General features: G+C 62.7%; 56 protein-coding genes, 1 tRNA gene and 8 pseudogenes (1 of these 65 only partly in view). 37 read left to right on the forward strand and 28 right to left on the reverse strand.

Annotation, left to right across the window (positions count from 1 at the left end; translation table 11 throughout):
- Positions 1–151, forward strand: a pseudogene (locus BF95_RS04175) (single-stranded DNA-binding protein); the annotation flags it as partial.
- Positions 152–239: 88 nt separating this feature from the next.
- Here BF95_RS04175 and BF95_RS04180 read toward each other — a convergent pair.
- The 3 genes from BF95_RS04180 to BF95_RS04190 form a co-directional block, all read right to left on the reverse strand.
- Positions 240–1,121, reverse strand: coding sequence for a UTP--glucose-1-phosphate uridylyltransferase (locus tag BF95_RS04180; RefSeq protein ID WP_043149610.1), 882 nt, complete (start codon positions 1,119–1,121; stop codon positions 240–242).
- A 123-nt stretch (positions 1,122–1,244) separates the two neighbouring features.
- On the reverse strand, positions 1,245–1,688 hold the full coding sequence (locus BF95_RS04185; RefSeq protein ID WP_043149613.1) for a hypothetical protein: 444 nt from the start codon (positions 1,686–1,688) through the stop codon (positions 1,245–1,247).
- A gap of 163 nt (positions 1,689–1,851) precedes the next feature.
- On the reverse strand, positions 1,852–2,025 hold the full coding sequence (locus BF95_RS04190) for a DUF1674 domain-containing protein (protein WP_081764035.1): 174 nt from the start codon (positions 2,023–2,025) through the stop codon (positions 1,852–1,854).
- 88 nt (positions 2,026–2,113) lie between these two features.
- On the opposite strand from BF95_RS04190, the gene htpX reads away from it, so the two are divergent.
- The 5 genes from htpX (at position 2,114) to BF95_RS04215 (ending at position 7,444) form a co-directional block, all read left to right on the forward strand.
- Positions 2,114–3,049, forward strand: coding sequence for a zinc metalloprotease HtpX (gene htpX / locus BF95_RS04195; protein ID WP_200866875.1), 936 nt, complete (start codon positions 2,114–2,116; stop codon positions 3,047–3,049).
- 51 nt (positions 3,050–3,100) lie between these two features.
- Positions 3,101–4,393, forward strand: coding sequence for an RsmB/NOP family class I SAM-dependent RNA methyltransferase (locus BF95_RS04200; RefSeq protein ID WP_043149616.1), 1,293 nt, complete (start codon positions 3,101–3,103; stop codon positions 4,391–4,393).
- Positions 4,394–4,446: 53 nt separating this feature from the next.
- Complete coding sequence (locus BF95_RS04205; RefSeq protein WP_043149618.1) at positions 4,447–4,938, forward strand: hypothetical protein; 492 nt, start codon at positions 4,447–4,449, stop codon at positions 4,936–4,938.
- Positions 4,939–5,015: 77 nt separating this feature from the next.
- Complete coding sequence (gene rpe / locus BF95_RS04210) at positions 5,016–5,678, forward strand: ribulose-phosphate 3-epimerase (RefSeq protein ID WP_043149620.1); 663 nt, start codon at positions 5,016–5,018, stop codon at positions 5,676–5,678.
- The gene (locus BF95_RS04215; protein ID WP_043149621.1) at positions 5,675–7,444 is read left to right on the forward strand and encodes a heparinase II/III family protein; all 1,770 of its coding nucleotides are present in this window, start codon (positions 5,675–5,677) and stop codon (positions 7,442–7,444) included. The genes rpe and BF95_RS04215 overlap by 4 nt, the downstream gene beginning before the upstream one ends.
- 28 nt (positions 7,445–7,472) lie before the next feature.
- Here BF95_RS04215 and BF95_RS04220 read toward each other — a convergent pair whose 3' ends face one another.
- Positions 7,473–8,231, reverse strand: coding sequence for a class II aldolase/adducin family protein (locus BF95_RS04220; protein WP_043149623.1), 759 nt, complete (start codon positions 8,229–8,231; stop codon positions 7,473–7,475).
- Positions 8,232–8,460: 229 nt separating this feature from the next.
- On the opposite strand from BF95_RS04220, the gene rpsU reads away from it, so the two are divergent.
- From rpsU to BF95_RS04235, 3 genes are all read left to right on the forward strand, one after another.
- Positions 8,461–8,667, forward strand: coding sequence for a 30S ribosomal protein S21 (gene rpsU / locus BF95_RS04225; RefSeq protein ID WP_006957190.1), 207 nt, complete (start codon positions 8,461–8,463; stop codon positions 8,665–8,667).
- A gap of 73 nt (positions 8,668–8,740) precedes the next feature.
- Positions 8,741–9,319, forward strand: coding sequence for an FKBP-type peptidyl-prolyl cis-trans isomerase (locus BF95_RS04230; RefSeq protein WP_043149625.1), 579 nt, complete (start codon positions 8,741–8,743; stop codon positions 9,317–9,319).
- A gap of 214 nt (positions 9,320–9,533) precedes the next feature.
- Positions 9,534–9,899, forward strand: coding sequence for a hypothetical protein (locus BF95_RS04235; RefSeq protein ID WP_043149626.1), 366 nt, complete (start codon positions 9,534–9,536; stop codon positions 9,897–9,899).
- A gap of 59 nt (positions 9,900–9,958) precedes the next feature.
- Here the strand turns inward: BF95_RS04235 and lepB are convergent, their stop codons facing one another.
- The 4 genes from lepB to pyrE form a co-directional block, all read right to left on the reverse strand.
- Complete coding sequence (gene lepB / locus BF95_RS04240) at positions 9,959–10,828, reverse strand: signal peptidase I (RefSeq protein ID WP_051519849.1); 870 nt, start codon at positions 10,826–10,828, stop codon at positions 9,959–9,961.
- 17 nt (positions 10,829–10,845) lie between these two features.
- Entirely contained in the window at positions 10,846–11,247 is a 402-nt protein-coding gene (acpS, locus tag BF95_RS04245) for a holo-ACP synthase (protein WP_043149628.1), read from the reverse strand.
- A 109-nt stretch (positions 11,248–11,356) separates the two neighbouring features.
- On the reverse strand, positions 11,357–12,094 hold the full coding sequence (locus BF95_RS04250; protein WP_043149630.1) for a pyridoxine 5'-phosphate synthase: 738 nt from the start codon (positions 12,092–12,094) through the stop codon (positions 11,357–11,359).
- A gap of 3 nt (positions 12,095–12,097) precedes the next feature.
- The gene (gene pyrE, locus BF95_RS04255; RefSeq protein ID WP_043149631.1) at positions 12,098–12,679 is read right to left on the reverse strand and encodes an orotate phosphoribosyltransferase; all 582 of its coding nucleotides are present in this window, start codon (positions 12,677–12,679) and stop codon (positions 12,098–12,100) included.
- Positions 12,680–12,963: 284 nt separating this feature from the next.
- Here pyrE and coxB point away from each other — a divergent pair, with 284 nt between their 5' ends.
- The 10 genes and pseudogenes from coxB to BF95_RS04300 all read left to right on the forward strand — a co-directional run bounded on the left by coxB (position 12,964) and on the right by BF95_RS04300 (position 21,961).
- Positions 12,964–14,007 carry a cytochrome c oxidase subunit II gene (gene coxB / locus BF95_RS04260; RefSeq protein WP_043149632.1) on the forward strand — a complete coding sequence of 348 codons (1,044 nt, stop codon included), beginning with the start codon at positions 12,964–12,966 and terminating at the stop codon, positions 14,005–14,007.
- Between the two features lie 15 nt (positions 14,008–14,022).
- Positions 14,023–15,716 (forward strand): annotated as a pseudogene (gene ctaD / locus BF95_RS04265) (cytochrome c oxidase subunit I).
- A 90-nt stretch (positions 15,717–15,806) separates the two neighbouring features.
- The gene (locus tag BF95_RS04270; RefSeq protein WP_152542553.1) at positions 15,807–16,715 is read left to right on the forward strand and encodes a heme o synthase; all 909 of its coding nucleotides are present in this window, start codon (positions 15,807–15,809) and stop codon (positions 16,713–16,715) included.
- The gene (locus tag BF95_RS28140; protein ID WP_200866876.1) at positions 16,712–16,849 is read left to right on the forward strand and encodes a hypothetical protein; all 138 of its coding nucleotides are present in this window, start codon (positions 16,712–16,714) and stop codon (positions 16,847–16,849) included. Before BF95_RS04270 ends, BF95_RS28140 begins: the two co-directional genes overlap by 4 nt.
- Positions 16,849–17,424, forward strand: coding sequence for a cytochrome c oxidase assembly protein (locus BF95_RS04275; protein WP_043149720.1), 576 nt, complete (start codon positions 16,849–16,851; stop codon positions 17,422–17,424). Before BF95_RS28140 ends, BF95_RS04275 begins: the two co-directional genes overlap by 1 nt.
- A 37-nt stretch (positions 17,425–17,461) precedes the next feature.
- Positions 17,462–18,289, forward strand: coding sequence for a cytochrome c oxidase subunit 3 (locus tag BF95_RS04280; protein WP_043149634.1), 828 nt, complete (start codon positions 17,462–17,464; stop codon positions 18,287–18,289).
- Positions 18,290–18,374: 85 nt separating this feature from the next.
- Entirely contained in the window at positions 18,375–19,034 is a 660-nt protein-coding gene (locus tag BF95_RS04285) for an SURF1 family protein (protein ID WP_051519844.1), read from the forward strand.
- 44 nt (positions 19,035–19,078) lie between these two features.
- A pseudogene (thrC, locus tag BF95_RS04290) lies at positions 19,079–20,478 on the forward strand (threonine synthase).
- 10 nt (positions 20,479–20,488) lie between these two features.
- Entirely contained in the window at positions 20,489–21,358 is an 870-nt protein-coding gene (locus BF95_RS04295) for a class I SAM-dependent methyltransferase (protein WP_043149722.1), read from the forward strand.
- Between the two features lie 57 nt (positions 21,359–21,415).
- On the forward strand, positions 21,416–21,961 hold the full coding sequence (locus BF95_RS04300) for a hypothetical protein (RefSeq protein WP_043149636.1): 546 nt from the start codon (positions 21,416–21,418) through the stop codon (positions 21,959–21,961).
- A gap of 418 nt (positions 21,962–22,379) precedes the next feature.
- Here the strand turns inward: BF95_RS04300 and BF95_RS04305 are convergent, their stop codons facing one another.
- Both BF95_RS04305 and BF95_RS04310 read right to left on the reverse strand, forming a co-directional pair.
- A complete protein-coding gene (locus tag BF95_RS04305) occupies positions 22,380–22,652 on the reverse strand; it encodes a 3TM-type holin (RefSeq protein ID WP_043149638.1) in 273 nt (90 codons plus the stop codon).
- A gap of 10 nt (positions 22,653–22,662) precedes the next feature.
- Positions 22,663–23,202: a glycoside hydrolase family 108 protein gene (locus BF95_RS04310; protein ID WP_043149639.1), complete on the reverse strand. Its 540-nt coding sequence runs from the start codon at positions 23,200–23,202 to the stop codon at positions 22,663–22,665.
- Positions 23,203–23,471: 269 nt separating this feature from the next.
- Between BF95_RS04310 and BF95_RS04315 the strand changes: the two genes are divergently transcribed.
- Positions 23,472–24,059, forward strand: a complete 588-nt coding sequence (locus tag BF95_RS04315; protein WP_043149640.1) for a PAS domain-containing protein — start codon at positions 23,472–23,474, stop codon at positions 24,057–24,059.
- Positions 24,060–24,110: 51 nt separating this feature from the next.
- Here BF95_RS04315 and dapD read toward each other — a convergent pair whose 3' ends face one another.
- The 4 genes from dapD to BF95_RS04335 all read right to left on the reverse strand — a co-directional run bounded on the left by dapD (position 24,111) and on the right by BF95_RS04335 (position 27,359).
- Positions 24,111–24,947 carry a 2,3,4,5-tetrahydropyridine-2,6-dicarboxylate N-succinyltransferase gene (gene dapD, locus BF95_RS04320; RefSeq protein WP_043149641.1) on the reverse strand — a complete coding sequence of 279 codons (837 nt, stop codon included), beginning with the start codon at positions 24,945–24,947 and terminating at the stop codon, positions 24,111–24,113.
- Positions 24,944–25,615, reverse strand: coding sequence for a pyrimidine 5'-nucleotidase (locus BF95_RS04325; protein ID WP_043149643.1), 672 nt, complete (start codon positions 25,613–25,615; stop codon positions 24,944–24,946). Before BF95_RS04325 ends, dapD begins: the two co-directional genes overlap by 4 nt.
- A gap of 147 nt (positions 25,616–25,762) precedes the next feature.
- Positions 25,763–26,482: a TIGR00730 family Rossman fold protein gene (locus BF95_RS04330; protein ID WP_235209555.1), complete on the reverse strand. Its 720-nt coding sequence runs from the start codon at positions 26,480–26,482 to the stop codon at positions 25,763–25,765.
- 196 nt (positions 26,483–26,678) lie between these two features.
- Positions 26,679–27,359, reverse strand: coding sequence for an extensin family protein (locus BF95_RS04335; protein ID WP_043149646.1), 681 nt, complete (start codon positions 27,357–27,359; stop codon positions 26,679–26,681).
- Between the two features lie 158 nt (positions 27,360–27,517).
- Between BF95_RS04335 and BF95_RS04340 the strand changes: the two genes are divergently transcribed.
- From BF95_RS04340 to BF95_RS04360, 5 genes and pseudogenes are all read left to right on the forward strand, one after another.
- Complete coding sequence (locus tag BF95_RS04340; RefSeq protein WP_043149647.1) at positions 27,518–28,678, forward strand: phosphoserine transaminase; 1,161 nt, start codon at positions 27,518–27,520, stop codon at positions 28,676–28,678.
- Between the two features lie 134 nt (positions 28,679–28,812).
- Positions 28,813–30,392, forward strand: a pseudogene (serA, locus tag BF95_RS04345) (phosphoglycerate dehydrogenase).
- Positions 30,393–30,526: 134 nt separating this feature from the next.
- Positions 30,527–31,657, forward strand: coding sequence for an ATP phosphoribosyltransferase regulatory subunit (locus tag BF95_RS04350; RefSeq protein ID WP_043149648.1), 1,131 nt, complete (start codon positions 30,527–30,529; stop codon positions 31,655–31,657).
- Between the two features lie 132 nt (positions 31,658–31,789).
- Entirely contained in the window at positions 31,790–33,079 is a 1,290-nt protein-coding gene (locus BF95_RS04355; RefSeq protein WP_037474785.1) for an adenylosuccinate synthase, read from the forward strand.
- 5 nt (positions 33,080–33,084) lie between these two features.
- Positions 33,085–33,266: pseudogene (locus tag BF95_RS04360) on the forward strand (hypothetical protein).
- Here BF95_RS04360 and BF95_RS04365 read toward each other — a convergent pair.
- Positions 33,259–34,506: a dicarboxylate/amino acid:cation symporter gene (locus BF95_RS04365; RefSeq protein ID WP_152542559.1), complete on the reverse strand. Its 1,248-nt coding sequence runs from the start codon at positions 34,504–34,506 to the stop codon at positions 33,259–33,261. The pseudogene BF95_RS04360 and the gene BF95_RS04365 sit on opposite strands and share 8 nt — an antisense overlap.
- A 200-nt stretch (positions 34,507–34,706) precedes the next feature.
- On the opposite strand from BF95_RS04365, the gene BF95_RS04370 reads away from it, so the two are divergent.
- Entirely contained in the window at positions 34,707–35,591 is an 885-nt protein-coding gene (locus tag BF95_RS04370) for a bestrophin family protein (protein ID WP_043149651.1), read from the forward strand.
- A 74-nt stretch (positions 35,592–35,665) separates the two neighbouring features.
- Here the strand turns inward: BF95_RS04370 and BF95_RS04375 are convergent, their stop codons facing one another.
- The 3 genes from BF95_RS04375 to BF95_RS04385 all read right to left on the reverse strand — a co-directional run bounded on the left by BF95_RS04375 (position 35,666) and on the right by BF95_RS04385 (position 38,341).
- Positions 35,666–37,189, reverse strand: coding sequence for a mechanosensitive ion channel domain-containing protein (locus tag BF95_RS04375; RefSeq protein ID WP_235209557.1), 1,524 nt, complete (start codon positions 37,187–37,189; stop codon positions 35,666–35,668).
- Position 37,190: 1 nt separating this feature from the next.
- Positions 37,191–37,994, reverse strand: coding sequence for a prolipoprotein diacylglyceryl transferase family protein (locus BF95_RS04380; RefSeq protein WP_051519845.1), 804 nt, complete (start codon positions 37,992–37,994; stop codon positions 37,191–37,193).
- A gap of 272 nt (positions 37,995–38,266) precedes the next feature.
- Positions 38,267–38,341: transfer RNA gene (locus BF95_RS04385), tRNA-Gly, on the reverse strand.
- A 351-nt stretch (positions 38,342–38,692) separates the two neighbouring features.
- Between BF95_RS04385 and paoA the strand changes: the two genes are divergently transcribed.
- The 4 genes and pseudogenes from paoA to BF95_RS04410 all read left to right on the forward strand — a co-directional run bounded on the left by paoA (position 38,693) and on the right by BF95_RS04410 (position 43,206).
- Complete coding sequence (gene paoA / locus BF95_RS04395) at positions 38,693–39,331, forward strand: aldehyde dehydrogenase iron-sulfur subunit PaoA (protein WP_043149653.1); 639 nt, start codon at positions 38,693–38,695, stop codon at positions 39,329–39,331.
- Entirely contained in the window at positions 39,328–40,284 is a 957-nt protein-coding gene (locus BF95_RS04400; protein ID WP_043149655.1) for an FAD binding domain-containing protein, read from the forward strand. Before paoA ends, BF95_RS04400 begins: the two co-directional genes overlap by 4 nt.
- The gene (paoC, locus tag BF95_RS04405; RefSeq protein ID WP_043149657.1) at positions 40,281–42,488 is read left to right on the forward strand and encodes an aldehyde oxidoreductase molybdenum-binding subunit PaoC; all 2,208 of its coding nucleotides are present in this window, start codon (positions 40,281–40,283) and stop codon (positions 42,486–42,488) included. The genes BF95_RS04400 and paoC overlap by 4 nt, the downstream gene beginning before the upstream one ends.
- Before the next feature lie 102 nt (positions 42,489–42,590).
- Positions 42,591–43,206: pseudogene (locus BF95_RS04410) on the forward strand (peptidylprolyl isomerase).
- 3 nt (positions 43,207–43,209) lie between these two features.
- Here BF95_RS04410 and BF95_RS04415 read toward each other — a convergent pair.
- A complete protein-coding gene (locus BF95_RS04415) occupies positions 43,210–43,446 on the reverse strand; it encodes a DUF2061 domain-containing protein (RefSeq protein ID WP_043149658.1) in 237 nt (78 codons plus the stop codon).
- 115 nt (positions 43,447–43,561) lie between these two features.
- Here BF95_RS04415 and BF95_RS04420 point away from each other — a divergent pair, with 115 nt between their 5' ends.
- Complete coding sequence (locus tag BF95_RS04420; RefSeq protein WP_043149727.1) at positions 43,562–44,302, forward strand: DUF72 domain-containing protein; 741 nt, start codon at positions 43,562–43,564, stop codon at positions 44,300–44,302.
- 332 nt (positions 44,303–44,634) lie between these two features.
- Here BF95_RS04420 and BF95_RS04425 read toward each other — a convergent pair whose 3' ends face one another.
- On the reverse strand, positions 44,635–44,820 hold the full coding sequence (locus BF95_RS04425; protein WP_043149659.1) for a PspC domain-containing protein: 186 nt from the start codon (positions 44,818–44,820) through the stop codon (positions 44,635–44,637).
- Positions 44,821–45,160: 340 nt separating this feature from the next.
- On the opposite strand from BF95_RS04425, the gene BF95_RS04430 reads away from it, so the two are divergent.
- Positions 45,161–45,556 (forward strand): gamma-glutamylcyclotransferase family protein, encoded by a 396-nt coding sequence (locus BF95_RS04430; protein ID WP_043149728.1) that lies wholly within the window; start codon positions 45,161–45,163, stop codon positions 45,554–45,556.
- An 8-nt stretch (positions 45,557–45,564) separates the two neighbouring features.
- Here the strand turns inward: BF95_RS04430 and BF95_RS04435 are convergent, their stop codons facing one another.
- Positions 45,565–46,098 (reverse strand): peroxiredoxin, encoded by a 534-nt coding sequence (locus tag BF95_RS04435; protein ID WP_043149729.1) that lies wholly within the window; start codon positions 46,096–46,098, stop codon positions 45,565–45,567.
- A gap of 125 nt (positions 46,099–46,223) precedes the next feature.
- Between BF95_RS04435 and BF95_RS04440 the strand changes: the two genes are divergently transcribed.
- The 4 genes and pseudogenes from BF95_RS04440 (at position 46,224) to BF95_RS04455 (ending at position 49,365) form a co-directional block, all read left to right on the forward strand.
- Positions 46,224–46,808 (forward strand): hypothetical protein, encoded by a 585-nt coding sequence (locus BF95_RS04440; RefSeq protein WP_235209559.1) that lies wholly within the window; start codon positions 46,224–46,226, stop codon positions 46,806–46,808.
- A 39-nt stretch (positions 46,809–46,847) separates the two neighbouring features.
- Positions 46,848–47,921 (forward strand): DNA replication/repair protein RecF, encoded by a 1,074-nt coding sequence (gene recF / locus BF95_RS04445; protein WP_043149660.1) that lies wholly within the window; start codon positions 46,848–46,850, stop codon positions 47,919–47,921.
- Between the two features lie 107 nt (positions 47,922–48,028).
- Positions 48,029–48,555 (forward strand): annotated as a pseudogene (locus BF95_RS04450) (CHAP domain-containing protein).
- Positions 48,556–48,633: 78 nt separating this feature from the next.
- Entirely contained in the window at positions 48,634–49,365 is a 732-nt protein-coding gene (locus BF95_RS04455; protein WP_043149661.1) for a CHAP domain-containing protein, read from the forward strand.
- 39 nt (positions 49,366–49,404) lie between these two features.
- Here BF95_RS04455 and BF95_RS04460 read toward each other — a convergent pair whose 3' ends face one another.
- From BF95_RS04460 to BF95_RS04480, 5 genes and pseudogenes are all read right to left on the reverse strand, one after another.
- A complete protein-coding gene (locus tag BF95_RS04460; RefSeq protein WP_043149662.1) occupies positions 49,405–49,683 on the reverse strand; it encodes a DUF3297 family protein in 279 nt (92 codons plus the stop codon).
- 107 nt (positions 49,684–49,790) lie between these two features.
- Positions 49,791–50,054, reverse strand: a complete 264-nt coding sequence (locus tag BF95_RS25480) for a hypothetical protein (RefSeq protein ID WP_443018328.1) — start codon at positions 50,052–50,054, stop codon at positions 49,791–49,793.
- Positions 50,055–50,207: 153 nt separating this feature from the next.
- Positions 50,208–51,448, reverse strand: a pseudogene (locus BF95_RS04470) (class I SAM-dependent methyltransferase).
- A gap of 31 nt (positions 51,449–51,479) precedes the next feature.
- On the reverse strand, positions 51,480–52,226 hold the full coding sequence (locus tag BF95_RS04475; RefSeq protein ID WP_043149663.1) for a molybdopterin-binding protein: 747 nt from the start codon (positions 52,224–52,226) through the stop codon (positions 51,480–51,482).
- Positions 52,223–52,942: a cytochrome b/b6 domain-containing protein gene (locus BF95_RS04480; protein WP_043149665.1), complete on the reverse strand. Its 720-nt coding sequence runs from the start codon at positions 52,940–52,942 to the stop codon at positions 52,223–52,225. The genes BF95_RS04475 and BF95_RS04480 overlap by 4 nt, the downstream gene beginning before the upstream one ends.
- Before the next feature lie 323 nt (positions 52,943–53,265).
- Here BF95_RS04480 and BF95_RS04485 point away from each other — a divergent pair, with 323 nt between their 5' ends.
- A complete protein-coding gene (locus tag BF95_RS04485) occupies positions 53,266–53,772 on the forward strand; it encodes an outer membrane protein (RefSeq protein WP_043149667.1) in 507 nt (168 codons plus the stop codon).
- A gap of 110 nt (positions 53,773–53,882) precedes the next feature.
- On the opposite strand, the gene rlmN is transcribed toward BF95_RS04485, so the two are convergent.
- Together rlmN and BF95_RS04495 are read right to left on the reverse strand one after the other, a co-directional pair.
- Positions 53,883–55,151 (reverse strand): 23S rRNA (adenine(2503)-C(2))-methyltransferase RlmN, encoded by a 1,269-nt coding sequence (rlmN, locus tag BF95_RS04490; protein ID WP_043149733.1) that lies wholly within the window; start codon positions 55,149–55,151, stop codon positions 53,883–53,885.
- 45 nt (positions 55,152–55,196) lie between these two features.
- Positions 55,197–55,224: the end of a hypothetical protein gene (locus tag BF95_RS04495; protein WP_043149734.1), read on the reverse strand. 461 nt of this gene lie beyond the right edge of the window; the window shows 28 of its 489 coding nt (coding positions 462–489); its start codon lies off the right edge, out of view — the gene reads right to left on this strand; it ends in the stop codon at positions 55,197–55,199.

Raw genomic sequence — 55,224 nt, forward strand, 5'->3', positions numbered from 1 at the left:
CGGCGATGCCGACGACTTTGGCGGTGGCCAGGGTGGTGGTGGTGGCAGCTATGGTGGCGGCCGCGCATCGGGTGGCGGGGCCAGCGGTGGTCGCGGCGGCGCGGGCAGCCCCAATTTCGACAATGATCTGGACGACGAAGTGCCGTTCTGATCGGCACGACAATCGTTAAGGGAGCAAAACGGGGGCGGTGCAGACCGCCCCCTTTTTCGTCGGCCGGGCCTTTCAGCCCTGGGCCAGTTTAGCCTTGGGCCAACTCGGCTGTGGCAAAGGCGCGGATATGGGCGCCTATATCAGCCCGCTCCAAGGCCATCGCCAGATTGGCCTCGATATAGCCGGCCTTTGACCCGCAATCGAATCGGCGACCATCGAAGGTCACGCCATGGAAGGGCTGTTGGCCGATCATCGAAGCCATGGCATCGGTCAGCTGAATTTCGCCACCTGCGCCCTTTTCCTGCGTTTCGAGGATTTTCATCACACCGGGCTGAAGGATATAGCGGCCGGGGAGGATGAGATTGGAGGGAGCCGTGCCCAGCGCGGGCTTTTCGACCAACCCCTTCACCTCGGTCAGCACACCGTCGCGCGCGCCCGGATCGATCACGCCATAGCTGGGGGTCTGTTCGATCGGAATTTCGAGCGCACAGACCAGATTGCCACCGGTCTTTTCGTAGGCGTCGACCATCTGCTTCATGCAGCCATTGCCGGGCGTACCCTTCATGAATTCATCGGGCAGCAGGATGGCAAAAGGCTCGTCGCCAATGATGTCGCGCGCGCACCAGATGGCATGGCCCAGTCCCAACGACTCCTGCTGGCGCAGGAACACGGCATTGCCGGGTGCCAGACGGGTGCCTTCCAATGCCGACAAATCCTTGCCACGTTCGCGCTGCAAGGTCTCGCATTCAAAGGCGATGTCGAAATAATCCTCGATCGCGCCTTTGCCGCGCCCGGTGACGAAGATCATCTGCTCGATCCCCGCCTCGATCGCTTCGTCCACCGCATATTGGATCAGCGGACGATCGACAACCGGCAGCAATTCCTTGGGCACGGCCTTGGTAGCCGGCAGGAAGCGGGTGCCAAGGCCCGCGACAGGAAAGATGGCTTTTCGGATGGGTTTGTGGGCCATGATACTCCATTCTCGCTGCGTTGCGGGATGAAGCAAGGCATCGCCATCCTTTGAGTAAAGGTCAAGTGTTACGATGTAATCTTGCCACTTTATTAACCAATATTGCTAACGCAGAATAATCCGTCACACAGCGAGAAGTCGCTGGGCGAGTTGGTCCAGCGAGCCAATCTCGACGTCGAGCTGATCAAGCGAAACATGGATCTGCGTATTGCGCCCGTCGCGGCAGGTGAAGCCGCCCTCGGCTGGTTGTTGAAAGCCGTTGATGATGAGTGAGCGAAACCGGTCGATCCGCTGCATGTCGCGCTCGATCGCGGATATTTCGGTGAGCGCGCTGGCGTTGCGCCGGTCGCGCATCGCGACCATGGTCCGTAATTCGGTCATCAGCTTGGCCATGCTCGGACGGGTGCGCGCGCCGACGGTGTGAACGTCACCCATAGCCTCTCGCAGCAACACGATCTTGGCCTCCAGGCTTTGTTCCAGCATCGTCCAGGCGCAGACCAGCCGCCCTACCGCGCAAAGCAGCGCCGCATCCTGCGGCGCATAATCGGAAACCGGCTTCATCGTCATATCGGAAACTAGCTGCAATCCCACGCCCCATACTCCTTTGTCCAAAGTCTGCGCAGCGCGCGGGACAAAAGGCCAGAGCAGATCCTGTGTCCGCTCGCATGGGCGGCACGGGCCAGCGGCAGTCGTGCAAAAAGGGCGGCGAGCCGATGAGGACCGCTAAGTCTCAAAAATCTATCGCGATTCCCTTGCGCTCCCAATCGCCATAACGCACCGGGCTCATCTCTTCGGCGTGTCGCGTGGGGGCATCGATCGGGTCGGGCTGCGGCACCGGCGGGCTTTTGGACAGGTGGGCGGGCGGCTGCACATGCGCCGGGCGCTTGCCGTTGAAACTTCCCATGATGATGGCCTTTCGATTGCGGAGCGTCAGGAGCAACCCCATGTTCATCTGCTGTGATCTATCTGGGTTGCAACGGAGGTAAGTGCAAGTGAACGGGTTGAAGACCACCATGTTGCTGGCGGCGCTGACGGCGCTGTTCATGGGGCTGGGCTACACTTTGGGCGGCAGTAGCGGGGCGATCATCGCGCTGCTTGTGGCGGCGGGCATGAACCTCGTCACTTTCTGGAACGCCGACAAGATCGTGCTGTCGATGCACAATGCCCGCGAAGTGGACGCCAATAGCGCGCCGGAATTTTACGGGTTGGTTCGCGACTTGGCGCGGCGGGCCGGACTGCCGATGCCGCGCGTCTATCTGATCGACCAGCCTGCTCCCAATGCCTTCGCCACCGGGCGTGATCCCGACCATGCCGCCGTTGCCGCGACCACCGGCCTGCTGGCGATGCTGAACCGCGACGAAGTGGCAGGCGTAATGGCGCATGAACTGGCCCATGTGAAAAACCGCGACACATTGATCATGACGATGGTCGCGACGATCGCCGGTGCCATTTCGATGCTCGCCAATTTTGGCCTGTTCTTCCGCAGCGGGGATAGTCAGAATGGTCACGGCAATATGATCGCCACCATCCTGGCCGTGATCGTCGCGCCCTTTGCCGCGATGATCGTGCAGATGGCGATCAGCCGCCATCGCGAATATGGCGCGGATGCAGGTGGCGCAGCGATCAGCGGCAATCCCCGTGCGCTCGCCTCCGCGCTCGCCAAGATTGCGGGCCAGGCCGAACGCATTCCCAATCCCGTGGCGCAGCGCAACCCGGCTGCGGCGCAACTCTATATCGTGCCCACCCATGTCAGCGAACTCTTTTCCACCCACCCCGCGACCCAAAAGCGCATTGCCGCCTTGGAAGACATCGCCGCGCAAATGGGTGCCCCGGTGCTCCGCACGGCACCCTGCGCTTCCGCCCTTGCACCTGTTGCGGCACGCCCTCGTCGTCGCCGCAGTGCGCTCGATCCGCACGGGCGGGATTAGGCCTCGCCAAACAGGCGTGTCTTTTCGGATGTTTCCGCCTAGGGACCGTCCATGGTCCGTAAATCACAACCCCATCCCGACACCGTCCCTGGCCTTCCCGCCCGCCGCGCCGCGCTTCGGCTGCTCGATGCCGTGCTGCGGCGGGGCGATCCGCTCGAACTCGCATTGCATGGCGCGGCGCAGGGGTTGCCGCCGTCCGATCGCGCCCTGGTCCATGCCATCGCCGCCGAGACGCTGCGCCATCTGCCCGATCTCGACGCGCTGATCGACGGCGCGACGCAACAGGTCTTGCCGCCCGACGCCAAGGCGCGGATGGTGCTGCGCATTGCCCTTGTCCAGACGCTGGCGCTCGACACGCCGCCGCATGCCGCGATCGCCACCGCGTTGCCGCTGATCGATGGCGGCCCGCGCAAGCTGGTCCACGGCGTGTTCGGCACGGTCACGCGCAGTGCGCCGACCTTGCCCGTGCCCCCTACCTTGCCCACCGAGGTCGCGGCCCGCTGGAACGCGCAATGGGGCGCGGCGATGGTCGATGCGGCGGCCCGCGCCTATGCTATCCGACCGCCGGTGGACATCAGCCTGCGCGACCCTGCGGAAACCGCCCGCTGGACCGAAGAATTGGGTGGCACCAGCTTCGCGCCCGGCCATGTCCGCCTGCCCGATGGCGCTCATATTCCCGAACTGCCGGGCTTTGCCGAGGGGGCCTGGTGGGTGCAGGACATTGCAGCGTCTTGCGCCGCCCGGCTGCTGGGGCTGGGGGCCGGGCGCAGCGTGCTCGACCTGTGCGCCGCGCCGGGGGGCAAGACGATGCAATTGGCGGCGGCCGGATGGCATGTCACCGCTCTCGACCAGTCCGCCAAGCGGCTGGAGCGGCTGACTGAAAATCTGACGCGCACCGGCCTTGTCGCCCAGGTCGCCCAGGCCGATCTGCGGACATGGCAACCTGATGCGCCGGTCGATGCCATCCTGCTCGACGCACCCTGCACCGCGACCGGCATCTATCGCCGCCATCCCGACGTGTTGCACCGCATCGGTGCGCGCCAGATCGAGGAACTGGCACAATTGCAGGCCGATCTTTTGGCCCGCGCCGCCGACTGGGTGAAGCCGGGCGGTCGCATCCTCTACGCGACCTGCTCGTTGGAACAGGCGGAGGGGGAGGATCAGATCGCCCACTTCCTGGCCGCGCGGCCCGACTTCGCGATCGATCCAGTGCAGCCCGAGGAATTGCCGGACGGCTTTACCCCCACGCCGGGCGGATGGTTGCGCACATTGCCCGATACGCTGTCCGATCGGGGTGGCGCGGACGGATTTTTCATCGCACGGCTTGCCAGGGGGACAAACTAAGCCTTAACCAAGTCGGGCTTACGATGGATATAGTCCCGATGGAAAGGTGCATCATGAGACCGATCGAGCCTCTGCCCCTGCATCATAGCTGGCCGCTGTTCGACCTGCATGATTATCTGGCGCCGGTCGCGCTCGACCCGTCGCTGGCGCGCAACGATGTCGCTCTGGCCGAACGGGGCCTCGGCCTGTGGCATTGCGACCTGGTCGATGAAACATTGAGCTGGACGGCTGGCGTCTATGATATGTTCGGGCTGGAACGGGACAGCGCCGTGCCGCGCGCCTTGTCGGTCTCGCTCTACGCCTCGGAATCGCGAGAGGCGATGGAACGGTTGCGCAGCTACGCCATTGCCCACAAGCGTGGCTTCACCCTGGACGTCGATATTCATCAGGCGGACGGTATGGGCCAATGCACCTTGCGCCTGATCGCTGCGCCGCTGCTGGACCCGACCGGCGAGGTGACGGCCTTGCATGGTGTCAAACAGTTGCTGCCCCCGGGCGCGCCGCCTTCGCGCCGCCTGGACCCGACCGTTTTCGTGATGGTGTAACGCACCCCACAAACTTATCGTTTCGTCGCCAAATCCCCGTTGCTCTGTGCCCACGCCATAGCTAAGGCCGACGGTTAATGACCCGGCCCATTCTCATCTCCCCGTCCATCCTCTCCGCCGACTTCGCCCGCCTGGGCGAGGAGGTTCGCGCCATCGATGCTGCGGGCTGCGATTGGGTGCATATCGACGTCATGGACGGGCATTTCGTGCCCAACATCACGATTGGCCCGGCCGTCGTGAAGGCGCTGCGGCCGCATAGCGCCAAGACGTTCGACGTCCATCTGATGATCTCGCCGGTGGACCAGTATCTCGACGCCTTCGCGCAGGCAGGCGCGGACATCATCACCGTCCATCCCGAAGCCGGGCCGCATATCCACCGCTCGATCCAGCATATCAAGTCGCTGGGCGTGCAGGCGGGCGTGGTTCTGAACCCGGGCACCCCGGCCAAGATGCTTGATTATCTGATCGATGATGTCGATCTCATCCTGGTAATGAGCGTCAATCCCGGTTTTGGCGGGCAGAGCTTTATCATGAACCAGCTGCGCAAGATCGAGGCGATCCGCAAGATGATCGACAAGTCGGGCCGCGACATCCGCTTGCAGGTCGATGGCGGCATCGACCTTACCACCGCGCCGATGGCGATCGCGGCAGGGGCGGACGTGCTGGTTGCTGGTACGGCCACCTTCCGGGGTGGGCCGGGTGCCTATGCCGACAATATTCGGAAGCTGCGGGGCGGGTGAACGACGCGCGGCGCATCTCTCCCGCTTCCACCGGGCAGGCCGCCGATCCTGTGGCTGCGGACGATGGGATAGAACAGGGCAAGCGCCTCATCCGCGTTGCGGATGATAAGGGACTGTCGCTGGCGCAGCGGATCGCCAATCATTTCTATCTGCTCAGCTGGAAGACGCCGATTCACGGCCGCAAGCTGCGGGGCAAATATCCGCTCAAGCTGCTCGCGGTGCCCAATGACGACATCTGCGGCGATGCCCGTGCGGGGCAGGCGATGCGTGCGGGCTATTTCCTGTTCCGGGGCCGCAAGCAGATCATCGACACGGTCGATTTCGCGCGGCTGGATCTCGGCCCGGCCTTTGCCGACCATATCCACAGCTTCCGCTGGCTGCGTGACCTGGCCACCACGGCGACCCGTGAGCAGGCTGCCCCGATCGCCGAAGGGGTGATGCGGCGCTGGCTTGGTGCCCATGCCGAAACGCCCAGCGAACCCGCCTGGCGCGCGGACAATGCGGGCTGGCGGCTCTTATTCTGGACCGCGCATGCGCCGTTGATCCTCTCGTCGAGCGATCTTGTCTATCGTTCGCTGGTCCTCAACTGCATTGCCCGCACCGCGCGGCATCTTGATCGTATTGCCGACAAAACGCCGATGGGCTTGGCGCGCCTCGTCGCCTGGTGTGCGATCGTTGCTGCCTCGATGCTCATCCCCGGCGGTGCCTCACGCAAGATTTTCGGCGAAGCGGGCCTCAAGCGCGCGATCGACAGCGGCTTCCACGCCGATGGCGGCATCGTGTCGCGCTCACCCTTGGCGCAAGTCGAGGCGGTGATGGCGCTGGCGATGCTGCGCGCAGTCTATGACGTCCGCCGCGAAGCCGTTCCCGCCTTTCTGGAGGAAGGGCTTGGCCGCGCGGTTCCGGCGCTGCTGGGTCTGATCCATGGCGATGGAGGGCTGGGCAGCTGGCAGGGCGCAGGCGCGATCGACCCGGCCACCGTCAATGCCGTGGTGCAGGCCAGCCGGGTGCGCAGCCGCCCGCTGCGACAGGCACGCGACTGGGGCTATCAACGGATTTCAGCAGGGGCGACCGTGGTGCAGGTCGATGCCGCGCCGCCGCCGGTCGCCCGACTCGCCGAAGCCGGCTGCGCGTCCACTGGCGCGATCGAGATCAGCGACGGCCCGCACCGGCTGGTCGTCAATTGCGGCGGCGCTGGGCTGGAGGGGGCGTGGATTCCCGCCGACCTGGCCCAGGGGCTGCGCACCACCGCCGCCCACAGCACACTGGTGCTCGACGATTGCAACAGCACCGCGTTGTTGCCGGACGGCACACTCGGCAAGGGCGTGACCGAGGTGGAGTTGAACCGGCAGGAGCTGGACAATGGCAGCCGGGTAGATCTGTCGCATGACGGCTATGTCCGGCGGCTGGGCTATATCCACCGCCGCTTGCTGCTGGTCAGTGGTGACGGCAAGGAAATACGAGGCGAAGATATGCTGACCCCGGCCGAACGGCGGCGCAAGCCGTCGAAGCTGCCCGTCATGCTGCGCTTCCACCTCGCGCCTGGCGTCGAACCGACGCTGACCGCCGACAGCCAAGGCGCGTTGCTGCGCGTCGATATGGGGGCGCTCTGGCAGTTCCGCACTGGCACGGGCGTGTTGAGCGTGGAGGAAAGCCTGTGGGTCGATGGCGACGGCCGCGCACACCCCACGCGCCAGCTGGTGGTGACGAGCGAAGCGCTGCCGGGCGGATCAAGCATCGGCTGGCTGTTCAAACGGTCAGGCTAGGCCCAGCCGACGGCCTCCCGCTGCCTGCTCACTCTCGCCAGCTCTTGTCGATCCGGTCGATCACCCGCACCATCGCCTGAAAATCGGGTAAGCCCGGCCCGACCGGCAATTGAATCCCCGACAGGTCGCGCTGATGCACCGCGATCACCTCCGGCGCGATCTCCACCGGTGTGCCGGCCGCGCCCGCCGCTACCTGAATCTCGCAGGCGCGCTGGAGCGACCAATGTTTCAAAAAGGCTTCGGGCAGGCTGGACGCCATGACCAACGGGCCATGGTTCCGCAACATCATCACGCGCTTGGTCCCCAGATTGGCAACCAGACGCTCGCCCTCTTCGGGGCGAATCGTGATGCCTTCGAAATCATGATAGGCGATCTGCCCGGTAAAGGCGGCGGCGTAGAAGCTGATCGGCCGCAACCCTTCGCGGGTCGCGCTCACCGCCATGCCTGCCGTCGTATGGGTATGGATGATGCAATGGGCATCCGGCAGATGCCGGTGGAACACGCTATGCTGGGTGAAGCCCGCCCGGTTGACCGGATAGGGGCTACCGTCCAACACGGTACCATCGATGTCGATCTTGACCAGATTGGATGCGCAGACTTCTGCATAACCAAGTCCGAACGGGTTGATCAAAAAGGCATTATCCTCCCCCGGCACGCGCAGGGTGATGTGATTGTAGATCAGTTCCGACCAGCCCATATGGTCGAAAATACGATAGCAGGCGGCAAGCTGCTGGCGCGCTTCCCATTCGGCTGTGGACATGTCGGTGCGTTTTGCGGCGCTGGCCATGGGCGATCCTCTCTTATACTATTGCCCAACACCATCGACCTTTCCGGCACGGGAGTCGAGACTCTGCATGCTTAAGGGTTGATGTGCCGCGACTCTGCTGGTAGGGCGCGCTCCACACGGCGTAGGGTGACCTGCGACGACTCATTGGCTTTGCTATTCGGTCGGGCTGTCGGGACAGATCATAGAATCCCGGCGAACCGCTCGTTTTCGATTGGAGATAGACGGACTTATGCAGATCATCGTTCGCGACAATAATGTCGACCAGGCCCTCCGCGCGCTCAAGAAGAAGCTGCAGCGTGAAGGCGTGTATCGCGAAATGAAGCTGCGTCGTCACTACGAGAAGCCCTCGGAAAAGCGTGCCCGTGAAAAGGCTGCTGCTGTCCGTCGCGCTCGCAAGATGGACCGCAAGCGCGCCGAACGCGACGGCGCGAAGTAAGCGCCGTTCGGGGCGGCATACGCCGTCCCGCTTTCCTGCTGCTATCCCGCCCCTAATTGCGAGACTTTTCGCCATGTCCACGACGGCTGTTCCCCTTCGTTCCATTGCCAAGGGGTCGTTGACGCGCCTCTGGATCGGCGTTGCCGCTGTCGCTTTGGCAGCAGGCGGTCTTGCCTGGGCAGGGCAGCAGCATGTCGAATCGACGCCTTCGGCTTTTCTGGCAGACAATGCCGACGCAGAAGGCGTGATGACGACCGAATCGGGCCTGCAGTATAAGGTCCTGACGGAAGGCACCGGTCCCAGCCCGACCACCGCCGATGTGGCGTTGGTCGGCTATAAGGGCACGCTGCTTGACGGCACGGTCTTCGACGAAAATCCGCAGGCGCCCATGCCCGTCGATGGCGTCGTGCCCGGCTTCTCCGAAGGCCTGCAGAAGATGAAGAAGGGCGGCAAGTACCGCCTCTGGATTCCGGCGGAACTGGGCTATGGCGATCAGGCCGCTGGCCCGATCCCCGCCGGTTCGGTGCTGGTCTTCGACGTCGAACTGCATGACTTCAAGTCGCGCGCCGAAATCATGCAGATGCAGCAGATGATGCAGCAACAGCAGGGTGGAGCCCCGGGCGCAGCGCCTCAGCCAATGCCGGGCAACTGACCGCCAAAGCCAAATGAGACGAGAACAAAGGGGCCGCCACCGACCCCTTTTTTTGTGCACGGGTGGAAGCGGATTTCTTGCCTCCATAGGCATTATTCCACGCGGACTACGACCTTATGGGTATAAATAAGTAGTGGAGATTCCAGCGAAATAGGATCATCAGCACCGGCATAGTGGCTGGTGAAGCCATGCAGGGGCTTTGGACCAGGGATCTATGTTTCAGGTACGTTATGACCACACGACCAACTGCCTGACCATGATAGTCAAAGGCTTTTGGAAGCCGGAGGATGTGACGTCTCTCGCCAGGGAAGTGGGATCGAAGGCCCGCGAGGCGCAGGCGATCCGGGACGATTTCAACGTACTCGTCGAATCATTCGAATTTCCGGTGCAGGCGAACGATATCGCAGATATGCTTACCAACATCATGCGTGGGGGCATGACCTTCACCAAAGGCCGCGCCGCAGTCGTCGTAGGCAGTCAGCTCAACAAGGCACAGGCCGAACGAACGCTGGTTCATCCCAGGCTGCGCGTGTTCCTGACGCTGGAGGACGCAAGGGATTGGCTGGCGGAGCCGGGCTGATCTGTCATTCTTATTGATAAGCCTGCTGCCTATTGTACCCCGCGCGGATCGCACATCGCCTATGGTGCCTGGGTAACGCTCTGCGGCCGCAGACTATTGCCGACCCGCCCACTGCGGAAAGCACCGAACCAGGTCAGCGGGTTCCAGCTTGAATCGCCGTCCAGGCTGAAGGTGATGAACTCGGCGCGGCCGCCGATCGCTTCCCAGGGCACCGGTCCGCCCAGGCCATTTTCCTCCAGCGGCGCGCGGCTGTCGGCGCTGTTGTCGCGATTGTCGCCCATCAGGAAAACGTGGTTTTCCGGCACGCGCACCCGCCCATACCAATCGAGCGCGCTCGGCCCCATGTCGATGGTGAGATAGGTCTTGCCGTTGGGCAGGATTTCCTGCCGCACCGGCAATTCGCAATATTCCTTGCCATCCGCACCCTGCATCCGCGCGCCGGGGAATTGCAGCGGGGGGCAGGGGGCATTGCTATCGACCGGCAGGCGCAGCGGCTTCAGGATCCGCTGTTTCACTGCCACGCCATTGATCAGCACTTGCCCACCGCGCACTTCGATGATGTCGCCGGGCAGGCCGATGACTCGCTTGATATAATCTTCACGTCGGCTCTGCGGCGATACGATGACGATATCGCCCCGTACCGGTAGCCGCCCGAACACCCGGCCCTTCAGGAAGGGCAGCGGATGAAAGCTGGGCGAGACATAGGACCAGCCATAGGGAAATTTGCTCACCACCAGCCGATCGCCGGTCAGCAGCACCGGCATCATCGATTCGGACGGTATGTAGAAGGGCTTGGCGACGAAGCTGTGGAAGGCCAGCACCGCCAGGATCAGCAGCAATATGCTTTTGATCTCTTGCCACCAGTCGACCGACGCCTTTGGTATGGCGTCCTCGTGCAGGCTATGGGTGTCGGCGGTCGCGTCTTGCAGGCTGTTGGGATCGGTCGTCACAGGGGAAGCGCCTCGATAATGACAAAGGCCTGCGCCCAGGGATGATCGTCGGTCAGGGTCAGGTGGATGACGGGCCTATGCCCCGCTGGCACCAGCGCGTCGAGCCGCGCCAGCGCGCCACCGGTAAGGTTGAGCGTCGGCGCGCCGGACGGGGCATTGACCACGCCGATGTCCTTCATGAACACGCCCGCCTTGAACCCGGTGCCAACCGCTTTGGAAAAGGCCTCCTTGGCGGCAAAGCGCTTGGCCAGCGTGCCGGCCTTGGTGAAGGGCCGACGATTGGCCTTGGCCTGCTCGACATCGGTAAACACCCGTTGCTCAAACCGCGCGCCGAAGCGATCGAGCGAATTCTGGATACGCTCGATGTTGCAGAGGTCGGAGCCGAGACCGATGATCATGACGGCCCCCACAGGCCGTCACCCCAGCGAAGGCTGGGGTCTTGTGCGGCCAGGGCAGATGCCGTTTGCCTGAGATCCCAGCCTTCGCTGGGATGACGACCTTTGGTCGTCACCGCGCCAAATCCATCTGCCGCCGCATTTCGCGGATGCTGCCTTCCAGGCCACCGAAGATAGCCTCGCCGATCAGGAAGTGACCGATATTGAGTTCGGCGACCTGCGGGATGGCGGCGATCGGCGCGACATTGTCGAAAGTCAGGCCGTGCCCAGCATGCGGCTCGATCCCGTTTTTTGCTGCCAGCGCAGCGGCGTCGGCCAGCTTGCGCAACTCGGCTGCCCGCGCTTCACCGTTCAGATGTGCATAGGCACCGGTGTGAAATTCCACCACCGGTGCGCCCAGCCGGATCGCCGCGTCGATTTGGCGCGCGTCGGCCTCGATGAACAGGCTGACGCGGATGCCCGCCTCGCTCAACGCCGCCACGATCGGGCAGAGAGTCTCGAACTGCCCGGCAGCGTCCAGTCCGCCCTCGGTCGTGCGTTCTTCCCGCTTTTCCGGGACGATGCAGGCGGCGTGTGGCTTGTAGCGCAGCGCGATGTCCAGCATTTCGGCCGTCGCTGCCATCTCCAGGTTGAGCGGCACGCTGAGCGCCGCCATCAGCGTCGCGACGTCGGCGTCGCGAATGTGCCGCCGGTCCTCGCGCAGATGCGCGGTGATGCCGTCCGCCCCGGCCTTCACCGCCAGCAGCGCGGCCTTGACCGGATCGGGATGCTCGCCGCCGCGTGCGTTGCGGATGGTCGCCACATGGTCGATATTGACGCCCAGGCGCAGCGGGGCGGGGGAGTGCGGCATCGTCTAGACCTTCCGGCTGCCCGGCTTGATCGCCGGGATTGCCGCCAGTTCGGGCGGCAGCGCGTCGGCGTCATAGACCGGGAAGTTGATCGACACGAGCGGGTAGAAGGGGACGCCCAGATCGACCTCGCCCGCAGAGCGATCGACCAGCGCGGCTTCGGCGATCACGATGCCGCCTTCGGCCGCGACCGCCTCGATCGCCTGGCGCGACGACAGGCCGGTGGTGACGACATCTTCGACCATCAATATTTTCTGCCCCGGCGATATGGTAAAACCACGGCGCAGTTCGAACGTCCCCTCGGGCCGTTCGAGAAATACCGCATCCTTGCCCAGCGCCCGGCCGACTTCATGGCCGATGATGAGGCCGCCCATGGCTGGTGAAACCACCAGGTCGATCTCCTGCCGCAATTCGCGCGGCAGTTTCTGGACCGTGGCCAGCGCGAGCCTGCCTGCGCGCTCGGCGCTCATCAATACACGGGCGCATTGCAGGTAATTGGCGCTGCGGCGGCCCGAAGACAGGATGAAATGTCCTTCGAGCAGCGCCCCCGCTGCCCGGAATTCCGCCAATACGTCTTCGTCGGTCATGCCGTTGTCATATCCTGTCGCGCGGCCCGGCCCCTGTCCGGCGCGGCCCGCTTTCCTGCCAACATAGCGCGCTCTTGCCCGCCATGATTACGCGCCTGTGCGCGCCGCAGCGAAATAGGCACCAGAAGGGAGCGTTGCAACAGTGAAGAAAATCTGCTCCTGCTAGCTTGAGGCATCAAAAAACCATGCCTATAAGCCGCGGCAGAACCGACCGGGCGGGGACGACGTGCATGCGCGCGTCTTCGTTGCAGCGGCGCCAAGGGGTTACGGGGTAAGAAGACGCTATGAAACAGGTGAAATCGCTCGTTCTCGCAGGATTGTTGGCCTTTGCGCCAGCAATGGCGATGAACGGTCCGGCCTTTGCGCAGGACAATGCAGCCGCTACCGCACCGGCGGCGGCCACTGTCGCCGCGCCTGCTGATTCGGCAGCGAACGCCGCTGCGCCCGCCGCCGATGCTGCACCAGCAGCAACGGTTGCCGCGCCGCCGCGCATGAAGCCGACCGAAGGCATCGGCATGCCAAAGCCCGGCGAGATCACCCTGCAGGAGCAGTTCACCTCGACCGGACACAGCGCGCGCTGGCTGCACGACGTGATGCTTCTGCCACTGATCTTTGCAATTTCTATCCTGGTGCTGATCCTGATGATCTACGCCATGTGGAAATTTCGTGCGTCGGCCAACCCAACCCCGTCCAAGACGTCGCACAACACGCTGATCGAAGTGATCTGGACGGTTGTTCCGGTCATCATCCTGCTGGTGGTTGCGGTGCCGTCGATCGGCCTGCTGGCCGACCAGTATAAGCCCGCGCCGAAAGACGCGCTGACCGTCAAGGTTACGGGTTATCAATGGTATTGGGGCTATGAATATCCCGACGCCGGCATCCCCGAATATGTGTCGAACATGCTGACGAAGGAGCAGGCGAAGGCCGGTGGCGAGCCGTATCAGCTGGCCGTCGATAATCGTCTGATCCTGCCCGCCGGTCGTCCGATCAAGCTCATCATCACCGCAGCCGACGTCATCCACAGCTTTGCCGTGCCCTCGCTCTGGGTGAAGATGGATGCGGTCCCTGGCCGTCTGAATGAAAAGAGCTTCACCATCGAGAAGCCCGGCGTCTATTATGGGCAATGTTCGGAACTGTGCGGCGCGCGTCATGGCTTCATGCCGATCGCAATCGAAGCCCTGCCGCCTGAACAGTTCGACCAGTGGGTGCTCTCGCAGGGTGGCTCGCTCAAGAACGGCACCGCCGCGCCAGACGCGCCGATGGGCCCGCAACAGGGCAGTGTGCTGCCCGGACCGCCGTCCGACGACGTCGGCAACAACGCGCTTTAAGAGGGCAGATACGCCATGACCACCATCACAGCAGATCAATATGGCGATCATGTTCATGATCATCATGACGCCGATCACAAGCCGGCCTTCTTCCAGCGCTGGTTCATGTCCACGAACCATAAGGACATCGGCACCCTCTATCTGATCTTCGCGATCTTCGCCGGTGTCGTTGGCGGCGCGATTTCGGGTCTGATGCGGATGGAACTGGCTGAGCCCGGTATCCAGTATCTTCAGGCTGGGCCAATATCCAGCATGCAATGCTGGGTGCGGAGCCTGCCTCGCTCGACCAGGCCTATCACCTCTGGAACGCGCTGATCACCGCGCATGGTCTCATCATGGTCTTCTTCATGGTGATGCCTGCGATCATCGGCGGCTTTGGTAACTGGTTCGTGCCGATCATGATCGGCGCGCCGGACATGGCCTTCCCGCGGATGAACAATGTCAGCTTCTGGCTGCTCATCCCCGCCTTCGCGCTGCTGCTCGGCTCGGCCTTCGTGCCCGGCGGCACCGGCTATGGCGCTGGCACTGGTTGGACGGTTTATGCGCCGCTTTCGACCAGCGGTTCGGCTGGCCCCGCCGTCGATATGGCGATCCTGTCGCTGCATATTGCGGGCGCAGGTTCGATCCTGGGTGCCGTCAACTTCATCACCACCATCCTCAACATGCGCGCGCCGGGCATGACCCTGCACAAGATGCCGCTGTTCGTGTGGTCGGTGCTGGTCACTGCCTTCCTGCTGCTGCTCGCACTGCCGGTTCTGGCCGCGGCGATCACCATGTTGCTGACCGATCGTAACTTCGGCACCACTTTCTACGACGCGGCCGGTGGCGGCGACCCTGAACTCTACCAGCATCTTTTCTGGTTCTTCGGTCACCCCGAAGTCTACATCATGATCCTGCCCGGCTTCGGCATCGTCAGCCAGATCATCTCGACCTTCAGCCGCAAGCCGGTGTTCGGCTATCTCGGCATGGCCTATGCCATGGTCGCGATCGGCGTCGTTGGTTTCGTCGTGTGGGCGCACCACATGTTCACCACCGGCATGTCGGTAAATGTGAAGATGTATTTCACCGCCGCCACCATGGTCATCGCGGTCCCGACCGGCATCAAGATCTTCTCGTGGATCGCGACGATCTGGGGTGGGTCTATCAGCTTCAAGACCCCGATGGTCTGGGCGCTGGGCTTCATCTTCCTCTTCACCGTGGGCGGCGTGACCGGCGTCGTGCTGGCCAATGGTGGCGTGGATGACGTGCTGCACGACACCTATTATGTCGTGGCGCACTTCCACTATGTCCTCTCGCTCGGTGCCGTGTTCGGCCTGTTCGCGGGCTTCTACTACTGGTTCCCGAAAATGTCGGGCCGCATGTATAACGAATTCCTCGGCCACCTGCATTTCTGGGTGTTCTTCGTGGGCGTGAACTTGCTGTTCTTCCCGATGCATTTCCTGGGGCTTTCGGGTATGCCGCGTCGCTATCCCGATTATCCGGAGGCGTTCGCCTATTGGAACAAGGTCGCAAGCCATGGCTATGAAATCATGGCGGTCGGCGTCCTGATCTTCTTCATCAACATCATCTGGTCGCTGGCGGCCGGCAAGAAGGCAGCGGGCAACCCCTGGGGTGAAGGCGCGACCACGCTGGAATGGACATTGTCCAGCCCGCCGCCCTTCCACCAGTTCGAAACCCTGCCGGTGATCGATGATGCCGCGCATCACTGATCTTAAGACGGACTGACATGATCGGGGGGCGGGTGACAGTCGCCCGCCCCCTTATGCTATATGCCCCCAAATGGTGGGGCCGGAACCGATATGACGACCGCGACGATGACATCGACCCCGATCACGGCCCATTGGCGCGATTTCCTCGCGCTGACCAAGCCGCGCGTCATGACGCTGGTGGTGTTCACGGGCCTGTGCGGCCTTTTGGCGGCACCCGGTGCCATTCATCCGGTCCTCGCCTTTACGGCTATCCTCTGCATCGCGCTTGGCGCAGGGGCGGCCGCCAGCCTCAACCAATGGTATGAGGCCGATATCGACGCAAAGATGAAGCGCACTGCCAACCGGCCGCTGCCCGCTGGGCGGATGGATCGCCAGTCGGCGCTGCACTTCGGTGTCGGCTTGTCCTTCTTCTCGGTCATCCTGATGGGCATGGCGACCAACTGGCTCGCTGCCGCAGTGCTGGCCGTCTCGATCCTTTTCTACGTCTTCATCTACACGATCTGGCTCAAGCCGCGCACGGCGCAGAATATCGTCATCGGTGGCGCTGCTGGCGCATTCCCGCCGGTCATCGGCTGGGCCGCCGTCACCGGCGATATCACCGCGCTGCCAATCGCCCTGTTCATGCTGATCTTCTTCTGGACGCCGCCCCATTTCTGGGCGCTCGCGCTGTTCGTGAAGACCGATTATGCCGCCGCTGGCATTCCGATGCTCCCGGTTGTGTCGGGCGAAGTCGTCACCCGCCGCCAGATCTGGTTCTACACCGCAATAATGGCGGTCGCGGCCATGGCCCCGGTGCTGCTGCGTCTGACCGGGCCGGTTTACGGCACCGCCGCATTGCTGGGCACAGCGCTGTTCGCGGTCTTTGCTTTCCAGGTCTATCGCCGCCGCGAAAGTGATCCGGCGCGGATGGGACCGGAGCGTCGCTTGTTCAAATATTCGATTCTCTATCTTTTCCTTCTCTTTGGAGCAGTGGTCGTTGACCGCTGGGTGATGGCATGACCCCCGAAGAAGAAGAGATCATCCGCGCCCGTCAGAAGTCGCGATCGCTCGTCACCGGATTGCTGCTCGGCTTTTTCGTCATCCTCTTCTTCGCCATAACCCTGGCGAAGATCGGCACGAGCGACACGCTATGATGGCCACGCTACCGCCCTCTCCCTTTGACCGCGACCGGCGCAATCGCCGGACGATGCTCACCATGGCGGGCGTGGGCCTATCCATGCTGGCGCTCGGCTTCGCATCGGTCCCACTTTATCGCATCTTCTGTGAGCAGACGGGCTTTGGCGGCACGACCAAGCGCGCCGAGGCCAATGTTCAGGTCCAGGAAGCGACAGGCCACACCATGTCGATCCGCTTCGATTCGAATGTGCAGCCGGGCATGCCTTGGCAATTCTACCCCGAACATCGGACGGATACCGTCACCGTCGGGCGCAAGGACATGGCGATCTTCATCGCCAAGAACATGTCCGACAAGCCGGTGACCGGCACCGCCAGTTTCAACGTCACGCCCAGCCAGGCGGGTGCTTATTTCACAAAAATTCAGTGTTTCTGCTTCACCGAGCAGACCTTGCAGCCTGGTCAGGAGGTACGGATGCCCGTCCTCTATTTCGTCGATCCCAAGATCCTCGACGATGCCGACAACAAGGACACGCAACAGATTACCCTAAGCTACACATTCTACCCGGTTGAGCCGGGCAAGAAGGCAAGCTAAGGCAAGCAACGATAACGCGAACAGGGAAGAGCACGTCATGGCAGGCGCCAAGAATCACGATTATCATATTCTCCCGCCCAGCATCTGGCCGTTGTTCGGTTCGATGTCGGTGTTGATCATGGCCGTGGGCGCGATCATGTGGATGCATCCCGACGCCATGCCCGCAGGCGGCGGCTGGGTGTTCATGCTCGGTTTCGCCGGCGTTCTCTTCACCTTTTACAGCTGGTGGGCGCACGTGGTGGCTGAAGCTCATGCCGGTGATCACACCCCGGTGGTCCAACTGCATCTGCGTTACGGCATGATCCTGTTCATCGCGTCCGAAGTCATGTTCTTCGTCGGCTGGTTCTGGGCGTTCTTCGACTTTGCGCTCTTCCCCAGCGCGCTTCCGCCGATCGACGGCCTGTTCCCGTCCAAGGGCGTGGAGGTCATGAACGCCTTCGAACTGCCGCTGCTCAACACGCTGATCCTGCTCTGTTCGGGCACGACCATCACTTGGTCGCACCACGCGCTGATCCACGGCGATCGCGATGGCATGATCAAGGGTCTGTGGTGCACCATTATCCTGGGCGCGGTCTTCTCTTGCGTTCAGGCCTATGAATATGCCCACGCCCCGTTCGACTTCGGTGGCAACCCCTATAGCTCAGCCTTCTACATGGCGACCGGCTTCCACGGTTTCCACGTTCTGGTCGGCACGATCTTCCTGATCGTCAACCTGGCGCGCGCCTATAAGGGCCACTTCACCCCGCGCCAGCATTTCGGCTTCGAAGCCGCCGCCTGGTACTGGCATTTCGTCGACGTGGTGTGGTTGTTCCTCTTCGTCGCCATCTATGTCTGGGGCGGCTGGGGTGCGACGATCCACGGTTGATCCGCTTGCTGCGTAAAAAGATCATCGGCCGGAGCATCGCTCCGGCCGTTTTCTTTTGGGCGGGCGGGCGCTATGCACTCGGCCCATGAACCCCTTGCCCGATCCCGCCCCGCGCGCCGCGCGCATCCCCCTCATACCGACCATCATTGTTGCTCTCGCCGTGCTGGTCATGATCGGGTTGGGCATCTGGCAGATCGATCGCCGCGCTGAAAAGGAACAGGCGCTGGGCCTTGCCACCAGCAACCCGGGCAAGCCGCCAGTCGCCTTTCCGCAAATGCCGCCGGTCACGTCAGACATTCTCTTCCGCCCATCCTCGCTCCACTGCCTGCGCGTCGTCGGCTGGCAGGTGGAAGCGGGCCGTGCCGCCGATGGCAGCACCGGCTATCGTCACATCGCCCAATGCGCGACCGGCGCAGAAGGCCCGGGGGCCTTGGTCGCAGTCGGCGTGACCCAACGCCCGGACGCCAAGCCCGACTGGACCGGCGGCCAGGTTGCAGGCTGGATCAGCGAAGAGCCTGACCATCGCGCGCTGATTTCGCGCATTGGCGGCAAGACGACGCCGCTTCGCCCGATGTTGATCGCCCGCACCGCGCCAGCGGGCATGAAGGCGAGCGCGCCACCCAGTGCTGCCGACGTTCCCAACAACCATCTCGCCTATGCGGTGCAATGGTTCTTCTTTGCGGGCATAGCAGTGATCATCTATATTCTCGCCCTGCGCCGCCGGAACGCGCCCAAGGCCCCGTAAAGGCTTGCTCCCGCGCGCATCGGCCGCTACCGCGCTTTCCCATCATGCAATATCAGAGCACCAGGGGGAGCGCGCCGTCGCTCGGTTTCGAGGATGTGACGCTGGCAGGGCTGGCGTCCGATGGCGGGCTATATCTGCCGACAAGCTGGCCCCACTTCTCGCCGGACGATATTCGCGCCTGGCGGGCCTGTCCTATGTCGAAACCGCTGTGCGGGTTATGACCCCCTTCGTCGCGGGATCGCTGACCGAAGAGGAACTGCGTGAACTGTGCACGACCGCTTATGGCCGGTTCAGCCATCAGGCGGTCGTACCACTGGTGCAGCTCGATCATCAGCATTGGCTGCTTGAACTGTTTCACGGCCCGACCCTGGCGTTCAAGGATGTCGCGCTGCAATTGCTGGGGCAATTGTTCGAACGCTTCCTTTCGCGCCGCGATGATCACCTAACGATCGTCGGCGCGACATCGGGCGATACCGGATCAGCGGCGATCGATGCCGTGGCGGGGCGCGAGAAGATCGACATCTTCATGCTCCATCCAGACGGCCGAGTGTCCGACGTCCAACGGCGGCAGATGACCACGGTGCGCGCGCCCAACGTCTATAATATCGCGATCGACGGCAGTTTCGACGATGCCCAGGCGCTGGTGAAGCGCATGTTCAACGACGCCGATTTCTCGCGCCGCTTCAACCTGTCCGCCGTCAACTCGATCAACTGGGCACGGTTGATGGCCCAGATCGTCTATTATTTCTACGCCGCTGTGCGTCTGGGCGCGCCAGAACGTCCGGTCGCCTTCTCGGTCCCCACGGGCAATTTCGGCGACGTGTTCGCGGGCTATGTCGCGGCGAAGATGGGGCTGCCCGTCGCCAAGCTGATCGTGGCCACCAACGTCAACGACATCTTGCACCGCGCCCTGTCCGACGGCGATTACAGCCAGGGCCAGGTCGTGCCGACCGCGACGCCCAGCATGGACATTCAGGTCAGTTCCAATTTCGAGCGGCTGCTGTTCGACGCGGGCGGGCGTAACGGGCAGGCGCTCGCCGACCAGATGCGCGGGTTCGAAGCCAGCAAGGCGATGCGCCTGACCAACGCCCAGCGCGACGGGGCGGCAGCGCTCTTCTCCTCGGCGCGCGTCGATGCCGATGGCATGACCATGGCGATGCGCTGGGCCTATGACGGTGCCGGTCAGATCATCGATCCGCACACCGCTATCGGCCTTGCCGCTGCACAGGAGGCGGGCGTCGATGCGTCGATCCCGGTCGTCACATTGGCCACCGCGCACCCCGCCAAGTTCCGCGATGCGGTCGAGCGCGCCACTGGTACCCGTCCGCCGGTGCCCGCGCGCGTCGGCGACCTGTTTGCGCGCGAGGAAAGCTACGTCAAGCTGCCCGGCACGTTCGAGGCGGTAACCGCTTATGTCGCCGAGCGCGCGACTCCGCGCGCCTGACGAGGCCGGGTTGGAACTCAAAACCCTTATCGGCGAACCCTGGGCCGACTATGGCCTGATCGATTGCGGCAACGGTCGCAAGCTGGAGCGTTACGGCCGCTACCGCTTCATTCGCCCCGAACCGCAGGCAATGTGGGCGCCCGCAACCGAGGATTGGAAGGCGGACGCCGAGTTCGTCCCCGGATCCGACGAGGATGGCGGTGGCCGCTGGTATTATGACCAGCCGGTCCCCGCCGATGGCTGGCCACTGAGCTGGCAGGACGTGACTTTCCAGTCGAGTTGCACCCCCTTCCGCCATCTCGGCTTCTTCCCCGACATGGCCCCGGTATGGGACTGGATGCGGGAACGGACCGCTGACAAGGCGGAAGCGGAGGTCATGAACCTGTTCGGCTATACCGGCGTCGGCACGCTCGCCATGTCGGCCAGCGGCGCGCGCATGGTCCATGTCGATGCGTCGAAGAAGTCCGTGGCGCAGGCGCGCGCCAATGCCGATCTGTCCGGCATGGCAGACAAGCCAATCCGCTGGATCGTCGAGGACGCCGCCAAATTCGTTGCCCGCGAAGTCCGGCGCGGCCGCCGCTATGACGGCATCTTGCTCGACCCGCCCAAATATGGCCGCGGCCCTGACGGCGAAGTCTGGCGACTGGAGGAGGATCTGCCTGCCCTCATCGCCAATTGCCGCCAATTGCTCGATGCCGACAGCCGCTTCCTGTTCCTCACTGTCTATGCCGTGCGCATGTCGGCGCTGGCGATCGGCGAATTGTTGCGACAGGCCTTTGTCGACCTGCCCGGCACGGTCGAGGTCGGGGAATTGGCGGTGCGCGAGGAGGCGCGCGGCCTGTTGCTGCCGACCGCCATCTGGGCGCGTTGGCGGCGCTAAGCGTCACCCTGGCCTTTTCGCCTTGAGCCGCTCGTCGCGCTCCGGCATGGGGTGGCAATGCGCCTCATCCCCTCCCTTGCCGCCCTGTTCCCCCTATTGGCCCTGCTTGGTGCCTGTGTCGGCCCTGGCGAGCGCACATCTGCTCCAGCACCGGCACCCACGCCGCGCCCAGCCCCTCGGCCAATCGCGCCGGCGCCCCCGGCACCGGTCGCCCCGGAATGGCAGGATCGGGCAACGACACCGGGCAACTGGTTTTATCGGACGGAGCCAACCGGATCGGTCGCGCTGTTCGGCACCAGTCCAACAACGCCGCAACTCGCCTTTCGCTGTGATCGGGCGACGAGCCGGATTGTCATATCGCGTATCGGAACAGGGCAGGGGCCAATGACGCTGCGGACCAGCTACGGGGCCGTCCTGTGGCCGACCACCAGCGTTGCCGCGCCGCAACCGCAGGTCCAGGCGGTTCGCGCCGCGTCGGACGTCACGCTGGACCAGATCGCCTATAGCCGGGGCAAGTTCGCGGTGGAGGTGCAAGGCGTTGCGCCGCTGATCCTACCCGCTTGGGCTGAAGTTGCGCGGGTGATCGAGGATTGCCGAGGCTAAGGGATTTCGACGCACTTGGGAAAGGCGCGTTGGGGAAAAGCGCGGACGAAGAAGTATGATTCGAAAAAAGATTTTTACAAGGCTTGATCATCCTCTCCACCTGATTCACATTCGCCTCGTGGACGGGCGAAGGACGAGAGTTCCCAAGCGGGCCACGCGGGCTTCAACATAGCGAAAGGAGGTGATCCGATGTCTCATGGTTCAGCAATGGGGTCGGTCAAGTCCATTCGGGAAATGCGCCGCTGAGCGACGCTGTGACGTCGGTCCTCCCTGAAGACGGGATTTCAAGCGCCAATAGACAGGCCATCCCCGTACAGGCAGGATAGCGCGACCATCATTTCCCCTGGGCGGCACTTTCGGCCGCTGACCATGTCAATGATGGGCCGTCGAACCCTTGGTTCGGCGGCCCCTCTCATGCCTATCGTTCCGCGCCCTTCGCCTTTCCCCAGGCGCGCGCGGCGGTATAGCCCAGATAGCCTGTGCCAAAGAGTGCATAAAGCGGTTCGGGCAGAGCGTTGAAATAGGCGCGCATCCCGCCGATGATCGCGCCCGCCACCTCCGGTCGCCAGCCCGCGACGAGGCCCATCGGCACCGACCAGAGCAGCAATGCATAGATGACATAGAGGAAAGTCGGCCGCGCCCGCCGCGTCCACGGATCAGCCGCATCAATCGTCTCGCTAACCTGCGTCATGTCTCTCTCCCTAACCGATCCGGTTGGCCAACCAACCATAGAGGAACGCCTCATTGGCCGGGCGACTTTCGGCGAGCGCGATATAGCGTTCGCCCTGCATCGCCTCGATCGCCGCGAGCAGCACGCGGTCGCCCGTGGTCCCACGCAGCACGCGGAAGGCCTGTAGAGCGGCCAATGTTCGGGCGCCGATCACCCGATCCACCTTGAGGTCGGGATAGTCCTTCTGATTGCGGTTGAGGGCGTTGAGTGCGCGCTGAAGAAAGCCGGTGGCCGTCCCCACCCCCATGTTGACAGCCGTGTCGAAAAGTTCGGCGGCTATGGCGGGGGCCAGTTCGGCGACGAAGCCATAGCCTGGCTGGTCCCAATATAGGCGTCGATAGATCGCCGCCGCCTGGGCACGGGGAAGCGCCTGCATAGGCCCGGCATAGCCGTTCGCCCGCGCCACGGCCTGGGTGATCCCCCAATTTGTCGGCCCGCCGCGGTCGGCCGGATGGTTGCTATAGCCACCCTCCCGCGTAATGACTTCGTCGATCAGATCTGCAACGTTCATGTCGGCCTCCTTACAATTAAGAGGCATGGTATTTATCCCATATGGTTAGTTGTAGGACAGCGAAAAATTGGGATGTGGATGGGATGATTGGCGTCGCTCCGCTTCGCCAAATGGCTGCGGCCCCATCCAGTCCCCCTGTTATTGCCCGGAAATTCGTCTTTCCGCTGTAGGCCAAGCCTTGCAAAAACCGCTATATCTAGGGCAATATGGACCAAAGGGTGCGGTTTTCGTCTCTGTTGCCCGCTCCCCTCATGTGAGTGCGTTTGTCCATGCCTCTTTCCGATATGATCGCCAGCAGCGCCATTCCCGCCGTGATCAGCGACCCCCGCCTGCCCGACAATCCGATCGTCGATTGCAACGACGCCTTCATGGCGCTCACGGGCTATAGCCGCGCTGATATCATCGGACATAATTGCCGCTTCCTTAAAGGCCCGGCGACCGAAGCGGAGCGGACCGACGAACTGCGCCAAGCTGTCCGCGAAAAGCGTCCGGCGATCGTGGAACTGTGGAATTATCGCAAGGACGGTACGCCATTTCGCAACGCCGTGATGGTCGCGCCGATCTTCGGTGAGACAGGCGAGGTCGAATATTTCCTGGGATCGCAAATGGCGGTGGGCGAGCCGGACGGGCAGGCGACGCAAAGATCCGCCGACGCGCGCCTGCGGATCGATGCGTTGACCGCGCGCCAGCGCGACGTGTTGGTGGCGATGACGGCCGGCAAGCTCAACAAGCAAATCGCCTGGGACATGGGCCTGACCGAACGCACGGTGAAGATGCACCGCGCCGCGATGCTCAAGGCGCTGGGGGTGCGCACCGGGGCCGAAGCAATCCGGCTGGCGATCGAGGCCGGTTATTGAGCGACGCAGGCGGTCGGTCGGCACCCTGCCCGAGCACCGACCGGTTTTGGATCAGTCGCGCAACAACTCGTTGATGCCCGTCTTGGCCCGCGTCTGTCCGTCGACCCGCTTGACGATCACCGCGCAATAGAGGCTCGGCCCCGGCGTGCCGTCGGGCAATGGCTTGCCTGGCAGGCTGCCGGGCACGATCACCGAGTAAGGCGGCACTTGCCCCATGAAGATTTCGCCGGTGGTGCGGTCGATGATCTTGGTCGACTGGCCGATGAACACGCCCATCGACAGGACCGAACCCTTGCCGATGCGCACGCCTTCCACCACTTCGGACCGCGCGCCGATGAAGCAGTCGTCTTCGATGATGACCGGATCGGCCTGTAACGGCTCCAGCACGCCGCCGATGCCGACGCCACCCGACAAATGGACATTCTTGCCGATCTGGGCGCAGCTACCTACCGTCACCCAGGCATCGACCATCGTGCCTTCATCGACGAACGCGCCGATATTGACGAAACTTGGCATCAGAATGGCGTTCTTCGCGATATGTGCGCCCGCCCGCGCGAACGCACCTGGAACCGCGCGGAAACCGGCGGCGCGAAATTCCGCCTCGCCCCAGCCAGCGAACTTGCTAGGCACCTTGTCCCACCAAAAACCGCCACCGGGGCCGTTTTCGATCAGCGCATTGTCGTTCAGGCGGAAGGACAAAAGCACGGCCTTTTTGAGCCACTGATTGACCTGCCAGCCGTCCGCCGTGGGCTCGGCGACACGCCCTTTACCGCTGTCGAGCAGCGCGAGCGCTTGCGTAACGGCATCGCGAATGGCCCCCTGCGTGGTAAGGCTGACATTAGCCCGGTCTTCCCAAGCAGCGTCGATCGTGGCGATAAGGTCGGTCATGCGGTTTCCTCAAGAATGCTGGCCAGAAAAGGCCTCAAATGGTCGGTTTCGAAATCGATGAAATCGGGATGATGGTCGTGATTGCCCGCTTCCGATCCGTTATTGACCCAAATGGTCGCCATGCCGATCGCCTTGGCGGGGCGCAGGTTGCGCGCCATATCCTCGAAGAAGGCGGCGCGGGTCGGATCGACGCCATGGACCCGGCATAATTGCGCATAGCCCGACGGATCGGGCTTGGGCACATATTGGCAAGCGTGAATGTCGTGGATCAGCTCAAATGTGTTGCCCAGGCCGAGTTTGTCCAGCACCCGCCCCGCATAGGTCGCGTCGCCATTGGTGAAGATCAGCCGACGACCCGGCAGCGCTGCGATATGCGCATTGAGATCGGTATCGACCTCCAGCCGATCCATCGAAATGTCATGGACATAGTCCAGGAAATCATGCGGCGCGATGCCATGATGATGCATCAGCCCCGACAATGTCGTGCCATGCTCCATGAAATAACGCTTTTGCGTTTCGCGGGCGATCACCGGATCGCATCCCAGCAGGCCTTGGATGAACTCGCCCATCTTCACGTCGATCAGCGCGAACAGGTCCGCCTTCGCCGGATAGAGCGTGTTGTCCAGATCGAAGATCCAGGTGTCGACATGGTCCAGTGCGCCAAGCATGGCCGCGCCCTAATCTCGTGTGCGGGGAAGGGCAAGGGGCGAGGGGTGCTCAAACCTCTCGCTCATCGTCATCCCCGCGAGGGCGAGGATGCACCTCCCCATCTCTATTCTCACGACAATGGGTCAGCGGCTATCCAAGGTGAGCCGTCAACAGGCCAGCGGCTCACTGTCATGATAAAAGGCTTGCACAGCGCGCCAGGCTTCGTCGGCCGTCTCGACCCAGGTGATGAGGTCAAGATCCGCGTGCGAAATCACCCCTTCATCGGCCAGTGCTTCGAAATCAACCACCCGGTTCCAGAAATCCTTGCCGAACAGCAGGATGGGGATGGGTTTCATCTTGCCAGTCTGGATCAGCGTGAGCAGCTCGAACATTTCGTCGAACGTGCCAAATCCACCGGGGAACACCGCCAGCGCCCGCGCGCGGAGCAGGAAATGCATCTTGCGCAGCGCGAAATAGTGGAATTGGAAACTCAGTTCCGGCGTGACGAACCGATTGGGCGCCTGTTCGTGCGGCAGGACGATGTTCATGCCGATCGTCGTCTGGCCGACATCGGTCGCGCCGCGATTGGCGGCCTCCATGATCGAGGGGCCACCGCCCGAACAGACTACGAAATGGCGACATCCCGCCTCGTTTACCGGATATTCTGCTGCGATCCGCGCCAGCGCGCGGGCTTCCTCATAATAGCGCGCCTTGGCCGCCAGATTTTCCGCAATTTTGCGCTGCTGCGGTGTGGTGGCTGCGTCTATGCGGGCCTGCGCTTGATCGGGTTCGGGAATCCGCGCCGACCCGTAAAAGACGAAGGTCGATTCGATCCGCGCCTCGTCCATCAACAACTGTGGCTTCAACAATTCCAGCTGGAACCGCACCGGACGCAAATCCTCGCGCAGCAGGAATTCGGTATCCTGAAAGGCGAGGCGATAGGCCGCGCTCTGGGTTTGGGGGGTGCCGGCTTGTTTGGCCGCATCGTCGGCCTCTTCGCGGGCTGGACGGAATTTACGTTCTTCAATCTCTTTTTAGTCATCCCCACGATTTAAGGCGTGTCGATGAGATTGCCAAGTCGGATCACCGGCAAAAGCCGCCACGCCCGCCCATGTCGAAATGAAAATGATCGTGATGGGCCGCATTATAATCGGGGCTCAGCACCGTATTGAACCGCTTGCACGCGCTGGCATGGACCGTTTTGAGGAACTGCCGCGTATCCCTGTCGCCCTGCCAGCCTTGCTGCACGGATATTTTGCGACCATCGGCCAGAACGAAGGCGGCGATGTCGATCGCATTGCTGTGGGCATGTTCGGATAATTTGCCGCTGCCTGCGATCGGGCGGCAATTATAGGTGCCGAACGTCTCGATCCGCACGATCTCCGCCCCCAATATGCTGCGCGCGGCGGGTTGCACACCATAGCGCGCCCAAGCGGCGAAATTGGCCGCCAAGTTGCACGTCATCGCCCCCAAATTGGTGGCGGGCACACCGATGTCGAGCAATTTGACGCTGTTCAGCGCGCTGCACCCGCCGCCGAACGTGCGGTCGGGCAGGGGGGTGAAGGCGACATCCTGCGATTGCAGTTTCGCGAAACATTGCCGCGCCTCCATCGTCGGCACTGCCGCGGCACGCACCGGCTTCGACACGCTCGCCACCCGTCCGCGCGGCACCAGGTTGCCGCCGCATGCACTCAGCATCGTCGCCAGGGCCACGGCCAGGGCCGCGTTGCGCAACAGAGTCATAGGTGTCGCCCGCTCTTCCATGAGTCGGCAGTGTAGCAGCCCAAATCTTTATGATAGTTAACGGCGCGATCAGTTCGTCCCATTTTCGCACCATCCTTGACAGGCCTGCCGAAATCTCTAGGGCGAGCAGCGGGCCACGCGGTCCCAACGCCGCGCTGCTCTCTGTAAGGAGACGCTACATGACTGATTTGACTGCCGTTGACGCCACAATTGCGCGCGCTGAAAAGCCCGCCACCCGTCCGGCCCGCCCTTTCTTCTCTTCCGGTCCCTGCGCCAAGCCACCCGGCTGGAGCGCGGACAAGTTGGCAACCGACTCGCTTGGCCGGTCGCATCGCGCCAAAATCGGCAAGAGCCGCCTTGCTTATTGTATCGACCTGATGCGCGAACTGCTCGGCCTGCCCGACACCCACCGCATCGGCATCGTGCCTGGCTCCGACACCGGCGCTTTCGAAATGGCGATGTGGACGATGCTCGGCGCCCGCCCGGTCACGACGCTCGCCTGGGAAAGCTTCGGCGAAGGCTGGGTGACCGATGCCGCCAAGCAGTTGAAGCTCGACCCCACCATCATCCGCGCCGACTATGGCCAGTTGCCCGACTTGGACGGTGTGAACTTCGCACATGATGTCCTGTTCACCTGGAACGGCACCACGTCGGGTGTGCGCGTGCCCAATGCCGACTGGATCCCCGAAACCCGCGAGGGCCTGACCTTCGCCGACGCGACTAGCGCGGTGTTCGCCTATGACATTGACTGGGCCAAGATCGACGTCGCGACCTTCTCCTGGCAGAAGGTGCTGGGCGGTGAGGGCGGCCATGGCGTGCTGATCCTTGGCCCCCGCGCGGTCGAACGGCTCGAAACCCACACACCTGCCTGGCCGCTGCCCAAGGTCTTCCGCCTGATGGCCAAGGGCAAGCTGGCCGAAGGCATTTTCAAGGGCGAGACGATCAACACCCCCTCCATGCTGGCGGTCGAAGATGCGATCTTCGCGCTGGAATGGGGCAAGTCGCTGGGTGGGTTGCAAGGTCTCATCGCCCGGTCCGACGCCAATGCTGCGGCGCTGGGCAAGATCGTAGCCGAACGCGACTGGCTCGGCCATCTCGCGCTCGATGAAGCGACGCGCTCGAAGACCAGCGTGTGCCTGACCGTCGCCGGTGCCGACGAAGCCTTCATCAAGGCCTTCGCCGCCCTCCTCGAAAAGGAAGGCGCGGCCTATGACATTGCGGGCTATCGCGATGCCCCGGCGGGCCTTCGCATCTGGTGCGGCGCGACCGTCGACACCGCCGACATCGAAGCGCTCGGCCCTTGGCTCGACTGGGCCTATGCCCAGACCAAGGCCGCCTGAACTCCACTAATTTCCCCGTCATTCCCGCGAAGGCGGGAACCCATCTCCCACCCTATCGACAGGTGCAATGTCGGGAGATGGATCCCCGCTTCCGCGGGGATGACGGACGTGATTTTTCCAAAAGGATCAAATCCATGCCTAAAGTCCTTATTTCCGACAAGATGGACCCCCGCGCTGCCGCGATCTTCCGTGAACGCGGTGTGGAAGTCGATGAAATCACCGGCAAGACCCCCGAAGAACTGATCGCCATCATCGGCAACTATGACGGCCTCGCCATCCGTTCCTCGACCAAGGTGACCAAGGCGATCCTCGACGCCGCCACCAACCTGAAGGTCATCGGTCGCGCCGGCATCGGCGTCGACAATGTCGACATCCCCTATGCCTCGGCCAAGGGCGTGATCGTGATGAACACCCCGTTCGGCAATTCGATCACCACCGCCGAACACGCCATCGCGCTGATGTTCGCGCTGGCGCGTCAGATTCCTGAAGCCAATGCGCAGACCCAGCAGGGCTTGTGGCCCAAGAACGGCTTCATGGGCGTGGAAGTCACCGGCAAGACGCTGGGCCTGATCGGCGCGGGCAATATCGGCTCGATCGTCGCCACCCGTGCATTGGGCCTCAAGATGAAGGTCGTCGCCTTCGATCCCTTCCTGACGCCCGAACGCGCGATCGAAATGGGCGTGGAAAAGGCCGATCTCGACACGCTGCTGGCACGCGCCGACTTCATCACGCTGCACACGCCGCTGACCGACCAGACCCGCAACATCCTGAGCCGCGAAAACCTGGCCAAGACCAAGAAGGGCGTGCGCATCATCAACTGCGCGCGTGGCGGTTTGATCGACGAAGCTGCGCTCAAGGATGCGCTCGACAGTGGCCAGGTGGCTGGTGCCGCGCTCGACGTGTTCCAGACCGAACCGGCCAAGGATTCGCCGCTGTTTGGCACGCCCAACTTCATCTGCACCCCGCATCTGGGCGCATCGACCGATGAAGCCCAGGTCAATGTCGCGCTGCAGGTCGCCGATCAGCTCTCCGACTATCTGCTCGACGGCGGCATCACCAATGCGCTCAACGTGCCGTCGCTGTCGGCTGAGGAAGCCCCTAAGCTCAAGCCCTATATGCGATCGCCGAAAAGCTGGGCAGCCTGGTCGGCCAGCTCGAAGGCGACCAGATCACTGGCGTTGCGGTAGAGGTCGAAGGCCATGCCGCCGAACTCAACCAGAAGCCGATCACGGCTGCGGTTCTGGCAGGCCTGATGCGCGTCTATTCGGACACGGTGAACATGGTCAACGCCCCCTTCCTGGCGAAGGAACGCGGCCTCGACGTGCGCGAAGTGCGCCATGATCGCGAAGGCGATTATCAGACGCTGGTGCGCGTCACCGTCACCACCGAAAATGGCGAGCGCTCGGTTGCAGGCACCCTGTTCGGCGCAGCCAGCCCGCGCCTGGTCGAACTGTTCGGCATCAAGGTGGAGGCCGATCTCGACGGCACCATGCTCTACATCGTTAACCAGGACGCACCCGGCTTCATCGGTCGTCTGGGATCGACGCTGGGCGAAGCCAATGTCAATGTCGGCACCTTCCACCTGGGCCGCCGCAATCAGGGCGGCGAAGCCGTGCTGCTGCTCTCGGTCGATGGCACCGTCACCGAACCGCTGCGCTGGGAAATCTGCAACCTGACCGGCGTGAAGCAGGTCAAGCTGCTGCGCTTTGCTTAAGGGGTAATCCCTGAACCGTTCGTCCTGAGCCTGCCGAAGGACTGTTCTTAAAAAGAACAGAGGGCTTCGACAGGCTCAGCCCGAACGGCGGATGGGGATGGCCTAGCGCCAATTTTCCGCTAAAGGCGCAAGCCATGACCATGATCCCGCCAAGCCTCCTCCCGGAGGGTCTATCCGATCGCCTGCCGCCGCAGGCCGAAGCCTCCGCCCGCCTCGCGCGCCGTGTGCTCGATACGATGGCGACCCATGGCTATGAAAGGGTCATGCCACCACTCGCGGAGTTCGAAGATACGCTCACCCAGCGTCTGAAATCGATGCGCGCGCAGGATCTGGTCCGCGCGGTTGATCCCGTGTCGCAGCGTAGCTTGGCGCTGCGCCCGGACATGACGGCGCAGGTCGGCCGTATCGCCGCCACGCGCCTCGCCGCCGCGCCGCGTCCCTTGCGCCTCTCCTATGCCGGGCCGGTCATCCGTCTCAAGGCCAACCAGTTGCGCCCTGAGCGCGAGAAATTGCAGGTTGGCGCTGAACTGATCGGCACAGACAGCGTCGCCGCCGCGGTCGAGATCGTCAATGTCGCGATCGAAGCCCTGCAGGCGGCGGGCGTCACGGGTCTGACCATCGACTTCACCCTGCCCGACCTGATCGACATGCTGGCCGCCGGGCCGCTGCCATTGGCGGCGGGCGAGTTGGAAGCGGTGCGCACCGAACTCGACGCGAAGGATGCAGGGGCGCTGGTCGCGCTTGGCCCGCAGGCCGCCGCCTATCTGCCCCTCATTGAAGCGACCGGCCCGTTCCACGCCGCGATGGAGCGCCTGGAAGCCTTCAATGCAAGCCTGGGCGGCGCGATCGACAGCCGCATCGCGGGCCTGCGCGCCATCGCGAAACCGATCGGCTGGGACATCACCCTGACGCTCGACCCTACCGAACGCCATGGTTTCGAATATCAGAACTGGTTTGGCTTTTCGATCTTCGCTGAGGGCTTTATCGGCGAAATCGGCCGGGGCGGCAGCTACGCGATCTGCCACGCCAATGGGCAGGACGAACCGGCGATGGGCTTTTCGCTCTATCCCGATCCGCTGATCGACGCAGGCTTTGGCGGCGAAACCCCCAAGCGCCTGTTCCTGCCGCTGGGCGCCGATGCGACCCGCGCCGCCGAACTGCGCGGCGAAGGCTGGCACACCGTCGCCGCGCTGGTCGGCGACGAGGATGGCGCGACCTTGCGCTGTTCGCACTGGCTCGACGGCGTGGAGCTTCGCCCCTTCTGACTTGACTTTGAGGCCGCCGCGCGGCTAACCGCCGCGTGAATAGGGTGCCATTGCGCCCGCTTGATCCCACCGGCATGCCGAGTCCCGTCGAAGGGCATGGCCGGTCCGCGCGGCGGGCGGAGGACTGTATCTGTGGCAAATGTAACCGTAATCGGCGCCCAATGGGGCGACGAAGGCAAGGGCAAGATTGTCGATTGGCTGTCGGAGCGCGCCGATGTCGTCGCCCGCTTCCAGGGCGGTCATAATGCGGGCCACACGCTCGTTGTCGGCGAGAAGGTTTATAAGCTCTCGCTGCTGCCATCGGGCATCGTGCGCGGCACGCTCAGCGTCATCGGCAATGGCGTGGTGCTGGACCCCTGGCATTTCCGCGATGAAGTCGCGAAACTATCGGCGCAGGGTGTCACCATCACGCCCGACAATCTCCAGATCGCCGAAACCTGCCCGCTTATCCTGCCCTTCCACCGCGACCTCGACGGTCTGCGCGAAGATGCCAGCGGTGCCGGCAAGATTGGTACAACGAGGCGCGGCATCGGCCCGGCCTATGAGGACAAGGTCGGCCGTCGCGCCATCCGCGTGTGCGACCTCGCGCATCTCGACGACCTCGGCCCGCAGCTTGACCGCCTGACCGCCCATCATGACGCGCTGCGCACCGGCTTTGGCGAACCGCCGATCGACCGCGCCGCGCTGATGGCGGAATTGACCGAAATCGCCGACTTCATTCTGCCCTTCGTCAAGCCGGTCTGGCTGACGCTCAACCGCGCCAAGGCGGCAGGCAAGCGCATCCTGTTCGAAGGCGCGCAGGGCACGTTGCTTGACATCGACCATGGCACCTATCCCTTCGTCACCTCGTCCAACACGGTGGCGGGGACGGCAGCGAGCGGCACCGGCCTTGGCCCCAATGCGGCTGGCTTCGTGCTGGGCATCGTCAAGGCCTATACTACGCGCGTCGGCTCCGGCCCGTTTCCAACCGAGCTGGAGGACGCCACCGGCCAGCGGCTGGGCGAGCGCGGCCATGAATTCGGCACCGTGACCGGGCGCAAGCGCCGCTGCGGCTGGTTCGACGCCGTGCTGGTGCGCCAGTCGGTCGCGGTATCGGGCGTCACAGGCATCGCGCTCACCAAGCTCGACGTGCTGGACGGCTTCGACACGCTGCAAATCTGCGTCGGCTACAAGATTGGCGAGCAGACGTTCGACTATCTGCCCGCCCATGCGCAGGATCAGGCCAAGGCACAGCCAATCTACGAAAGCATCGAAGGCTGGCACGACACCACGGCGGGCGCGCGCAGCTGGGCCGAACTGCCCGCGCAGGCGATCAAATATATTCGCCGGATCGAAGAGTTGATCGGCTGCCCGGTCACGCTCGTATCCACCAGTCCCGAGCGCGAGGATACCATCCTCGTGCGTGATCCCTTCGCGGATTAAAGGCGATGGCAGGCGAGAAGTTCGAACGGCACCGGCAGCCTGGACCCAGGACGAAATCCAGAAGCTGCACACGCTGGCCAAGAAGGGCATGGGGTTGAAGGCGATCGCCAAGGCGCTGACCCGGACCGAGGAATCGACCAAGGCCCGCGCCAAGGAAGACGGGCTGAACATCGCCAAGCTCAGATAGAGACCGGCGCTTCCTCCTCGCCTGCCGCGATCACCGTCGCCGCGACCAGATCGCCGGTGACGTTGAGCGCGGTGCGGCACATGTCGAGCAATCGATCGACGCCCAGCACCAGCCCGATGCCTTCGGGCGGTATGCCCACCATCCCCAGGATCATTGCCACCACCGGCAGCGATCCGGCCGGCACGCCCGCCGTGCCGACGCCGCCCAGGATGCACATCATCATCACCATGACCTGCTGCGGGATACTGAGGTCAATGCTGAAAAACTGGGCGAGGAAGATCACGGTGATCCCCTCGAACATCGCCGTACCATTCTGGTTGGCGGTTGCGCCGATCGTCAGGACGAAGCGTGCGATCCGGCGCGGCAGGTGCAATTTGTCCTCCGCGATGCGCAGCGCGGTCGGCAGCGTCGCGTTGGAGGAAGCAGTGGCAAACGCCATGACCGTCGCCTCCTGCACATCGGCGAAGAAGCGTAGCGGCGAGCGTTTGGCGATGAAGGCGATCAGCAGCGAATAGACCCCGAACATCTGGATCGCGAGCGCCAGCAGTACGACGCCGACATAGGCCGACAACCGGATCAGCAAGTCCCAGCCAAATTGCGACGCCAGGTTGAACATGAAGCAGGCGATGGCGATCGGGGCGAGGCGGATGACCAGCCCCATAAGCCGCATCGTCACCGCCAGCACGCCCTCCATCGCCGTCAGCAACATCTGCGTCTGTGGCGTCCGCACCAGCACCAGCCCGATGCCGAAGAAGAGGGAAAAGATCATCACCGCCAATATGTCGTTGCCTGCCATGGCTGTGACGACATTGTCGGGCACGATTGCGATGAAGGCGGCCATCCCCTGCGGCGCGTCATTGCCCCGGCTCAATATCGCCTGCGCGCCAGGCCCCGCATCGCTTAGCATCGCCCGCGCTGCCGCCGGGTCGATGCCTGCGCCCGGCTGCAACAGATCGACCACCAACAGGCTGACGGCCACCGCGATGGCCGACACGACAAACGTGTAGATCAGGGTGCGAAGCCCTATGCGCCGCAACGCCCGGATTTCGCCCATTTCGGCGATCCCCACAATCAGTGCCGATACCAGCAGCGGGATCACCAGCATGAACAACAGCCGTAGGAAAATCTGCCCGATCGGCGCGGTCACATAGGTGACGACGCCATCGACCCATCGTGCATCGGGCGCGACCATGTAAATGACCAGCCCCGACAGCAGTCCGATGCCGAACCCGGCCAGCATTTGCCATTGCAACGACACAGCGGCCGTTTTCTGACCGGTTTCAGTTCTTGTTTCAGGCGTCGTGCCGGTCAATGGTGGTTCCTTCTGGCTACCCTTCTCAGCAACGGTCCGACAAGGCTGCAAGTTTCACGATCCTTTACCACCGACGGAGCCTTTGCACGTGTCTCGCGTTGGCCCGGTCCAATCTCCCGGAGACCTGCATGATCGTCGACCCCGTTCCCTCGATGCGCCGCATCGCATCCGAAGTGTGGAAACCGCTGACACTCTTGTTCATTTGGGACTGCGTCGTCACGCTCACTTATTATGTCCTGCCGTTCCGGGCACCCTCGTTGCCGCTCACCATTTTCGGGTCTGCGTTGGCGCTGTTCCTGGGGTTCCGCTCCAACTCGGCCTATGAACGTTGGTGGGAGGGCCGCACTCTATGGGGTGCGATGATCAACGCGTCGCGCAGCCTCGCGCGCGCAACCCGCAATTTCCTGCCCGATCCCGAGGCGCGCGATCTCAAGCGCGAGATCGTGAAGCGGCAGATCGCCTATGTGAATGCGCTACGCTGCCAATTGCGGCGGCAGCCTCTCGACGACGACGTAACCCGCTTTCTGGAGAAAAAGGATAAGGAACTGGCCCTCGCGCGCATCAATGTCGCCAATGGCCTTCTCGACAGCACCGGTCGCCGGATCGACATCGCGCGGCGCGCAGGCTGGATCGACACGATCCAGCAAACGCAGATGGAGGCGGTGCTGGTGGACATCGCCAATGCGCAAGGGGGGATGGAGCGACTGAAGAACACGCCACTGCCGGTCCAATATCGCTATCTGCCGACGCTGTTCGCCCACATTTTCTGCATCTTTCTGCCGATCGGTCTGGTCGAGACGCTGGGCCTCGCGACGCCGCTTGGTTCGACCATGGCGGGCCTCATGTTCCTGGCGGTCCTGCGCATCGGCGACGATCTGGTCGACCCCTTCGCCAACACCGTTCATGACGTATCGATGAGCGCCATGTGCCGCACGATCGAAATCGACCTGCTCCAGTCGATCGGCGACCCCGCACCGGACCCGTTAAAGCCCGCGCGCGGTGTTCTGTGGTAGGAAAACCTACCGTTGCGCATGACGCCTCTGTTCGCTCCGCGATCGGAACGGTGCCCGGCCAATCGACGCACTGATCATTCGATCGGGCGACGATCGTCCAGTAAATCGCCAGCCTTGGCTTCGGCACGTTCTTCATCAACCAGTTTTGCGACATGCGCGTCGGGTAGCGTGTCCTGCGCGACCCGGTCGCGCGGAGGACGGACGGGTGTTGCGATATCGCGCTCGACCGGTTTTGCCGTTTGCGGCGCTGCAAAGGGCGAGGCCTGATCGAAGCGCAGGCGATAGATTGGCTCCGGCAACGCGAAGCCCGCATCTTCAAGGGCGCGCTTGGCGGTATCGAGCGCTAGGCTACGGCCGCTGAGAAAATCGGTTTTCGTCTGATCAACCCAGCCGAAGAAGCGCAGTACGATATTCGAATCGCCTACTTCGCAAATGATCGCGGTGGGGGCGGGCGTATCGAGGAGGAAGCCAATGCCGCGCATCCCCGCCAGGCCGACGGCCATGCCATCGACAGGATCGTCTTCGGCGTCGATGCCCAGATCAAATTCGAACCGGCGTTCGGGGTTGCGCGTGTAGTTCAGGATCACGGCCTTGAAGACGGTCGAATTCGGAATGCGCAGATGATTGCCATCCAGCGTCATCAGGATCGTCGCGCGGCTGGTCAGGCGGACCACCCGGCCTTCATTGCCCTCGATCACGACATGGTCGTTGGCGCGAAACGGTTGGCGCAGGCTGAGCATCAGGCTGGAGACATAATTATCCACCGTGTCGCGAACGGCAAATCCGATCGCGATGCCGATAACCCCCGCGCCGCCCAATACCGCACCAAGCAGCGCGGTCGCGCCGAGCACTTCCAATCCCGACACCAGGCCCAGCACGATGAAGACGAAGCGGATCAGTGTGGCCAGCAATTCGGCAAGAAAGGCGTTGGGGGTAATTTTGCGCCATAAGGCCCCAAAGGATGCCAGCATATAGCCAAATGCGCCGATCAGTAGGGCGATGGCGAGCGCGACCCCGATAAGCGGCAGGCCGCGCACCAGGCCGCGAAGATCATTACCAAATTTATCGAGGACTGGCGTCAGGTTACTGTCGACCTGCAGATCGCGCGTCACCTCATTCTGGACCGTGACGACGCCTGCAACCCGCGCGGCAATCGCGCCCGCACTCTCGACATCATCGGTTGTCGCGACTGATCCGGTCAAGGTCACAACGCCGGCCGAAACGCGGACGCCGATGGTCCGCAAACCCCCGACTTCGGAGAATATGCTGCGGATACGTTCTCGAATGTCGGTGTCCGACGTTACATCCGCGCGCGTCGCGATCGACATTTGCGGCTGCGGCGCTTCTGCCGCAGGTGGGGATACGCTGATCTGGGCACCGGCAGGGATTGGCAGGAGAAACCCGCAAAGCAACAACGCAAAACAAAGGATCGATGCGCGCGCCTGTGAAACGCGATCGGCGACATAGAGGAGCGAGCGAGGAGAGCCGTGCAGATTCAGCCTAATCCTCGAAACGGTCGGATGGGTCATTGCGACGCAGGCGATTGATGCTGAACAGGTCACGCCGACGAAGGAGACCCCCATGGAGACGCGGTTCATGTCATGATGTCCTTTGCAGATCATGGATCGCGGCGGTCAGCGCGGCGCGGGAAATCTCACCCGCATGAAGATCGACGATGTCGCCTGCTTCGTTCACGAACAAGGTGGTGGGAAGGGCAGGGGAGGCGATGGTCCGCCCCAAAATTCCGGCCACATCGGTCACGATTCCCTTATCGGCGAACCCCTGCTGATTCAAATAGGCACGGATCGCGGCCGCGCTTTCTCCCTGGTTGACGAGCAGCACCGGAATGTTCGAACCCTGCGCGACATCAATGAACATGGGCATTTCGCGGCGGCAGGGCGGGCACCAGGTCGCCCACAGGTTGATGACCATCGGGCGCCCCGCTGTGCCCAGTGCGATCTTGTCGCCAGACAGGGTGGTCAGGGCCAGCTGTGGCATTGGCCGCGGCTGAGGCCGCATCAGTTCGACTGCGCCCGCATGAAGCAGAGCAAGGCCAGTCAGCGTCGCCATCAACGCCAGGCCAGCCGGTTTGCGGCCCAGCATGATGGCGATCGTGATCGCCGCGACGATGATTCCGGTCAGGGCGGAAAAGCCGCCTTGCCAGATTGCCACCATGGTCCATGGATCGGCCATGAAGGCATCGATATTTGCGAGGATGAATCCCATTCTGGCCCCGACGAAGCCAAGCAGCAGCGAGATCCATCCAACTCGATTGGCACGGCCATCCAGCCGCGCTGCTATCAGGCTCGCCATCGCCACGAAGCCCCAGATAGCGGCGATCGCCATAAGTCGATCTGTGGCCATGGCCAGCGGGCCGATCTCTACTATCCCATCCATCATCATAATGGCATGACGTACATCATATGGCGGGTGCAATGAAAAGGATGAGCGCCCATTTTACTTTGGCGACGTCAGACACCCGATTAGCGGCTCTCGTGCTTTGGCTTGATGTTCGAGCCGATGGCCTCTGTCCTAAGTCGGACCGGCCATTCGCGTGCTGCCACCGAACAGGTTCGGCGCATAGTGGGCCTTCATCGCGTGTGCGTATCGAGCGTTGCAAGAATTGGAGAAATTCCCCCAAGTGCCCCAGAACCCATTGATATATCTATGAATTCTGGAGCGGGCGAAGGGATTCGAACCCTCGACCCCAACCTTGGCAAGGTTGTGCTCTACCCCTGAGCTACGCCCGCTCTGGCGGCCGGAGGATGTGTCCCTCTCGGCGGGTGGCGGGGAACTAGCAGCGCTTTTGGGGATCGGCAAGGGGAGAATTGCACAAATATGAAATTCCTTGCTGCAAGTGCCGAAAAGCCTGGTTTTCCGCCACTTTCGTCCCGTTCGACGCCCTCGGCCGCCCCGCGCCCTCCAGCGCAAAAATGTGAAACCATTGTACGACTCGCTGTCCGGCTATCACGCTGGTCCTGCCGCCCTGGCAATAGGTGCGCTTGCGCTGCCGCACCTTGTCGATCATATTTCCTGCATCGGCAGGGATCATTTATCGCCGCCCTTCGTATGACAGCCGATAGCAGAAGAAAGGGACTGCCATGCCGTCCGATCAGATTACGCGCCGCGGCATGCTGCGCGGTGGAACCACCATAGCAGCGGCAACCACGCTTCTGTCCCGCGCGCAGGCGGCAGAGCCTGTCGCCGCTTCCTCCCGCGAAGGAACTTCGATGATCCCGGTGGAATTGACCGTCAATGGGCGCGAGGCGCATTTGCAGCTCGATCCCCGGACCAGCCTGCTGGATGCGCTGCGCGAGCATCTGCACCTGACCGGCACCAAGAAAGGGTGCGACCATGGCCAGTGCGGCGCTTGCACGGTCATCGTCGAAGGGCGACGCATCAACAGCTGTCTGACGCTGGCGGTCATGCATGATGGTGAGGCGATCACGACGATCGAAGGGCTGGGGACACCCGACAAGCTTCACCCGATGCAGCGCGCCTTCATCACCCATGACGGCTATCAATGCGGCTATTGCACGCCGGGCCAGATTTGCTCGGCCGTCGCCGTGCTGGAAGAAATAGAAGCGGGCATCCCCAGCCATGTCACCGACGATCTGGACAAGGTGGCGCTGACCGATGCCGAACTGCGCGAGCGGATGAGCGGCAATATCTGCCGCTGCGCTGCCTATCCCAATATCATCGCTGCCATGAATGACGTTGCCGGGGGAGCCAAGGCATGAAGCCCTTCACCTACAGCCGCGCGACCAGCGCGCAGGAGGCGGCGCAGATGGCCGCCTCGACGCAGGGCGCACGCTTCATCGCGGGCGGCACCAATCTGCTCGACCTGATGAAGCTCCAGATCGAGACGCCGACCCATCTGATCGACGTCAATCCGCTGGGCCTCGACAAGATCGAGAAGACGGCCGACGGCGGGCTGCGCATCGGGGCGCTGGTGCGCAATACCGACCTCGCCGCCGAGAAGGCGGTGCGGCGCGATTATGGCGTGTTGAGCCGCGCCTTGCTGTCGGGTGCATCCGGCCAGCTACGCAACAAGGCGACCACGGCGGGCAATCTGCTGCAGCGCACCCGCTGCCCCTATTTTTACGATACACGCATGCCCTGCAACAAGCGCAAGCCGGGCAGCGGCTGCGGGGCACTGCAGGGCATGAGCCGCAACTTGGCGATATTGGGCGTGAGCGATGCGTGCATCGCCCAGCATCCCAGCGACATGGCGGTGGCGATGCGCTTGCTCGACGCGACGGTCGATACCGTCGGTGCGGACGGTGCGACCCGCTCGATCCCGATCGCCGATTTCCACCTTCTGCCTGGCGACACACCCCATATTGAAACGGCGCTGAAAGCCGGAGAGATCATCACGTCGGTCACCCTACCCAAGCCGATCGGCGGCACCCATGTCTATCGCAAGGTGCGCGACCGTTCCTCCTATGCCTTTGCGCTGGTGTCGGTGGCGGCAGTGTTCGGCAAGAATGGCGCGTCGCGCTTTGCCTTTGGCGGTATCGGCGCAAAGCCGTGGCGCACGCCCGATGCGGATGCGGCCGCGGGGTCCGGCGCGAAGGCAGTCGCGGACGCAGCCCTGACGGGTGCCCGCACGACGCACCATAATGATTTCAAGAAGAAGCTGGTGGAGCAAACACTGACGTCGCTGTATCGGCAGAAGGAGGCACGGGCATGAAGTTCGATACGCCCGCCGGGTTGAACCCGATCGACAAAGGCCGTGTCGTGGGCAAGGCCCATGACCGGATCGACGGCGCTGCCAAGGTGACCGGCACGGCTCCCTACGCCTATGAGCGACATGATGCCGCGCCCAATGCCGCTTATGGCTGGATGGTAGGATCGGGCATTGCAAAGGGGCGCATCGCGGCCATGGACCTGCGCGCGGCCGAAACTGCGCCTGGCGTTTTGGGTATCGTCACCTACGCCAATGCCGGCAAACTGAATAAGGGCAGCATGAATACGGCGCCTCTATTGGGTGGGCCGCAGATCGATCATTATGATCAGGCGGTTGCCTTGGTCATCGCCGACAGCTTCGAAAATGCGCGCGACGCGACCAAACTGGTGCGGATCGATTATACGAGCGAAAGCGGAAAGTTCGACCTGGCCGCCGAGCGGGCCAATGCGGTCAAGCCACCCGAAGGCGGCTTTGGCGGATCGCCGGATACGGCAGTCGGGGATTTCGACGGCGCGTTCGCCAAAGCAGCGGTCACGATTGACCATCAATACACCACCCCCGACCATAGCCACGCCATGCTGGAACCGCACGCCTCCACCGCGGCGTGGAATGGCGACAAGTTGACGTTGTGGACGTCCAACCAGATGATCGCCTGGACTGTAGGCGATGTCGCCAAGACATTGGGCATTCCCAAGGCGAATGTCCGGCTGGTGTCGCCCTATATTGGTGGCGGCTTCGGGGCCAAGCTGTTTCTGCGCGCCGACGCGCTGCTGGCAGCGTTGGGGGCCAGGCAGGTCGGGCGTCCGGTCAAGGTCGCGCTCGCGCGGCATCAGATCCCTAACAACACTACGCATCGCCCTGCGACGATCCAGCGCATCCGTATCGGCGCGGACAAGGATGGCGTGATCGACGCGATCGGCCATGAAGTCTGGTCGGGCGACTTGCCCGGCGGCGGGCCGGAGACGGCGGCGCAGCAGACGCGGCTGCTCTATCGCGGTGCCAATCGGATGACGGCGCATAGACTGGCGACGCTCCATCTGCCCGAAGGCAATGCGATGCGCGCGCCGGGTGAGGCGGTCGGCTTGCTTGCGCTTGAAATCGCGATGGACGAACTGGCGGAAGCCTGCGGCGTCGATCCGGTCGAACTACGCATCCGCAACGATGTGCAATATGATCCCGAAGCAGGCACGCAGCGGCCCTTCTCCAGCCGCAAGCTGGTGGAGTGCATGCGCGCCGGGGCCGAGCGTTTCGGCTGGAACAAGCGCCAGGCAAAGCCTGGTCAGGTGCGCGACGGACGCTGGATGGTTGGGATGGGCGTCGCTTCGGCCTTCCGCAACAATCTGGTCGGCAAGTCGGGCGCGCGGATCGGTGTGGATGGCAAGGGGCAGGTGATCGTCGAAACCGACATGACCGACATCGGCACCGGCAGCTATACGATCATCGCCCAGACGGCGGCCGAGATGATGGGCGTGCCAATGGACGCCGTCACCGTTCGGCTGGGCGATAGCCGCTTTCCTGTGTCGGCCGGTTCGGGCGGGCAGTGGGGTGCGAACAGCTCGACGGCAGGCGTCTATGCCGCCGCCACTGCATTGCGCGCGAAATTGGCTGAAAAGGCGGGCTATCCAGTCGATCAAGCCGAGTTCGAGGAAGGCCTCATCCGCCATGAGAACAAGTCCCAGACGCTGGCGGCGCTCGCTGGACGTGAGGGCGTATGGGCCGAGGACAGTATCGAATTCGGCGATCTCGACAAACGCTATGCGCAGGCGACGTTCGGCGCGCATTTCTGTGAAGTCGGCGTCGATATCGATACGGCCGAAGTGCGTATCCGCCGCATGGGCGGTGCGTTTGCCGCAGGACGCATCCTCAACCCCAAATCCGCGCGCAGTCAGGTCATCGGCGCGATGACGATGGGGGCGGGGTCGGCCCTCATGGAGGCGCTGGACGTCGACACCCGCTTTGGCTTTTTCGTCAATCACGACATGGCCGAATATCTGGTGCCGGTTCATGCCGATATCCCCGAGCAGGACGTGCTGTTCATCGAAGAATTGGACGATAAGAGCTCGCCGATGAAGGCAAAGGGCGTGGGCGAGCTCGGGATTTGCGGGGCTGGCGCAGCGGTAGCGAACGCCATCTATAATGCGACCGGTATCCGCATCCGCGACTATCCCCTGACCATCGATAAATTGCTCAAGGCGCGGGCGGCCTGAGCGTTGCCAGTCGGGTGATCGAACGGTAGGCCGATCGGCATGATTGTCCGACCCTTTAGGTTAGCCGGCTTGGTGGTGCTCGCGCTGCTGTCCTTTTCAGGGATGGCTGCGGCACTGCCAACCAAACGGCCGACCTCAGGCGATACCCGTGTCGCGATCGAAACCTCGGTTGGGACGATCATCGTCGCGGTGGATCAGAAACGCGCGCCACGCACCTCGGCCAATTTTCTGACCTATGTGGATGACGGTCGGTTTGATGGCGTCACTTTCTATCGCGCGGCGCGGCGAAAAGCCGCGCCGTCACTTGGGTTGATCCAGGGCGGGATCGACAGCGATGCGCGCCGGTCCTTACCGCCGGTGGTGCATGAGCCGACGACCCAGACGGGTATCCGACATCTTGACGCAACCCTATCCATGGCGCGGCCGAACCGGCCCAATTCGGCGATGGGCAATTTCTTCATCACCGTTGGCCCGACCCCCACCATGGACGCTCGGCCCGGCTATATCGGCTATGCCGCCTTTGGCCATGTTGTCGCGGGGATGGACGTCGTGAAGAAGATCCTCGCCGTGCCGACTTGTTGCGGGACTGGGCCGATGCGCGGGCAAATGATCGTCAAGCCGATCGTCATTCACCATGCCAAAAGGCTGGACGGCAAGGCCAAACCTACAGGCGGCGTAAAGCTGGTTGATAGGCAGCCTGCGGAAGCCGACAAAGTAAGGATCAGGCAAAGGCCGCTTGATCGTACCGCGACACCGAATATGTTTCGCGCGGCGGGCGGGCCTGGATTTTCTTCCACGCCTTTTCATGGAAGAAAAAGGCGACGGCATTGATGACCGGTTCGACCAGCGCAATGCCACCCGCCAGCGCTATCGATCCGGTCATGAGATAGGCGACGGTAAAACCGACCGTCAGATGGATGCTCAGATAGGTGCCGGTTTTGATCAGGTCTAGCGACATGGGGATGCTCCTTGTTGCGACCCAGTTAAGAACTATTCGCAAAATAGGCCAACCGCTTTTTCCGCTGGCACTGATCGGTGGAAGCGATCAGCATAAAATGGAGGAGGATGAGAATATGGCTGGTCGGATCAGAGTAGGCATCGGCGGCTGGGTCTATGAACCGTGGCGGGACAATTTCTATCCGGCCGGACTACGGCAGAAAGACGAACTGGCCTATGTTGGTGCGCATCTGACCGCGACGGAGATCAACGCGACCTATTATAGCAGCCAGAAGCCCGCGACCTTCGCGAGCTGGGCGAAGGCCGTGCCGGACGGGTTCCAGTTCGCGGTCAAGGCGTCACGTTATTGTACCAATCGTAAGGTGCTGGCCGACGCGGGAGAATCCATCGCGAAATTCACCGGCCAGGGCATAGTCGAACTGGGCGACCGGCTGGGGCCGATCCTGTGGCAGTTCATGCCCACCAAACGGTTTGATCCCGATGATTTCGGCGCGTTCCTCCGTTTGCTACCCGCCAGCGTCGCTGGTGTAACATTGCGGCATGCAGTCGAGGTGCGGCATGAAAGTTTCGACGATCCTGCCTTTCTGGCGATGGTGCGCGACGCAGGTGTCGCGGTCGTGCAGGCCGATCATGACAGCTATCCCAAAATCCATGGGCATGATGTCGGCTTTTCCTATCTGCGACTGATGCGGACGCAGGCCGAGGAAGTGGCTGGCTATCCTCCAGCGGCTATCGCGGATTGGGCCGGTCAGTTGCAGGCACGGGTCGGGCAGGGTGATGTCTTCGCCTTCTTCATCAGCGGTGCGAAGGAACGCAACCCGGCAGCGGCCCAGGCGATGATCGTGGCTTTGAAGTAACATCACTGTTGCATTTGGTGCAATCGGCATGCCGCGCTTTGCGATTGTTACAGGTTTATGACGAGCGCATAGGCCCGCATCCCCAAGACGGGGATAGATGATCGTTTAACAAAGGACATGACCATGCGGCAGGTTTTTCAAGGAGCTGCACTGATCGTTGCAGTTGGCACCCAGATGCTGACTTTCTACTCGGTGCTCTATGCCTGAGCGCGTTTCGCGCTTAACATTCATCCCGCCATTGCGGGATGCCAAAAGGCCGCTTCCGGTATAACCGGAGCGGCCTTTTTACTGTCCGATCATCGCGGGTCGTGCTGAAATATTCCGGCAGGAGGTTAGCCTTGCGCCAACCAACCCGCCAGCAGATAAGCCACAACACCGATCGGTCCCAGCGCGCAGAGCGTCAAGAGGACCAGCGCAACGCGGATCAACGTGACGTCCAGGCCGCTACGGTTCGACAGGCCCGCGCAAACGCCCATGATCTTGCCATTGCGACGGTCGAGGGTGAAACTATTGTTCATGATTGTGTCTTTCCATTCTATCTGAAGAGGATGAGCGGCGATCAGGCAATCGGCAGGACCGGCACCGCAGCGCTGATGAACAGGCTGGCGACGAGGATGGCACCGGTGAACGCGACGGCGACATGCTGGAAGCGGGCGATGGACATGATGAAAACTCCCTGTTCTTCTGATGGCCGGACCATCCGGCTTGATGCTTTCAGGGGTTTGCAGAAGCCGTGCCAATTTTGATTTCTCGCAAAAATAGGCGGCTTTCGGCTGCTATGGCCCAAGGGCAACTCGCGCAAATCTCACCAAGTTGGCGGGAATTGCTGTTGGTTGGGAATATTTCCAGGGCGCGCGCATGAATCCGCTGCCATTATTCGTCTATGGCACGTTGCGGCCCGGTTTTGCGGGGCCGATGGCGGAACGGCTGCGCGCAACCGCCCAGCATATCGGCCGCGCCGTGGGCCGAGGTCGTCTCTATCAGGTTGCGGACTATCCCGCTTTTGTGCTGGGGGAGGAAGGGTCAGTCGTTGGCGACCTGTTCGCGCTGCCGGATCCGTTGGCCACTCTCGCCTGGCTCGATGCGTATGAAGAATGCGCCCCACAGTACCCGGAGCCGCACGAATATCGACGGGAAGCAATCGCAGTGCAGAGATCGGACGGGTTGGTCACCGCCTGGGCCTATGTCTATGCCCTGCCGGTCGGCGATCTGCCGCAAATCGCTGGCGGCGATTTTCTGTTCCGCCAGCGATAGCGTATGCCTTACTTCTGCTTCATCGCCTCGACGGCGGCGAGGGTTGTCTTCACATGATTGGCATAGCTCATTTCGGAATGGACGAAGGCTATACGTCCTGACGGCGCAATGACATAGGAGGTGCGGTCGGTCATGCCCGGACGCATCTTAAGCGCTACGTCATATCCCGAAACGATGCCCGGCCCCGCGGACGCGACGGCGAACTTGCCCGCACATTCCTTGGTGGAAAAAGCGACCAGGTCATCGACCGAATCGGCCGACATGCCGATGACGGTCGCACCGGCCGCTTTGAACTTGTCGATATTGTCGGCAAATTCGCGCGCCTCGGCCGAACAACCCGGCGTGAACGCCTTGGGGAAGAAATACAGCACGACCGGCCCGCGCTTCAACTGATGCGACAAGGTCAGAGTAAAGGTCTTACCCGCCATCGCACCGCGTGTCGTGAATTCGGGAGCTTTGGCACCGACAGCCAGCGCGGCCATGGCGTTGGTCGATCCGAACAGGGCGGCAGTGGCGGCAAGAAAAAGGGGTAGGCGCTTCATCGGTTCGGCTCCATCGTCTGGTGGCGGCGGAAGCCGCCTGATCGCATGATTTGATCGCATTGCCTTCAAGATCATGAATGCGAGCGCAACAGCCCGCCTAGGAATGATCTTGTTCGCCTTTTCTGATGACCGCATTGTCGATCGCGCGCAAGTCGGCCGATAGGGAATCGATGCCAATCACGGAACCGGGGTGCATCTCGCCGGTTCCTTTCGCCATGCGCTTTACCTTTGCTCTTCTGCCTCTCTTCGCCCTTGCCGCCTGCGACAAGGCGGCAGAATCGCCAGAAAGCCAGCCTGGCATTGCGACCAATATTAGCGACCAGATTGAGTCTGAGAAAGCGGATATACCGCCTCCGGGCAACGTTGCTCAAGCCGCCGAAGCGGAATCTGATTCCAGTTTGACCCAAGCAGATGAAGCTGGGCAGATGCCCGTGGCAATGCTGGGCCGCTGGACCGGAATGAAGGATCGGTGTGGCGATCGATCTGCGGATATGGAGCTGAATATCCTGCCGGACCGGCTGGTCTTTCACGAAAGCGTTGGCACGGTCGAGGATGTGACGCCCGGCGATGAGCGGCGGCTGTCGGTCAGGGCGGCCTTTACCGGCGAAGGACAAAGCTGGACCCGCACCCTAACGCTCAACCCGTCGGAGGACGGCCAAACCCTCACCATTATCAACGACGGAACAGCCGCAACGCGTAAACGCTGCTAAGCGCTTCCCCGACAGGCCCTGGCCCGCTACAGCCACGCGATGATCGGCCGCCTGACCTTGAGCGATTTCCGCAACCACGCGGATGCGCTGATCCTGCCCGATCATCCCTTCATATTGCTGACCGGCGACAATGGCGCGGGTAAGACCAATATATTGGAAGCTGTTTCAATGCTGGCACCGGGGCGTGGACTGCGTGGCGCGGCGCTGCGGGCCATGGCGCGGCAGGACGGTCCTGGCAGCTTTGGCGTCGCGGCGGACGTGGAGGGTGTCGTGCTCGGCACAGGCGTATCTGCCACGACGCCCGATCGACGACAGGTGCGGATCGGTGGGGTGGCGTCATCGGCCAATGCGCTCGCCGATCATCTGGCGATCGTCTGGCTGACCCCGGCAATGGACCGGCTGTTCCTGGATAGCCCGGGCGGGCGGCGGCGTTTCCTCGATCGGTTGACGTTGGCGCTCCACCCCGGCCATGCCGCGCACAGCGCTCGTTACGACGCGGCGATGCGTGCGCGCAACCGTTTGCTGGTCGATCCACGCCGCGCGGACCCCGTCTGGCTGACAGCGCTGGAGGCCCAGATGGACGAGCATGGCACGGCTCTGGAGCAGGCGCGCGCCGATCTGGTCGCGCGCCTGAATACCGTGCTGGATGACCAGCCCGACGCACCTTTTGCCCGGCCATCCGTCCTGATCGAGCAGGAAGAGGGAGTGCGCGACGCGCCACTGGCGGTTCGGCTGGGGCGCGATCGACGACGAGATGCGGCAGCAGGGCGGACCTTGTCCGGGCCGCATCGCCATGACCTTTCGGTCACGCATATCGCCAAGGCGCAGCCTGCTGCGCTGTGTTCGACGGGCGAGCAAAAAGCGCTATTGCTGTCCATTCTGCTGGCCCATGCTGCGCTGGTCGCGGCCGACCGTGGTCGGCCGCCTGTGCTGCTGCTTGATGAAGTGGCCGCGCACCTCGACCCGTCGCGCCGGGCTGCCTTGTTCGAGCGATTGGCCGCAACTGGGGGGCAGGTGTGGATGACTGGGACGGAATCGTCGCTTTTCAACGATTTGACCGTAGCAACTCGATTGACGGTAACGGCGGGCCATCTATTTTGTTCCGCAACATAACCCATCGCCGCAACGACTCGTCGCCCCGTGCTTTCCATGCCTCCCTGCGTCTGGCCTAAAGCCGGTGTCGGGGCAAAAGCCTAAAAGCAAGTCGGGGTCGCATTCGCATGATCAATGGTTTTCGCGCGGTTTTCGCCGCCGCTCTCCTTGCGCTTTCCTCCCTGATCGTTACGCCTGCGACGGCCGGAGTGCTGCAATGCGTTCCCTTTGCCCGTCAGSCTCCGGCATTGAACTTTACGGTAACGCGCATACCTGGTGGAACCAGGCGGAAGGCCGCTATGACCGCGGTCATGAACCGCGCATCGGCGCTGTCCTGGCCTTTGCCGCCAGCCGCTCCATGCCTGTCGGCCACGTCGCCATGGTCAGCAAGATCGTCAATGAGCGCGAAGTGCTGCTGACCCACGCCAACTGGTCCTATCGTGGTGGCATCGAGCGCAATGTCCGTGCGATCGATGTGTCGCCCAATAACGACTGGACCGATGTGCGCGTATGGTATGGCCCGATCGGCAATCTGGGCCTGCGCTCCAATGCGGCGCGCGGTTTCATCTATGCCCAGCCGGCCCGGACCATTGATCAGCCGGTGCAGATCGCATCGGCAGCGGCCAGCGGCGGCGCGCCCCGCGCGGCATTCTGATCCTTTAACCTCTTCATAAATAGTCGCGATCTAGGGTCGTCCTTGGTGGGGCGATTCTTGGGTTTCGGGATCGCATAAATGATTCGAGGACTTGTCCGGGCGGCAGCATTGCTGGCGTCCGGTCTGACGGCTGCGCCCTTGTGGAGCGCGGCGGTGCTGCAATGCGTGCCTTATGCGCGCATCGTGTCGGGCGTAGATATTCGCGGGGATGCGCTGACCTGGTGGGATCAGGCCAGCCAACACTATAAGCGCGGTGCCAAGCCCAAAAAGGGCGCGGTGTTGGCGTTTCGGCCGCATGGCCCGATGATGCTGGGTCATGTCGCGGTGGTCAGTCGGGTGCTGGACGGTCGGCGCGTGCTGATCCGCCACGCCAACTGGTCCGTGCCCGGCGCGATCGAGGAAGACGTGCTGGCGATCGACGTGTCGGACGGCGGCGACTGGAGCCAGGTGCGCGTCTGGCATAGTCCGACCGCGCAAATGGGCGCGCGCACCAACCCGACTTTCGGCTTCATCTATCCGGTCAAAGCCAAATTGCATGATTTCACGCCTGACCCCGCCTTGGGCAGCAGCGTGCGCTTTGCCAAAATCGACGCGGATATGTGGGATATGCGTCGGCCGCATCGCGCGCCTGCCCCCGGTGGCGGCACCATGGTTGCGCAGGCTCGTCCGGCCCCGGTTAAGGCAGCCCAGAAAGCGACCCCACGTCTGGAGGCGGATTTGCGCGTGGTCAGCTATGCGGACGCTACGCCATCGCAGCGGACGTTGAGCGCGATCATTGCGGACGTCAAACGCCAGTCCGCTCTGAACTGAGAACAGGCGCGCGATCCGGCGCGCGCCTGTGCCAGACGCTTATTCCGTGTCGGCAGGCTTGTCTTCGTCCGCGCCTTCGGCCGGATTTTCGAACCAGGCTTCGACAGGTCCGGTCAGCTTGATCGTCAGCGGATTGCCGTGGCGATCGCGGGTCTTGCCCGCCGCGACGCGAATCCAGCCTTCGGAAATCGAATATTCCTCGACATCCTTGCGCTCGCGACCCTTGAACCGGATGCCGATGCCACGCTGCAGCACCTCCATGTTGAAATGGGGGCTTTTGGGATTGGTGGACAGATGGTCGGGGGGCGTGTCGCTCATGATGCGGTTCCTTGGATTTGGCTGGGCTGCGCCTAGCCTTTTGCCCGCCAACCCGTCAACTGCCCCAGCCCGCCGATCAGCCTGACCGACCGGCTGGGGCAGGCCCGTCAGCGACAGACGCGGACGCGGACGTTGCGATCGGGATAATAGTCATAGCGCCATTGCGTCCAGCAGCGCTGGCGATACGCGGCCCGGTAATAGCCTCGGTCGCCCCGCCAGTGGCGGCGGCCATCCCAGCGCCGTCCATCCCTGCGCCCGTTCCAGCGACGATTGCCCCAGCGGCGGTTGTCCCAGCCGCGATCACGATCGCCCCGCCATCCGTCGCGATAGCCGCCATGATATTGCGCTTGGGCCGGGGGCTGCCGTGGCAATCCCTGCGATGGCGAGGCTCACCGCAGCCGCGCCCTTCCATAAAATGTTCATGTGCTCTCTCTCCTCATCCACCCCGCGGGTTAGGCGGGGCATGACAAGGAGAATGCCGTGCGTCGGCTGAACCGTCAGCGAATGGCGTTGTCAGCCATTATTCAGCGTCCGGCCAATGCGGCCTCTGTCTCCAGCATATAGTCGCGGGTGATGGGCAGGGCGCGCCGGTCGCGCGCATATTGGACCTGATAATTGACCATGCCGCCATGTTCGAACACCGTCGCTGCCCCGGCGAGATAGAAGGTCCACAGCCGGAAGAAGCGCTCGTCATAGAGCGCGACGATCTCGGCGCGATGCGCCATTGTGCGCTTATACCATTGGCGGATGGTCAGCCCATAATGGAGCCGCAACACTTCGACATCGGTCACCATCAACCGCGTGCCTTCGCTGCCCGCGATCATTTCCGACAAGGCAGGAATATAGCCACCGGGGAAGATATATTTCTGGGTGAAGGCGTCGGTGACGCCAGGGCCGCCCATCCGCCCGATCGTATGGACCAGCATGACGCCATCAGCCGTCAGCAGGTCGCGGCACTTGCTGAAGAAACTGCGATAATGGGCCGTGCCTACATGTTCGAACATGCCGACCGACACGATCCGGTCGAACGTTCCCGTCATGTCGCGATAGTCGATCAGTTCAAAGCGGACATGATCGGCGACGCCTGCATCGGCCGCCCGCTGCCGTGCGACCTTGAGCTGTTCCTCCGACAAGGTGATGCCGGTCACATCGACGCCGCAGGTACGGTGCAGATACAACGCCATCCCGCCCCAGCCGCAACCGATGTCGAGAACCTTCATCCCTGGTTCGAGCCGCAACTTGGCCGCGATATGCGCCTTCTTGTCCTCTTGCGCCTGCTCCAGGCTGATGCCGGCTTCATTGTCGCCATCGGGGAAATAGGCGCAGCTATATTGCCGATCGCGGTCGAGGAAGAGCGCGTAGAGCGCGCCCGACAGATCGTAATGATGCGCGACATTAGCTTTGGACCGCGCCTTGTGATTGGCACGCCACAGCTTTTGGCGCACACTGCCCATGCTGCGGGCCAAGATGGTTTTGGCGTCGATCGACCGGCCACTTTCCCAAGGGTTATTAGCCTGATCAGGGAGATGAATTCCAATATGCCGCCGCCTTCAATGGCGATGCGGCCGTCGATCCAGGCTTCGGCCATCCCCAACCGGGGATCGCGAACGATGTCGAAGGGGACACGGCCATCGTGAAATCGCAGCGCCAGATCGGGAAAGGCAGGATCGGGCTGTCCAACGACAAAGCGTCGTCCATTTGCATAAGTTACCGTCAGCTGGCCCCGTGTGACCAGTCGCCCCAACACCCGCTCGAACAGTCTCATGCCGTTACCTTGTCACCCCGGGCAGCTTGCGTCAAATACCCGCATACCAGTCGTAGCCCGCGACATCCTCCCAGAAGCCGCCCTTGCCCTTGCCGATGCCGTCCAACGTGGCCACCGCCTCTATTCCCATTAGATATTTGGCCTGCTTATAGCCAAGCTGCCGTTCGACGCGCAGCCGCACCGGGGCGCCATTGGCGACGGTGAGCGGCGCGTCGTTCAGCGCAAAGGCCAGGATGGTCTGGGGATGGAAGGCATCGATCAGGTCGATGCTTTCATAATAGGGACGCCCACCGCCCATGTCGTCGGCGCAGCGGAACACGATATAGCGCGCCGTATCACGCAGCCGTGCACCGTCCAGGATCGTGCGCAACGGAACGCCGCGCCATTTGCCGATCGCGCTCCACCCCTCGACACAGTCGTGACGGGTAATCTGCTCGCGATGGGGGAGGGTGCGCAACTGGGCGAGGGACAAGGAGAGCGGCCGTTCGACAAGCCCCGTGACGGCCAGTCGCCAGTCGGCAAAGCCGTTGCGCCATAGCGCCTTATAGGCGGGTGTATTGGGGTTGGCGGTGCCATTGGCGCGGAATATCGGCGAAATCTGGTCAGGGTGAAATTCCTGCGCGAGCGCGTCGCGGGCCATCAGGCTGCGCTGCGCCCAGCGATGGAAATTTTCCGCCGAGAAAAGTGCTTCCCGTATGTTGGCATTTTGAGCCAGCCGGTCGCAGCCGGTGAGCATTGCGCCAGCGCCCAGCAGCGCCATGCGACGGGTCAGAATCATGGTTTTTCCTCCGGCACCCGATATCGTCCGCTGATCATCGACCGGATTTCGTTGATCGGTCCGGCCAGGATCACCATCAGGATATGAACCACGAAAAATGCGGCCAACGCGAAAGCGGCAATGAAATGCAGCGAACGCGCCGATTGTCGCCCGCCGAACAGATCGACCAGCCAGGGCCAGGCCGCATTCATGCCCGGTGCCATGGTCAGCCCGGTCAGGATGACGAGTGGCAACAGGATGAAAATGACGCCTACATAGCTCGCCTTTTGCAGGACATTGTAGCGCAACGCCGCTTGCCCCGTAGGAAAGCGCAACCGGGCATGGTCCTTGATATCCTGCCAAATATGGCGAGGCCGCAGATCATCGCGGTGGAACGCCAGGTCACGGCTCACATGGCGGTTGGCAAGGCTCCAGAGCATGTAGAACAGCAGCGCAAAGGCAAAGATCGGCGCAGCGGTCAAATGCCAGTGGCGCGACATCGCCAGATTATAAAGCGCGGGCAAGGTGATCCAGCCGGGAAAGCGCTCCAGCTCTAGCCAGGCATGGTCGAAATTCGCGCCATACTGCCCCCAATAGAGTCGGGGGTGGGCGTTGAAAATGCCAAGGCCGCTGGTGAAGAGAATGTAGAGCAGCGCGGCGTTCAGCCAGTGCCACAACCGGGTCGAAAGCCGATGGCGCTTGACGGTGATGCCGTCGGTGGGAGTGGGGCTATCCATTGGCGCAACCTTACGCCTTTTTCGGGGAAAATCCACGGAGCCTGTATGACAGTCGGCATCTTGCCCGATGGCTGTCAATGTCACACTTTTGCAACATAAATCAAGAATCATGACCACTTACAATCCAGCCTCTTTGCAAATCAACAGGGCGCACCTAGATGGCAATCACGCGATGCCAATGCGGATCGCGTTCATGATCGCTAAAAATAAAAGCAATCATGGATAGAACAAATATGGCGCACATGGTGCCATGAAATCTTCACGTCGAACCAAATAGCCTGGCGATAAACTATGTCAGGCAATATAATAATATCGAGGAATTTATGAAGACTGTGATTTTCGCAGCTATTGCTGCTGCCGTTGTTGCAACCCCTGCCGTCGCTCAGGACGCTGCACCCTTCACCGGGCCGCGCGCTGGCGTCACCATGGGCTATGACAAGATCGGCGGCGAAGAAGGCTTCGCTTATGGCGTGACCGCCGGTTACGACCTGGTACTTGCACCTCGCATCACCGGCGGCGTTGAAGTCAGCCTGGGCGACACAACCGTCGATGATTTCGGCCTGGACGTCAGCCGCGATCTCGCCGCGTCGCTGCGTCTCGGTTTCGTCGCCACGCCGCGCGTCCTGGCGTTCGGTAAGGTCGGCTATGCCACCACCCGCTTCGAAGTCGATGGTGACGGCGCTGGCCTGGAAGGCGTCCGCTTCGGCGGTGGTCTGGAATTCGCGGCGACCCCGAACACCTATATCTCGGCCGAATATCAGCGCACCGAATATGAGCAGAACATCGGTGGCCGTGATGCCGCGATGGTCGGCGTCGGCTTCCGCTTCTGATCCTTGCGGATCCGTTGAAACGACGAAGGGCGGTCCTGCAAGGGGCCGCCCTTTTTCGTGCCGCCGGGGTCATCAATCCCTCACGCCGCAACGGGCGCGCAGGCACCGCTTCATCCCAGCGCCGCTTGCTTTTCCGCTGCCAGCCGGTCGAGTTCCGCCCGGCTCTTCTTCTCGCTCGCCGACTTCAACTGGCCGCAGGCCGCCATGATATCGCGCCCGCGTGGGGTGCGGACCGGCGCGGAAATCCCGCCTTCGAACACGATCGAACTGAACGCGCGGATGCGATCGGGCGTCGAACATTCATAATCGCTGCCTGGCCAGGGATTGAACGGGATCAGGTTGACCTTGGCGGGCAGCTTATATTTGCGCAGCAGCCGCACCAGTTCGCGTGCATCCTCGTCGCTGTCATTCTTGTCGCGGATCATCACATATTCAAAGGTGATGCGCCGGGCATTGCTCGCCTTGGGATAGTCGGCACAGGCCTGGAGCAACTCCTCAATCCCATATTTCTTGTTGAGCGGCACCAATTCGTCGCGCACTTCCTTGGTCACGGCATGAAGCGAGACAGCCAGGTTCACGCCGATCTCTTCGCTCGCGCGCGCCATCATCGGAATGACGCCGCTGGTCGACAGGGTGATGCGGCGACGAGAGAGGGCAAGGCCGTCGCCATCCATCACGACCTTGAGCGCGTCACGGACATGCTCGAAATTATAGAGCGGCTCGCCCATGCCCATCATCACGATGTTGGTCAGCATTCGCCCGTCGGGCGAATATTGCGGCGCGTCCTCGTCTTCGTCATCCTGCACCGCAACGTTGCTGCCCATATTGCCCTTGGGCCATTCGCCCAGCGCATCGCGCGCCAGCATGACCTGGCCGACGATCTCGCCCGGCGTCAAATTGCGCACCAGCCGCATCGTGCCGGTGTGGCAGAAGCGGCAGTTCAACGTGCAGCCGACCTGGCTGGAGACACACAGCGTTCCCCGATCCGCATCGGGGATGAAGACCATCTCATAATCCTGCCCGTCGTCCGACCGCAGCAGCCATTTGCGCGTGCCATCGCTGGAGACTTGCGCTTCCACCACCGCCGGGCGGCCGACGACGAAGCGCTCGGCCATCCAGCCGCGCATCGGTTTGGCGAGGTCGGTCATAGCTTCGAAATCGGTTTCGCCACGATGGTAGAGCCAGTGGAACAGCTGTTTGGCGCGCAATTTGGCCGCCTTCACGTCCAGCCCGGCTTCCTCCAGCACAGCCTTGATCTGCGGGCGCGACAGGCCCAGCAGGTCGGTGCGGCCATCCGCACGGGGTGTGACGGCGCGGGGCACGGGCACAGGATCGATTAGGCCGGGAATCGGCATGACGGGGTTGGCGGCTGATTGCATAGCCGCGCCCATAGTCGATTTCAGCAAAATGTGAAAGCGCGTCGCTTATCGCACCCGAGCGCAGCCCAGCGCT

Source organism: Sphingobium sp. Ant17, assembly GCF_000588875.1.
GTDB lineage: Bacteria > Pseudomonadota > Alphaproteobacteria > Sphingomonadales > Sphingomonadaceae > Sphingobium.

Bases quoted from the DNA above. Each gene is read 5' to 3' on its own strand.
- BF95_RS04285 (WP_051519844.1), top strand. From the start codon at position 18,375: ATGAACCCCTTGCCCGATCCCGCCCCGCGCGCCGCGCGCATCCCCCTC.
- BF95_RS04300 (WP_043149636.1), top strand. From the start codon at position 21,416: ATGCGCCTCATCCCCTCCCTTGCCGCCCTGTTCCCCCTATTGGCCCTG.
- dapD (WP_043149641.1), bottom strand. From the start codon at position 24,947: ATGACCGACCTTATCGCCACGATCGACGCTGCTTGGGAAGACCGGGCT.
- BF95_RS04420 (WP_043149727.1), top strand. From the start codon at position 43,562: ATGGCTGGTCGGATCAGAGTAGGCATCGGCGGCTGGGTCTATGAACCG.
- BF95_RS04365 (WP_152542559.1), bottom strand. From the start codon at position 34,506: ATGCTGGCCGGGTTCGGCATCGGACTGCTGTCGGGGCTGGTCATTTAC.
- BF95_RS04480 (WP_043149665.1), bottom strand. From the start codon at position 52,942: ATGGATAGCCCCACTCCCACCGACGGCATCACCGTCAAGCGCCATCGG.
- BF95_RS04335 (WP_043149646.1), bottom strand. From the start codon at position 27,359: ATGGAAGAGCGGGCGACACCTATGACTCTGTTGCGCAACGCGGCCCTG.
- rpsU (WP_006957190.1), top strand. From the start codon at position 8,461: ATGCAGATCATCGTTCGCGACAATAATGTCGACCAGGCCCTCCGCGCG.
- BF95_RS04485 (WP_043149667.1), top strand. From the start codon at position 53,266: ATGAAGACTGTGATTTTCGCAGCTATTGCTGCTGCCGTTGTTGCAACC.
- BF95_RS04190 (WP_081764035.1), bottom strand. From the start codon at position 2,025: ATGGGAAGTTTCAACGGCAAGCGCCCGGCGCATGTGCAGCCGCCCGCC.
- BF95_RS04350 (WP_043149648.1), top strand. From the start codon at position 30,527: ATGACCATGATCCCGCCAAGCCTCCTCCCGGAGGGTCTATCCGATCGC.
- BF95_RS04305 (WP_043149638.1), bottom strand. From the start codon at position 22,652: ATGACGCAGGTTAGCGAGACGATTGATGCGGCTGATCCGTGGACGCGG.
- coxB (WP_043149632.1), top strand. From the start codon at position 12,964: ATGAAACAGGTGAAATCGCTCGTTCTCGCAGGATTGTTGGCCTTTGCG.
- BF95_RS04435 (WP_043149729.1), bottom strand. From the start codon at position 46,098: ATGAAGCGCCTACCCCTTTTTCTTGCCGCCACTGCCGCCCTGTTCGGA.
- BF95_RS04425 (WP_043149659.1), bottom strand. From the start codon at position 44,820: ATGAACAATAGTTTCACCCTCGACCGTCGCAATGGCAAGATCATGGGC.
- rlmN (WP_043149733.1), bottom strand. From the start codon at position 55,151: ATGCAATCAGCCGCCAACCCCGTCATGCCGATTCCCGGCCTAATCGAT.
- BF95_RS04375 (WP_235209557.1), bottom strand. From the start codon at position 37,189: ATGAACCGCGTCTCCATGGGGGTCTCCTTCGTCGGCGTGACCTGTTCA.
- BF95_RS04200 (WP_043149616.1), top strand. From the start codon at position 3,101: ATGGTCCGTAAATCACAACCCCATCCCGACACCGTCCCTGGCCTTCCC.
- BF95_RS04185 (WP_043149613.1), bottom strand. From the start codon at position 1,688: ATGACGATGAAGCCGGTTTCCGATTATGCGCCGCAGGATGCGGCGCTG.
- BF95_RS28140 (WP_200866876.1), top strand. From the start codon at position 16,712: ATGACCCCCGAAGAAGAAGAGATCATCCGCGCCCGTCAGAAGTCGCGA.
- BF95_RS04270 (WP_152542553.1), top strand. From the start codon at position 15,807: ATGACGACCGCGACGATGACATCGACCCCGATCACGGCCCATTGGCGC.
- BF95_RS04205 (WP_043149618.1), top strand. From the start codon at position 4,447: ATGAGACCGATCGAGCCTCTGCCCCTGCATCATAGCTGGCCGCTGTTC.
- BF95_RS04460 (WP_043149662.1), bottom strand. From the start codon at position 49,683: ATGAGCGACACGCCCCCCGACCATCTGTCCACCAATCCCAAAAGCCCC.
- paoA (WP_043149653.1), top strand. From the start codon at position 38,693: ATGCCGTCCGATCAGATTACGCGCCGCGGCATGCTGCGCGGTGGAACC.
- BF95_RS04180 (WP_043149610.1), bottom strand. From the start codon at position 1,121: ATGGCCCACAAACCCATCCGAAAAGCCATCTTTCCTGTCGCGGGCCTT.
- pyrE (WP_043149631.1), bottom strand. From the start codon at position 12,679: ATGACCGACGAAGACGTATTGGCGGAATTCCGGGCAGCGGGGGCGCTG.
- BF95_RS04325 (WP_043149643.1), bottom strand. From the start codon at position 25,615: ATGCTTGGCGCACTGGACCATGTCGACACCTGGATCTTCGATCTGGAC.
- BF95_RS04430 (WP_043149728.1), top strand. From the start codon at position 45,161: ATGAATCCGCTGCCATTATTCGTCTATGGCACGTTGCGGCCCGGTTTT.
- BF95_RS04455 (WP_043149661.1), top strand. From the start codon at position 48,634: ATGATTCGAGGACTTGTCCGGGCGGCAGCATTGCTGGCGTCCGGTCTG.
- BF95_RS04475 (WP_043149663.1), bottom strand. From the start codon at position 52,226: ATGATTCTGACCCGTCGCATGGCGCTGCTGGGCGCTGGCGCAATGCTC.
- BF95_RS04400 (WP_043149655.1), top strand. From the start codon at position 39,328: ATGAAGCCCTTCACCTACAGCCGCGCGACCAGCGCGCAGGAGGCGGCG.
- BF95_RS04340 (WP_043149647.1), top strand. From the start codon at position 27,518: ATGACTGATTTGACTGCCGTTGACGCCACAATTGCGCGCGCTGAAAAG.
- BF95_RS04380 (WP_051519845.1), bottom strand. From the start codon at position 37,994: ATGATGATGGATGGGATAGTAGAGATCGGCCCGCTGGCCATGGCCACA.
- BF95_RS04415 (WP_043149658.1), bottom strand. From the start codon at position 43,446: ATGTCGCTAGACCTGATCAAAACCGGCACCTATCTGAGCATCCATCTG.
- acpS (WP_043149628.1), bottom strand. From the start codon at position 11,247: ATGATCATCGGTCTCGGCTCCGACCTCTGCAACATCGAGCGTATCCAG.
- BF95_RS04275 (WP_043149720.1), top strand. From the start codon at position 16,849: ATGGCCACGCTACCGCCCTCTCCCTTTGACCGCGACCGGCGCAATCGC.
- BF95_RS04440 (WP_235209559.1), top strand. From the start codon at position 46,224: ATGACCGCATTGTCGATCGCGCGCAAGTCGGCCGATAGGGAATCGATG.
- BF95_RS04280 (WP_043149634.1), top strand. From the start codon at position 17,462: ATGGCAGGCGCCAAGAATCACGATTATCATATTCTCCCGCCCAGCATC.
- BF95_RS04230 (WP_043149625.1), top strand. From the start codon at position 8,741: ATGTCCACGACGGCTGTTCCCCTTCGTTCCATTGCCAAGGGGTCGTTG.
- BF95_RS04310 (WP_043149639.1), bottom strand. From the start codon at position 23,202: ATGAACGTTGCAGATCTGATCGACGAAGTCATTACGCGGGAGGGTGGC.
- paoC (WP_043149657.1), top strand. From the start codon at position 40,281: ATGAAGTTCGATACGCCCGCCGGGTTGAACCCGATCGACAAAGGCCGT.
- BF95_RS04250 (WP_043149630.1), bottom strand. From the start codon at position 12,094: ATGCCGCACTCCCCCGCCCCGCTGCGCCTGGGCGTCAATATCGACCAT.
- recF (WP_043149660.1), top strand. From the start codon at position 46,848: ATGATCGGCCGCCTGACCTTGAGCGATTTCCGCAACCACGCGGATGCG.
- BF95_RS04315 (WP_043149640.1), top strand. From the start codon at position 23,472: ATGCCTCTTTCCGATATGATCGCCAGCAGCGCCATTCCCGCCGTGATC.
- BF95_RS04235 (WP_043149626.1), top strand. From the start codon at position 9,534: ATGTTTCAGGTACGTTATGACCACACGACCAACTGCCTGACCATGATA.
- BF95_RS04370 (WP_043149651.1), top strand. From the start codon at position 34,707: ATGATCGTCGACCCCGTTCCCTCGATGCGCCGCATCGCATCCGAAGTG.
- rpe (WP_043149620.1), top strand. From the start codon at position 5,016: ATGACCCGGCCCATTCTCATCTCCCCGTCCATCCTCTCCGCCGACTTC.
- BF95_RS04220 (WP_043149623.1), bottom strand. From the start codon at position 8,231: ATGGCCAGCGCCGCAAAACGCACCGACATGTCCACAGCCGAATGGGAA.